The organism is Metabacillus sp. Hm71 (genome assembly GCF_051842955.2).
Taxonomy (GTDB): domain Bacteria; phylum Bacillota; class Bacilli; order Bacillales; family Bacillaceae; genus Metabacillus.
Genome location: NZ_CM200278.1, coordinates 3,456,592 through 3,514,262, shown reverse-complemented (window position 1 = coordinate 3,514,262; position 57,671 = coordinate 3,456,592). Strand labels below are relative to the sequence as shown.

The following is a 57,671-nucleotide window of genomic DNA, read 5'->3' as shown; positions in this document are numbered from 1 at the left end:
ACAAGCAACAACAGATGTAGCCAAGATACCCGCAAGTAAAAGTACTAATAGCTTTTTCATGCCTTCATCACCACCTTTTTTAAAAATAAGTGTGTATGTAGGTTGTGTTATTATTGGATGAAATATGTAGTAAGCTACGGAAAATAAAGATGCAACAGTTATTGGAAATTAATTATATTTGTAATATTTTGAAAAAAATGCTTTAACACCCATGAAAACGTGATAAAATAGAAAAGCTCTTATTTAAAATTTGGGGGTTAAGAATGGACAAGAAAGCAAAGCGGTATATTGAATTATATGTGCATTTTTCACAAAACTTAGGAAGGTTTTTAACAAAATCAGAACAAGAATTTTTGAAGTGGCTTGTGATCAAAGAATAATTTATACATACTTTTTTTGAGGCTGTCTTATAAAGGTCTAACCTTTGCTTTTAGGCAGCTCTTTTTTTATAAGAAGGCTATGCAAGAATTCTTGAGTATAAAATTAAAAATTTGAAACTTTTCTAATAGTAATCCGTATATTTGATATAACCAATTACAAGAGGTGATCAATAGGTGAAAAAATTACGATCGGTTGCTGCTATTTTGTTAGTGATGATGTTAAGTGCCTGTTCTTTTTTAGAAGATGTGAACAATTCCGTTGATTATGTAAATGAAGCACAAGATTATCTTAATTCATTAAGTGATTTCGCTCAGGAAGCACCGCAACTAGTTCAAGATGCGGCAGTTGATTCAGAGGCAAAACAGAACCTTGAAGAGCAACTAAATACAGTAGTTGAAGAAATAAATACGTTTAATGAATTAGAGGCTCCTGCTATTGCAGAGGATATTCATCAAGATATTGTAAACAATAATGAAAAATTATTGGAAGAAATTAATACAGCAATGCAAAACGGAGAATTAGTTATTGAAGAGCTAGAGGATTCGGAAATTATGAATACAGTGAATGAGATAACCTCATTGATGGATTCAATAGAGAACTTAGAATTTTAAATGTGCTCACTGTGTGTGAGACTTTTTTTTTATAAAAAATTAGTATAGAATATACTTTACTACTAAGACCAAGTAACTACTATATTCAAATACTATTTTTATGATCATCAATTGATAAAATACTAGAATAAAGATAGAGTTGAAGGGGAGAAACAAAAATGAAAAAACGAGTCGTTGTTACCGGCATCGGAGCTGTTACGCCTGTTGGCAATGATGCATTTTCTTCTTGGGATCAGATAAAAAATGGGATATCCGGTATTGCGCCATTAACCCGAATTGATACTGAAAAATTCAATGTTAAAGTAGCTGGTGAAGTGAAAAACTTTGTTCCAGAGGAATTTATTGATCATAAGGAAGCTAGAAGGATGGGAAGATATATTCATCTTGCTGTTGCAGCAAGTAAGATGGCGATTTCTGATGCTGGTGTTCGTATTGGAGAGGATGTCGATCCTGAGCGAATAGGAGTATGGATTGGATCAGGTATTGGCGGACTTGATGAGTTTGAAGAACAGCATAAGAGGTATTTAGCAAAGGGTCCTAAGCGGGTAAGTCCGTTTATTATTCCAATGTTTATACCGGATATGGCCGCAGGGAGAGTTTCAATTGAACTTGGAGCAAAAGGAATTAATAACTGTTCAGTCACTGCTTGTGCTTCTGGGGCAAACTCTATAGGAGATGCCTTTCGTGTCATACAAAATGGCCATGTAGATATGATGGTTACAGGTGGAACAGAGGCAGCTATTACAGAAATGACAGTCGCAGGTTTTACAAACATGACAGCTTTGTCTACAAATCCAGACCCGGGTACAGCCAGCCGTCCTTTTGATAAAAATCGTGATGGATTTGTCATTGCTGAGGGTTCAGGTATTTTAGTATTAGAAGAGCTTGAACATGCGTTAGCACGTGGTACAAAAATTTATGGTGAAATTGTTGGATATGGAGCAACTGGTGATGCTTATCATATCACAACACCTGCACCTGAGGGAGAAGGTGGTCAACGTGCAATGAAACTTGCATTAAATGATGCAAATCTTAGACCAGAGAATGTGGATTATATTAATGCTCATGGAACAAGCACGTATTATAATGATCTTTATGAAACACAGGCGGTTAAAGAGGTTTTCGGGAAGCATGCATATGAACTCGCGATTAGCTCAACCAAATCGATGACAGGGCATTTACTAGGAGCTGCGGGTGCCATTGAGGCGATTTTCTCAATTATGGCAATTCAGGACGGAATCATTCCTCCAACCATTAACTATGAAACTCCAGATGACGAGCTAGATTTGAATTATGTACCAAATCTAGCGAAAAGAGCGGAAGTAAATGTAGTCTTATCCAACTCTTTTGGGTTTGGCGGTCATAATGCAACATTAGTTTTCAAAAAATATTAAAAAATGAATGAAAGAAAAGGGCTATCTCAAAGTGTTGAGACAGTCCTTTTTTAGCAGGGTCTTGAATAAAATCTGACAAACGAATGAAAAAATAGGCATTCACCCTTGTAAGATAATCTACATATGTTAGGAGAAAAGGCGGGAAAGGGTGATACAAATGAGTGCAAAAGTTCGCCATTATTATGCTGGCGGGAATACAGCGAAGGGGTTTTATAGTCTTTATGATTCGGTATTAGAGGATGTAGAACGATTGTATATATTAAAAGGGGGTCCTGGTACGGGGAAATCCTCGCTCATGAAAAGAATTGGCGAGTACATGGAAGGGAAAGGGTTTGATATTGAATACCTGCATTGTGCATCTGATAATCATTCAATTGATGGGGTCCTGCTACCGGAATATAAGGTTGGAATAGTCGATGGCACTGCACCACATATTATTGAACCGAAAGCACCTGGTGTCATTGAAGAGTATGTAAATTTGGGGGTTGCTTGGGACTCGCAAAAGCTTTCACTTAATAAAGAAGCGATTCTTCAATTGAACGAAGAGATTTCAAGTAAGTTTTCTATGGCTTATAAAACATTTGCTGAAGCGTTGCGTGCACATGATGATATTGAAGAAATTTATATATCTAATATGGATTTTGCCGAAGCAAATAAGCTTTCACAAGAATTAATTTCTCTTTTTTATGGTGATGACCAACTAGAAAAAAAACCAAGCATTAAGCATCGATTTTTAGGTGCTGCAACTCCATTAGGAGCAGTTGATTTTATTCAAAATTTAACGGAAGATATTGAAAAACGTTACTTTGTTAAAGGGAGAGCAGGGTCTGGTAAATCAACTATGCTTAAGAAAATTGTTGCCGCGGGTGAAGAAAAAGGCTTTGATGTCGAAGTCTATCATTGCGGCTTTGATCCTAATAGTCTTGATATGGTCATTTTGAGGGAAAAAAGTATTGCCATCTTTGACAGTACAGCCCCGCATGAGTATTTTCCAGATCGAGAATCAGATGAAATCATCGATATGTACGAAAGATGCATGACACCAGGGACAGACGAAAAATATGCAGAAGACATTGCAAGAACAACAAAAGCATATAAAGATAAAATGAAGGAAGCTATTTCCTACTTGGCAGAAGCAAAAGAGCTTCGAGATAAGCTAGAGGCTTATTATATTGAAGCTATGGATTTTGCCAAGGTAGAAGAGATTCAACAAGGCATCTTAAAGGAGATTAATGCGTTTATTGACGAGAAATAATATAGTTGAGGCGGTCAGATCATTTGACCGCCTTTCATACTAATACTCAAAAACAGCCGATACATTAGCCTCTATTTCAATTTCTCTCCTTTGTATAGGAGGAGGTGCTTGAAAGGATGCTTCTGCTGCAATAGATAAACTTAATTCCTTTGGTTTAATAACAGAAGGAGCTTCCGTTATTTTTACTGGAGGCTGTTGGATTGTAACACCAATTTGTTCTCCAAGCTTTACTGCTTTATCAGTGGCATTTTTCATTGCAAGCTGTAACGCTTTTTGGTAGTATGACTGTTCATTCGTGACTTCAAACCGCAAGCTTCCTGCCATATTTGCTCCAGCGGAAACGGCTGTTTTATAAATGCCCCCAGCTTTTTGAAGATCACGAACAGTTAGTTCGAAAACATGCTGAATTTGATAGCCTCTTAAGATTGATTTACCTTCGACAAAGTCATAGACTGGGTGGATGGTATATGATAATGTTTGAATATCATCATCAGTCATGCCAATTTTCTTAAGTGCCTCAATCACTTGTTGGGATCGTTTGGAATTTTCATTTTGTGCAGCCTCAACATCTTTATTTTCCGTCATTACCCCGATATGAATGATTGCTTTATCAGGCATAACCGTTAAACGTCCAGTACCCTCAACTATCATTTTACCTTGTGCCTGTCTAACAGATCTTACTGATGAACGATGAAATATATATGGTGTTTGAAAATAGTTCATGAAAATGACATCCTCTCTTTTTAATTTCCGAATTGCTATTTGAAAAGGATAAATGATCTATATAAACGTATGCTGCTAGACAATTTATGAATACAAGATTTCGAAGTGGAAAAACTAAATAAGGTATTTTTTGAAGCAGAATGTCTAGAAAGGATTGATTTTCCATGGATAAAATCGAAATAGGAGAAGTTTTTACAATTACAGATGAAAACGATCAGGAAAACGAAGTCGAAGTTTTAGCAGCGATAAATGTAGAAGGTACTGATTATGTTGCTGTTGGGTTTGTTGAGGATTTACAAGAAGAATCAGAAGAAGATATTGATGTCTTTTTTTTGATGGTAGATGAGGAAGGGGATTTCTCGCCTATTGAAAGTGATGAGGATTTTGCGAAGGTTTCAGCTGCATTTGAAGAATTGATGGATGAAGAGGAATAGAGAGGGAATTTCCCTCTCTAGTTATTGTATTTCTAAGATATTCGGAATAGGACATGGTCATTAAGTGATACTAGAGGTTTCAGATCTTTAAGCAATCCTTCGCTTTTTCCATTGTAAGCAAGATGGATGAGCCATTTAGTGAAAGGAGCAACATTCATTGATTCGGTCTCCTCTATACTGTAAAAACCTGCTTCATCTGCTTCCACCCCATCTGGAATAGGTGTTCCATCAAGATAATCCATAGCAAAAGCGATATAAAGGTTATGTACACTTCGCGGAAGGTCACGAATAGCCACAATACTTCTTATCTTAGCTTTAATTCCCGCCTCTTCTTCAACTTCCCGTACAATTGTATCCTCAATTGATTCTAATTGCTCAATATAACCACCAGGGTTCGTCCAATAGCCTTTTCCAGGATTTTGTGCTCTTTTAACCAGTAGAAATTTATCGTCTTTTATTACTAAAGCTCCGACGCCAATACTATAATCTCCCCAAAAGATAAAATCACAGTTCGGGCAGGCCTTTCTAATTGTTCCATCAATGTCCCGATTCTCCAATGCAATTCCACATTTTAAACAGAAATTTGCTGACAAATCTAACATCCTCTCTATATCAAAAAAATAAATGTAGTAGTCAAATTCGACATCCTGTATCATTCTCCTTTTCCTAATTCATTTTAAATTGAAAAAAGCTTATTTATCCCCTACGTTTTATCCAATTAGGGAAAAATAGTCTTTTGTCATCTGCTGAAAAAAATGGTAAATTTAAAAGAGATTTAAGTAGAAAAAGGAAGAATGATGATGAAAAAGCGATTATTTTGTTGGATGCTAGCGCCTCTTCTTATTATCGTTTCGATTTATACTTTTGTTCAATACAAATCGATTCAAAATGAGAATGCTGATTCAAAAAAGAAACAGTTTATCGAAGAAATGGAACGGCCAGCTAAGCTGTCAGAAACGCCAATTGCAGCCTCTACAGTAACTCTTTCTGCTATTGGAGATGTGCTTATTCATGATCGGGTATACAATCCTCAACATCTAGGAAATGACAAGTATGATTTTATGCCATTGCTTGCACCTGTTAAATCCTCTATCGGTACAGCAGATATAACGGTTGCGAATCAAGAGTCAATGATTGGCGGAGCAGGAATTGGCCTTTCGACATATCCTTCGTTCAACAGTCCGCATGAGGTGGGGAATGCATTAAAAGAAAGCGGTGTAGATATTGTTACGATGGCGAATAACCATACGTTAGATCGAGGTGAAAAGGCCATTCAGAATGCGATTGCCCATTGGAATAAGATCGGAATGCTTTATACTGGTTCATTTGTTTCTGCTAAGGATCAAACGAACATTCGAACAATCGAGAAGAATGGGATTATGTTCTCTTTTTTAGCGTATACATATGGGACAAATGGGATTCCTGTACCAGAGGGCAAGCCATATCTTGTTAACTTAATAGATGCGGAGAAAATAGAAAAAGAGATTGCCCTTGCTAAAAAGGTATCTGATGTTGTAGTGGTCAGTCTTCATTTTGGAAAGGAATATGAAAGGCTGCCAAATAATGAGCAAAAGAATATAGCTCGTCAAACCGCAAATGCTGGTGCTGATATTATCATCGGTCATCATCCACATGTGCTGCAGCCGATGGAATGGATCACAAGAGAAGATGGCAAACGGACCTTTGTCGCTTATTCACTTGGCAATTTCTTAACAGGACAAACAGGAGATTATAAAGACCTTGGCGGAATCATGCAAATTAAGGTCGAAAAGGTGGATGTGGATGGAAAAATGTCAATAACATTAAAGGATCCTGCATTCTTTCCAACTTTTGTAAATGAAAAATATGTAGTTTCACCTCTGAATCAAATAAAAAGCAAAAAAGCTGATTATGAAGAAATCAAAAAGCATATGTCACAATGGATGCCAGAGCTGACATTTTCACTGAAATAAGCAAAGCAATTTAAGTTGGTTTTCCTCCATACCTTTCATTAGATTAAAAATAATAAAAGAAAAGGGGAGAACCAACTCTAATAAATTTATATAGTAAGGCGAAAAATAAATTGACAATAATCTTGTTATGTAAACTAAAAAATACATTCTATTAATATAATAACAAATTAACCTCAACAGTAGTATATTTCACAATCACACTATGATGAACGCACCTCAATAATCAAAAAATTCTAAAAATAGATTGACTTCGTCTTTTCTCATATGATATAAATCAAATAGCTAGTAAATTATACAGAAGATACCAAGGATATGTGGTGATAAACATGAAAATTACGGCTAAAACAATTGCTGAGCAGCTAGGGTTATCCATTGCCACTGTCGATCGGGCACTAAACAATAGGGGAAAGGTTAGTCCTAAAACATTGAAAAAAGTGTTGGAGAAAGCAGAGGAATTAAACTATAAACCGAATATGTCAGCAAGCTTGCTTTCTCGAAAGAAAAACATTCTTATTGCGATAGTTTTTCCCGTTTATCCTGAATACTTTTGGAAGGAAATCGAAATAGGAATCATGAAAGCATATAAGGATTTACGTGACTTTGGATTTGAGATTGAGATTATACGAACGAAAAAATTTGATATTCAGGAACAAGTAAAGGTCGTGCAAGACATTATTCATTCTGGGAAGTACAATGGACTTGTTCTTTCAGCAAATGATGCAGCCCCATTAATGCAAGTTATAAATTCGGGAATTGAAAAAGGTTTCCCTATCTACACATTCAATAATGACTCTCCTTCAAGCAAAAGATTATCGTATGTTGGTGCAAATTATCAAGATTCAGGCCGTTTAGCTGGTGAGTTATTGTATCGATTTACACACACCTCAAAGAAATTCGCATTAATCACCGACAAAATAAATACATTTCAAATGCAACAAAAAGTAATAGGGTTTATTGACTACATAACACAATGCGATCAAATCGAATCAATTCGGCCGTTAAAGATCAGCAATTCGGATTTATCCAATTCAATCTTGGAATTAAAGAAAGATCTAGAACAAGTAGACGGAATTTATGTCGCCACTGGTGCTCTTGCAGAAGTAGCTAAGGAAATAGAAAAAATGAAGCTTTCAAAAAAACCAATCTTAATTGGGCATGATATGAATAAAGAAATTCATCATTATCTATTGAATGATATGATTACAGCTACGATCTGCCAGGACCCGGTTTATCAAGGTTCTTTAGCAGTAAGGAAGGCTTTTGATCATTTAATGCTGGAGGAGCCAATTAAGGTGGTAGAGGATATCGTAAAGCTTGAAATTGTAACAAAGGGGAATGTGAAATATTATATACATGATTGATGATCGCACCTTATTTTGGAAGCGTTTTAGATTTGCTGCTGATCTTTTTAAATGTGATAACAAAAGGATTATTCTTTTGTTTATTCAAAAATGAGGTACGATAATCAAAAATACTTGAAAGGATGTGGTGTTTGGAAAAATTTTTGATGAGATTAATTGATTTATAGATTCACAAAAATTAGGAGGATGATTGATGTATGAATAAGCTAAAAGTGATTCAAATTGGAGTTGGCGGCTTTGGTCAATCCTGGCTGACTATTTTAAAAGAATTCGCCGAAATCGAACTCGTTGCCCTAGTCGATGTTGATGCGATAAATATTCAGAATGCTAAAAATGTATTAAACGATAAATCTGTCCAGACATTTCAAAATCATATAGATGCCTTTGAGCAAGTTCCTGCTGATATTGCCATTATCATTACACCTCCGCAAACCCATAAACAATTGGCTCTAGATGCATTAGAAGCAGGAATGTATGTGTTCATGGAGAAACCCATTACCCACACCTTTGAAGAAGCAATTGAGCTAGCAAATCAAGCAAAACAATATGAGAAATTTATTATGATTAGCCAAAATTATCGTTGGAGACCAGAAATTGAAGCAATTAAAAATTGCATTCAAGAAGGAACGATAGGCGTTGTCGAATATGGGGAATGGAATTTTAGAAGGGCAACAAAATTTGGCGGCTGGCGTGATCAATATAGTGAGATTTTAATAGAGGATATGAGCATTCATCACTTTGATTTATTAAGGCATATTTTAGGGAAAGAGCCATCATCTATTTTTGCGAAAAGCATGAAGCCTTCCTGGAGTTGGTTTGGCGGGAATGGAGTTGCAAGCGCAATCATTAATTTTGATTATACACTTATCAATTATTTTGGCAGCTGGGTTACTCGTGGAAAAGAAACTTCTTGGAACGGAGAGGTTCGTCTTGTCGGCAGCAAAGGAATTGTTGAACTAATCGATGATGTGCCAATGATTACACTTGAAGATGGCATAACAACAGAGCTGGAGCTGCCAAACATGCGCTATACAGATCGGGAATTTTCCATTTACGAGATGATTCAGGCAATAAAGGAAAATCGAAAACCGATCACACATCTTGAAGATAATCTTAAGAGCTTTGCAATTGTCGGTGGAGCATTACAATCGATTAAAAAAGGGGAAGAAGTGACAATTTTTGAAAGTATAACCACTAAAGCAACTAAATAAAGGGGGCATTGTTAATGAAGTTGCAATGGAAGCTGTTATGCGGGCTTTTATTATTAATGGTCATTGCACTTGTTGGATGCAGCGATGGGGCAAGTAATGAAAGCAGAAATGATGGAGTGATAACATTAAAGGTTTGGGATTATTTGAGTCCGGATTCCCCATCGGAAAAAGAACAGTTAGAATTACTTCGTAAATACGAAGAAAGCCACCCAAATATAAAGTTTGAGCGAACGTACTTTCCATTTGCGGATTTAAAAACAAAGCTTCTACAAGGGATTGCCGGTGGTGAGCTGCCTGATATCGTGCTCATCGACAATCCTGATCATCAAGCATTCGCAGCAGCAGGGGTATTTGCAGATATTACGAAGGAAGTGGAAGAATGGGGAGAGGCTGATCAATATTTTGAAGGTCCAAGAGCCTCAACGATGCTTGATGGAAAGTATTACGGCATTCCTAATAACAGTAATGCACTTGCCCTTTTTTACAATAAAGATATGTTTAAAGAAGCAGGTATTACAGAACCGCCGAAAACATGGAGTAAATTGGAAGAAGCAGCGAAAAAATTAACGACAAATGACAGGAAAGGTTTAGCCATTGCAGCCACTAAAAGTGAGGAAGGCACATTTCAATTTCTTCCTTTTTTATGGCAGGCTGGCGCGGATTTAGATTCCTTTGGCAGTCCGGAAGCAATCTCGGCAATGAAATTTATTCAGAATATGGTGAAGGAAGGTTCGATATCAGAAAATATTGTGAACTGGAATCAGCAAGATGTTCTTGTCCAATTCCAAACTGGTAAAGCAGCCATGATGGTAAACGGTCCTTGGCAGTTACCCACTCTTAGAGAAGAATCGAAAGATTTAAACTGGGATGTTACCCTTATGCCGGAAGGAAAACAATCTGCTTCAATTCTAGGAGGAGAAAATTGGGCAATTTCTGCTACTACAGAGCATAGACAAGAGGCATTTAATTTTATCACTTGGTCTCAACAGCCTGACATTTTAGGGCCAATGCATGAACTTGGCGGTCGTTTGCCAAATCGAGAAGATGTTGCTGACGATAAGAGATATGAATGGAATAAAGACGAGCAATTGCAAGTTTTTGTTCAACAAATCAAAACGTCAAAACCGCGTGCTTACGGAACAAAATATCCTGAAATTTCAACGGCAGTTCAGGAAGCAATACAACGATCAATCACTGGTGAGGATGTTGAGAAAATAATGAGAGAATCTGCTGAGAAGATAGAGCCTTTATTACCATAAAGGATTGAATTCTTTTAGAATAATAGCTTCTAAACGGTTAGAAGCAAAAGGAGGCAATACTATGGAAGCAGATACAAGAATCGAAACGAATAAAAAGATTGGTACCGAGATGCAGGTTGGACCATTTATAAAGAAAACTCTCCCTAAATATTTATTCATTATACCTGCTTTTCTTTTCGTAGTTATTTTTATGCTTTACCCAATTTTCTATAATATTTTTATTAGTTTTCAGGACTTTACGATCTATAATTTGAAAGGAGAAAAACCTTTTATAGGAATTGAGAATTACAGACAAATTTTTCAAGATGAAAGATTTCTACCTGCCTTGAAAAACACTGTGATTTATACCGTTTCCTGCATCGTTTTTCAGCTTTCGATTGGATTTTTATTAGCATTGTTTTTTAATCAGCGATTTCCGCTCCGTAATTTTTTTCGTTCGATATTGCTTTTAGCTTGGATGACGCCATTAGTTATAACTGGTACGTTATTTAAATGGCTATATGATGTTGATTATGGTGTTATCAACTATTTTCTTGTCCAAATCGGCTTGATTAATGAGCCGATTAACTGGTTGGGGCAACAAAGCACTGCGTTAATCGCAATTATTGTCACGAATATTTGGATAGGAATTCCTTTTAATATGATTCTTTTATTGTCATCGTTGCAAGCGCTGCCAAATGACGTATATGAAGCTGCAAAAATAGATGGTGCATCAAGGCTTCAGTCCTTTTTTAAAATCACGGTTCCGCTGATGAAGCCCGCCATTTTGGTTGTTCTCGTTCTAGGAATAATCTACACATTTAAAGTGTTTGATATCATCTTGATTATGACCGGGGGAGGACCGGTAAATGCTACACAAGTTTTACCGTTTTTTGGATATGAACTGGCATTTGTAAATTTTAAGTTCGGACTTAGCGGTGCAGTTGCTACGATTATTCTATTAATCTTAACATGCATTTCCCTTATCTATTTATATTTGATCAGGAAGGAGGAGACAATGTGATGAAATATACTACTAGAGAATATGGGATGTTTTTCATCGCACTTGTCATAACACTGGTATTTTTATTTCCAATTTATTGGATGATAACCACATCTTTAAAACCAATACAAGACGTATTTGCTACCCCTCCAATGATCTTTCCTGAGACAATTCAGTTTGATGCGTACATTAAAAATATAATCGAGGATCGTAGTATATTACTATACTTAAAAAATTCATTCATTATTGCAATTGGAACAGCAGCCCTTACTCTTCTATTGGCATTGCCAGCAGCATATGCCATGGCGCGTTTTAAGTTAAAGGGAAGTGGGATCTTTTTACTTATCCTTCTTGTTACACAAATGGTGCCTGGGGTAATGACAGCGATGCCGCTATTTATTTTGTTTTCAAAGTTTAATCTTCTTAATAGTTATGCAGCTTTAATTATCGGAAACACAACACTTGCATTACCATTTGCGATTCTGATCATGCGCCCGTTTTTCCTATCCATTCCTAGAGGTTTGGAGGATGCAGCAGTTATAGATGGTTGTAATCGGTTTACTGCATTTGTAAGAGTTGTACTACCTTTAACAAAACCTACTTTACTTACAGTTGGAACGTTCAGTTTTTTATTTGCATGGGGAGATTTAATTTTTGCCTTAACTCTTGCAATGGATGAAAAAATACGCCCTCTGACAATGGGATTAACTAAATTTATCGGTCAATATGGAACACAATGGGATGGACTAATGGCGGTGTCTACCATTGCCGCTGCCCCGATAATCATTATGTTTATCCTCTTGCAAAAATATATTGTAAGCGGAATCACAGCAGGATCTGAGAAATAAAGTGAAAATTCATTCAGTGGCGTTTTTTCACTGAATGGTAATGAAACTTATTACGCTTAGTACGCCACCTTCTGTGGCTTTCGCCTGACTTGGACGTCCTGTCCTTCGTCGAATCTTTACGGGCAGTTTATCCTCATCCAATTTTTTATACTTATTAAATGGCTGAAATTTTTTATTAAGGTCTTACTGTCCGTTAAGAATGGGATAAAGGAAGAATAAGATTAATGAGCAGACAGTATGAAATAAACAACATTTTCATTTATGTAGAAGGAGAGATTGAGATGAAACTTGGAGTTTTCGCTGTATTGTTTTCAGAAAAGTCATTACATGAAGCATTGGATTATATTAAGGAATCCAGACTGGATACTGTAGAAATTGGCACAGGTGGATATGTAGGCAATGCCCATTGCAATCCTGCAGAATTATTGGCTGATCAAAGAAAGTTAGCTGTTTTTAAAGAGGCATTCCAATCTCGTGGCATCCAAATTAGTGCTCTTAGCTGCCACGGTAATCCTCTGCATCCGAATAAAGAAATTGCGAATGAACATCATTGGGTTTTTCAAGATACTGTAAGACTTGCTTCGAAGTTAGGGATTGAAAATGTTGTAACTTTTTCAGGATGCCCTGGAGAATCAGACTTTTCCCTGCATCCGGTTTGGATCACATGCCCATGGCCGAATAATTTCTCTGAGGTTGTTGATTGGCAATGGAGAGAAAAGGTGATTCCATATTGGCGCGAGCAAAATCAATTTTTAAAAGAACATCATGTTCGTGTTGCAGTTGAGCCACATCCAGGCTTTGTCGTTTATAATACGGAAACATTGCTTCGCTTGAGACATGAGTGTGGCGAACAAATTGGTGCTAACTTTGATCCAAGCCACTATTTTTGGCAAGGGATGGATCCTGTTGCGTGTATCAAAGCACTTGGCAAGGAAAATGCGTTATTCCATTTCCACGCAAAAGATACAAGAATTGATGGTCAAAACAACCTATTAAATGGTGTATTAGATACAAAAAGCTATAAGGATATCGCAAACCGCTCTTGGGTATTCCGTACTGTAGGTTATGGTCATGGTGAAGATACGTGGAGAGAAATCATTAGCAGCCTGCAAACAATCGGGTATGAAGGTGCGGTTAGCATCGAACATGAAGATGGGCTAATGAGCATTGAAGAAGGATTTACAAAAGCGGTTGAATTCTTACAAGATAAATTAATTAAGGAAGGAGCAAAAGAGCTGTGGTGGGCTTAACTAATAAACAAGTAAGAATCTGTATGGTTGGTTATAAGTTTAAGGGGAAAGCACATTCACATGCTAATTTTTCTTTGATCTGAAGGTTGAATCTGTTAGTGATAAGCATTAAGAGGTGAAAAACAGATGATCCATATCGTAAATGGCGATATTCTCGCAAGTAAATTACAAGGATTAAGCGGTAAAATTATGAGTTGGAGGGAAATGTATGATTTTGGTCCTTTCCATTCTTCATGGTCAAATGAGGAGTTAATAACGAGAAGGGCCGCTTTTTTTGATGAAAAGCTGGAAATCCCTTCATCATTATTCAGTGCAATTTGTCACAAGCAATTAGCTCAGCTTTCTGAGATCCCGCATGATGAGGAAGTTGTGCTCTGGTTTGAGCATGACCGTTATGATCAAACGATGCTCATGTACATACTTACACAATTAGCGAACCAGCATCATCTAAATATATCGATGGTTAGTGTTAATTCTTATCCAGGTATCTCTCCCTTTTACGGATTAAGTCAATTACATGGTAATCAATTATTGGAGCTTTTTCACAGTAGAAAAACCGTCTCAAGTAAGCAGGTAAATGAAGCTGAAGCGGGGTGGAGAGTTTATACTTCGTCCGATTCAGAGGAGGTAAAAAAGTGGGTAGCAGATATTGATCATGAATTGCCTTTTTTGTTAGATGTATTAACAAGACATGAAAGCTATCTTCCTTCAGCTAAAACAGGATTAAATATAATTGAAAGCATAGCTCTTAATGCGATTGCAACAAAACCAGTTTCTTTTAGGGATTTATTTCATCAAATTGCTCCTTCTTTGAAGGATGAAGGTTTAAGTAATCTGCATCTATCTGCGTTGTTAAATGAGTTAGTAAAAGGTGATCAAGCATTACTAAAAACCAATGGCTTGCTCCCAATGTATGGTTCAGAACAGCATAATCCAATATTGACTATTACTTCTTTTGGCGAACGTGTTTTGTCTGGGGAAGCAAATCGGATTGATTTGATCGGAATTGATTGGTGGATTGGTGGAGTTCATTTACAGCATCTAAAATAAACAAAAACCTCCAATTGTGACGTCAAACAGCCACTGGTGGTTTTATTGTTGCCAGGAAATTATAAAATTCTTGAACTGTGGCTAAGCGCTCACGTATAAGCTCCAGCGCCTAGCCCCTCTAGAATTGAAGGCAAAGAGCGCCTTATTTGCCCTAGGCTGAACAAGGCGTTTACGCTTTTGTTAAAGTTTAAGAAGTATAAAATTTTGTACTTAGTTTTAGTGTCTAGCTCCAAGCACCATCGGCGAAGCACAGGATGTGCAAGTGCAGTCAATGCGACAGGACGTCGCGTTTTTGACTGCCTCTAGGGTTTAGTCAAATAGGAATTGAAGGTAAATAACACCTTCTATTCCTATTTGACTTATGCTTGTCGCCGAATGCTAGCGCCTTGCGCTTTTTTTATTAGAGAGATTCCATTTCAACATTAATGACATGCTTGATTTGCTTTAATGAGTAATAGACATCTGTCACATATAAATTTTCATTAACGATCAGGACTAGCTCTAATTGCTGCATCTCACCTTCTTTTATATCCTTTACTCGCACTTTTTTCGCTTTCATTTTTTTAAGCTTAAGCTCCTTAAGGATATCAGTCATTTTATCGTGTTCATCAACAACAATTTTAACTTTTAGTTCTCGTTCTCTAAGGGATTTTGGTCCGATAAACTTAAAAATAAACGGGATAATCTCCACACTTACGATTAACAACAATGTTGCGATCGATGCTTCAATCCAAAAGCCTGCTCCGCAAGCAATTCCTATTCCACCTGCACCCCAAACCATTGCAGCGGTAGTAAGTCCTGAAATCATATCATTATTCCTTCTTAAAATCACACCCGCTCCAAGAAAACCAATCCCGGAAACAATTTGAGCTGCCAGCCTTAAGGGATCCATTGGTCTTACATAGGATTCAGCAAATTTTTCGGAAGCTTCAATTGAAACAGTTGTTAATAAGCAGCTGACGATTCCAATCACTAAGCATGTTTTTAAACCTAACGGCTTTTTCTTTAACTGACGCTCCAGTCCAATAATAATAGATAAAATAGTTGCTATGGTTAAATTAAAGATAAAAGAATTTGGCTGTAATATCATATTTGATCTCCTATTTTTTTTATTATTTTTCCATAAATTCATATGAATATTTATCCCAATCTTAACATGCAGTAAACCTATAACAATGGAAGCATTTCGTATTTACTCTGTTAATGGGTAATTTGGGACAATAAAAACTATTACTAACTATAGTATATAAAAATAGCAATTTTGCCACTAAATATATATAATTATAGGACATAATAGAAGCGGGGAGCACTCAATAATGAAACTTGTATCATGGAATGTTAACGGGATTAGAGCATGTGTGAAAAAAGGGTTTTTTAATTACTTTAAGGAAATGGATGCGGATATCTTTTGTATCCAAGAGTCAAAATTACAAGAAGGTCAAATTGAATTAGAGCTTGAAGGGTATCATCAATATTGGAATTATGCGTTACGAAAGGGGTATTCAGGCACCGCCGTTTTTACAAAGCATAAACCGATTTCTGTTTCTTACGGGCTAGGTGATTCTGATCCTGAACCAGAAGGAAGAATCATTACATTAGAATTTGATCAATATTATTTGATCACTGTCTATACACCGAATTCAAAACGAGATTTGTCAAGACTTGACTACCGATTAGAATGGGAGGATCAAATACTCGACTATTTACTAGATCTGGATAAAATCAAACCGGTTATCCTTTGCGGAGACCTCAATGTTGCACATCAGGAAATCGATTTAAAGAATCCAAAATCAAATCACGGAAACTCAGGTTTTACTCAAGAAGAACGAGGAAAAATGACCTCTTTACTCGAAGCTGGCTTTATTGATAGCTTTCGGTTTCTATATCCTGAAAAACAGGATGTCTATACGTGGTGGTCTTATATGAACAAAGTCAGGGAACGAAATATCGGTTGGAGAATTGACTATTTTATTCTTTCAAAAAAATTGGCTGGATACTTAAAAGATTCTCAGGCACATTGTCACGTATTGGGTAGTGATCATTGCCCGGTATACATTGAACTTGACCCTACATTTAATTTAGTGTAAATGGGTATAATGATAGAATAAGGAAATTTTAGCTGGAGGATAGAAAAATTGTTAAAAGATGTATTAAAACAATTTATCGTAACAGAAATTGAGAAACTTCAAAAGAACCAACAAAAGGGTGGAATAGTTGAAATTTACAAAGAGGAAAAAGACTATATTGAAATGCACCAAATAATCGATGATAATCTTAGAGAAAACTTTATCTTCAAAGAAAAAAAGCCGATCACTCGTTTTGATGATGCATATATAGAACGAGGGATAAAGGAAACAGAAGAAGTAATAGATACAGAGACATCCTCTTTTTTAACTAGACCTATTAAGTATTTAAAAGAGCATATGGATGAATTCATTTATATCGAAACGAAGTGGCTTGAATTAATAGGGGTTGATGCGCTTTCTTTAGAAGTCGATGATGTTTTCAAAACATATGATGCTTTGCTTGGCCTTAAGCTTCAGAAGAAGCATGAAAAGGTGATTAGAAACTATCTCATTAAAGAATCTGTTTGTAAGGATGTTTCATTTGATCTTATATACAATCAAAAGGATGGCATGTGGGATTTGAATGTATCATTGGAATGTCTTCAAGGTTTTAACGAAGAGATTACCTTAGGTGAGGCGATGTGTATCATTTATCGTTTTCTTTTTAAATTAGTTGAAACGGTCGAGGAAGAGAAAATGTCGACGAGATAACCGTCGACATTTTTTATGCTTGATTATTCATTTATATATGAACAGCAATAATCAACAACTGTATTTGCTTTTACTTGAAATGTTTCATTTGCAGGAACGTAAAACACACCGCTTCCTTCAATTGTTTTCCAATTTTCACCCTGAAGTTTATATTCCAATTTTCCTGAGACAATTTCCATTTCTTCCTTTACACTTGTTGCAAATTCATATTCACCTGGCTGCATAATGCCTAATGTTTTTCTTGTACCGTCGGCAAATAAAAGGGTTCTGCTTGAAACCTTTCCCTCAAAGTAAATATTTGCCTCTTTTTCAATCGTAATATTTTTAAATTGTGACATATTTTAGCTTCCTCTCAAAGTAGTATAATTTAATTTATCATAAAATTATGAATAATAAAATATTCGTTATAAAAATTTAGAAATTCTGAAAAATTTGATCAAGTAACGTGTAAAAGCGTGATTTTTTTCAAAATTTCAATTAGGAACTCTTACCTATTTACCGCCATTCTGATAAAATCAATATAATTAAATTTCATCAGTAGGAAAGAAAGAAGGCAATACTTCATGGAATCGTTTTTACAACTTCATCAGAAAGAAATGCTGCTATTCATCAAAAGGCTTGTAAATATTGATAGTGGTTCTCATAACAAGAAAGGTGTCGATTCAATAGGACAAATTTTGGAAGATTGCTATAAAGAGTTAGGCTTTAATGTTTTTATTGAGGAGCAAGAGGAATACGGTAACCACCTAATCATTGAGCATAAAGATGCAAAAGAACCGAAGATCATTATTCTCGCTCATATGGACACAGTGTATCCAAAAGGCACGGCAATGGTAAGGCCATTTCATATCAAAGGAAATCGGGCTTATGGCCCCGGTGTGATTGATATGAAAGCAAGCCATGCGGCTCTTCTGTATGCAGTTAAGGCATTGAAAAATGAAGGGTATAAAGGCTATAAAAACATTCGATTAGTCTTTAATAGTGACGAGGAAGTCGGTTCACCAACCTCTAGAGAAATTATTGAAAGGGAAGCTAAAGGAAAAAAATATGCTCTCGTTTTAGAGCCGGCAAGAAAAGATGGTTCAATTGTTTCTGCTAGAAGGGGAAAAGGAAATTATACACTTATTGTGGAAGGAAAAGCAGCACATTCAGGGATTGAACCTGAAAAAGGCAGAAGTGCAATTGAAGAGTTAGCCCATAAAATCATTCAATTACACGAACTTTCCGACCATGAGAAAGGGATCAGTGTAAATGTCGGGTTGATTGAAGGCGGCTCAAGTGCAAATACCGTTTCAGATCATGCTGAGGCACATATTGATGTCCGGATAAAGGAAATGAAGCAAGTCAAATTATTAGAAAAACGTCTTGAAAAAATTTGTTCATCATCTGATGTTGCTGGTACAAAAATCATTCTTGAAGGTGAAATGAATCGCCCGCCAATGGAAAAAAATAAAAAAACCTGCAAGTTGCTTAGTATTATTCAAGATGTTGGCGAAGAATTAGGTGTCGAGATTGAAGACACAGCTACTGGTGGAGGTTCTGATGCCTCGTATACGTCTTCACTAGGTGTAGCAACCATTGACGGATTAGGTCCAGTTGGCGGAAATGCTCATAGTGAAAAAGAATATTTGGAAATACCGAGTTTAGTGGAGCGCACATTATTATTAGCAACCGTTATTGAACGATTATCTAGATCAGAAGGGTGAGAAACGTTTTTCTCTCCCTTTTTCTGCTTGACAGGGATAAATTAAAGTTCTAAAAGAAAAAAATAATGATAATATTATAGAATGCGTTTTCATTATCTGGTAAAATCATTAAAAACAAGAAAGAGATTGTCTAGATTTAAAATTAATAAGGGAGATGGGAAAAATTTTTGATCAAGCAGAAAATGGGCTGTCAACGAAGAAGATTCTAAGGTTCTTTGTCCCCTTAGGGTTATCTGCTAGCTTAGTAACGTTTTCCCACATGATTATTAATGGGACGTTAACAAGGGGAGAAAATGCAGAGGTTGTTATTGCAAGCTATGTCATCGCAATGAGTTTATTTGGGATTACAGAACGTCTCGGTGTCTTATTGAGGAATGCATGCTCGGCACTTGTTAGGGACAGGGTATCGTTTAAAGTAATGTCTGCTGTTGCGGCATATGTCGTAGCAGCTTTAATGATTGTGGCTGGAACAATTGCTTACACTCCAGCAGGGAAATGGATATTTTCAACCTTCTTTGGAGCAGATTCCAATATGATCGTTCAAATAGTCGATGTTTATCAAATTCTTATCATCGTCACCTTTTTTTCTGCGATCCGCTGTTTATTTCAAGGGGTTATCATTTTAAATAGACAAACGAAATGGCTGACAATTGGCATGATCATTCGGTTAATTGTCATGTATGGATTATCCCTTCTATTTATTCGATCAGGTAATATTAATGCGCAGACAGGAGCAATCATCTTTTTATCAGGAATGATCGTTGAATGTCTGATAAGTTTTATCGAAGGGCGAGCATTGGTCAAAAAAATGGTAGATAATGATGAACAACATACAATAACGAAGAAGTCGCAAATTTTTAATTTTTACAATCCTTTAATCCTCTCATCTCTCATTATTGTAATGGTAGGACCAATTATTAATTCCTTTTTAGGTAAAACGAGTGAAATAGAGTTAGCGATTGCTTCATATGCAATTGCTTTAAGTATTGCTCAGCTTTTTTTAAGCTTTTTTAGTTATATTCATCAAATTGTTTTAACCTTTTATAAGGATCATCCGCAAAAAGTGCAGAGGTTTACATTAATGATTGGATTTATTCCAACTTGTATATTAGCTGTTTTTTGCTTTACACCTATTGGAGGATATGTAATTGAGCATGCATTAGGTGCTAATGAACGCTTGGTTGCTGCAAGCTTGGATAGTTTAAAAGTGTTTATGCTTATGACACTTGTTTTTCCATTTATTGATTATTGTAATGGACTGTTAATGGTAAGGAAGCAAACAAAAATTATGGTTATTTCCCAATCAACCAATTTATTGTTTACCTTCCTCATTTTATTGCTAACTTCAAGTCTATTTCCTTACTGGAACGGAAAGATCGGTGCATTGGCTCAATCAATTGGAATGCTGGCAGAGTTATGTGTTTTATTTGTGATCATTAATAAAATCGAAAAGAAAGCAAACAATAGCCATCAGCTGAAACATAGGGAGAATAAGTATGTAAATGGATAAGGAAGAGGTATCATATATTTTAATCGGTTAAGCTGCCACTTATGAATGGCAGCTTATTTTTTGAGTTTTGGCCAGCATAAGCCTTACTCATGATTAACGATCAGCTCAGAATTGTTATGTACAATACAACAGTACGCTAAGGTGAAAAGAAAAGGAATAAGTATGTGAGACTCAGCTAAAGTGTCATAGGGAGAACTAACTGACACACTGAAGCGAGAAGGATTCTGTCGGCACGTATAAAAGCTAAAAGCTGAAGCAAAAAAATAACAGATATGTTTTTTTACAGAGCGAAGAAAAATCCATACAAGATATCATCTGGAGGTGTTTTACGAAGTCCTTTTTATTGTTTATGGTAAAATAAATTGTCTTATATTTTCATATTTTAATGACAGCTAGGAGATCTGCAAATGAATATACTTGTAAAATGTATCATACTTGGAATTGCCGCATCTGTGCAAGGCTTAGCAATGGCTGTTTTTTTATTTCCGCACTTTATACCCTCAGGTGGTGCTGCAAGTCTTGGGGTATTATTAAATATCCTATTGAATATTCCATATGCCTATTCACTTTGGTTTTTAAATGCCGGGTTGTTACTTGCAGCAGTAAAATGGCTCGGTAAAAAGAGTGCGCTGTGGACAATGTACTGTGTAACCGTTACATCTTCGGTGATTAACTGGATTTCCCCGCTGATTAAAGATCCATTATCTTATGTTTTACTTGATATTGCTTTCGGATCAGTTTTCTTTGGTTTAGGGTTAGGAATATTGTTCCGAATGGGAGCCTCTTCAGGCGGAATGGATATTTTAGCCTTGATTCTTTCAAGGGCTTTTGGATTTTCACCAGGCAAAGCACTTTTTTTGATTAATGGAATCTTATTAGGTATAACAGGAATTGTTGTTTCATGGAACATTATTATTTACGCATTACTTTGTCAATTTATTGGGACAAAGGTATTAGATGCAATTTACAAGCTTCCTGTTAAATCAAGAAGTTTAAAAGCTCACAAGGAGCAAGAAATATTTTAATAAAAAAATATTTTTGGCCAACCCTAATAAATGCCTAACAATTTTTAGTTCTTATTATCATTAAATAAATTGTAACTAAAAAACAGTTAGGATGAAGGTTAATGGCAAAAAGATATCGCGGAAAATCACTGAAAAAATTACCTTCTAAAGGCAGAGGTACATGTCCGATTTGTGGGAGAACGAGAATAAAATTATTATATCCATATAAAAGAGAAGGAAATCAATTGCTAAATGTATGCAAAAATTGCCGAGATAAATAGGAAGTCTTTAGAACAATCTAACAGTGTCAACGTGAAAACGTTGACTTTTCTTTTTCTAATGGTTATCTCAAATAGTTTAAATAATTCAAATATTCATTGTTGATTATAACTAGCTTTTACATGAATAGTATATAACTAGGCAGTTATTTTTAAATAATAAAAGCTTTATAACATAAATGAAAGGGGCTGAATATGAATGCAGATTATGACAAATATGGCGGGAAGCGTCTGGAAAATCTTAGTTGCAGTTGGGGATACAGTCGAAGAGGGACAGGATGTTATCATCCTGGAATCAATGAAAATGGAAATTCCAATTACTTCAGAGTGTAAGGGTACAGTAAAAAAAATAAATATAAATGAAGGTGACTTTGTAAACGATGGTGATGTGTTAATTGAATTAATGTAACACACTGTCATTTGCCCATTTAATACGATTGAAGATTATACGATAGAAAAGCAATGTAAACGCTTCCTTTAGGTTTGAAATCATTTTTCATTGTTAAAGAATTTTGATCAGTTGTTTATGTAGCAGCAGTTAAATTCCAATCAGGCTATATGTTTTATAGGAGGGAACGGCTATGTCGCTTGAAAAAGCATTGCAAGAAAAGCTGGAAACGATAAAAAAAGGAGGAGCATCTAAATACCATGATAAAAATGCGGAAAAGGGAAAGCTTTTTGTACGGAAACGAATTGAATTACTATTTGACAACGGTTTACAACTAGAAGATGCTTTACTGGCTAATTGTATGGAAGACCATTTACCGGCAGATGGTGTTGTCACGGGTATCGGGAAAGTAAATGGGCAAACTGTCTGTGTTATGGCTAATGATTCCACTATAAAAGCAGGATCCTGGGGGGCAAAAACAGTTGAGAAAATCATCCGAATCCAGGAAACAGCGGATAAGCTTAGTGTACCACTGATTTATTTAGTTGATTCGGCAGGGGCGAGAATTACAGATCAAATCGAGATGTTTCCAGGCCGACGTGGTGCAGGGAGAATTTTCTACAATCAAGTGAAACTATCGGGGAAAATTCCACAAGTTTGTATTTTATTTGGACCTTCGGCTGCAGGAGGAGCATATATCCCTGCTTTTTGTGATGTTGTAATCATGGTAAACGGGAATGCATCCATGTATTTAGGTTCACCCCGTATGGCAGAAATGGTTATAGGAGAACGCGTTTCGCTTGAAGAGATGGGAGGAGCGAGGATGCATTGTACTGTTTCAGGATGTGGTGACATTTTGGCCAATTCTGAAGAAGAGGCCATTTCTTTAGCACGCAGATATCTCTCTTATTTACCAGCCAATTTTTCGGAAAGACCGCCATTAAAAGAAGCACTCCCTCCTAAAACTCATGATCAATCATTAGAAGATGTCATTCCAAAAAATCAGAATGCTCCATTTAATATGAAGGATTTAATTGATCGAATGATCGATCAGGATTCATTTTTTGAAATTAAAGCATTGTTTGCTCCAGAACTTATTACAGGCTTTTGTCGGTTAAATGGCCAATCGGTCGGGATCATAGCAAATCAGCCAAAAGTAAAGGGCGGTGTCCTATTTCATGATTCAGCAGATAAGGCTGCAAGGTTTATTACGTTATGTGATGCGTTTAATATTCCCTTGTTATTTTTAGCTGATATCCCTGGTTTCATGATTGGGACGAAGGTGGAGCGAGCAGGAATCATTCGACATGGGGCAAAAATGATTTCCGCTATGTCAGAAGCGACCGTTCCAAAAATATCAATAATTGTTCGCAAGGCGTATGGTGCTGGGCTATATGCAATGGCAGGACCGGCATTTGAACCAGATTGCTGCCTGGCTCTACCGACAGCATCAATTGCTGTGATGGGACCGGAAGCTGCAGTAAACGCAGTTTATGCTAATAAGATCGCAGAGTTGCCAAAAGAAGAGCAGAAGGCTTTTATTGAAGAAAAACGGGAGGAATACAAAAAAGACATCGATCTTTATCGACTTGCATCAGAAATGATTATCGACGGAATTATCCCGCCTAACTCATTAAGAAAAGAACTACTCACAAGGTTTGAAGCATATCAAACAAAGTATCTCCCTTTTTCACAGCGAAAACACCCTGTTTATCCTGTTTAACCTCATAAAGAGAATGGAGCGGTGTCAAATTGAAACCAATTTTATCGTCTTTTAAAGAAGCAGTCAGTGAAATCAAAGACGGTGCAACCATAATGGTTGGCGGCTTTGGGCTTTGCGGGATACCGGAGAACTTAATCAAAGCGCTCTGTCATACTGGTGTTAAAAATCTAACCGTGATTTCAAATAATTGCGGTGTTGATGATTGGGGACTTGGCTTACTTTTAAAAACGAAACAAATAAAAAGGATGATTTCCTCATATGTAGGAGAGAATAAGGAGTTTGAACGTCAGGTATTAAATGGTGAGCTTGAGGTAGAGCTTATCCCTCAAGGCACATTGGCAGAAAAAATTCGTGCCGGTGGTGCCGGAATTCCTGCGTTTTATACGCCAGCAGGTGTAGGAACGCCAATTGCGGAGGGCAGGGAAACTCGTATTTTTCATGGGAAGGAATATTTACTGGAAGAAGCGCTGACAGCGGATTTCAGTTTGGTCCGTGCTTGGAAAGCAGATAAAAGCGGTAATCTTATCTACAATAAAACCGCGCAAAACTTTAATCCGATGATTGCTGCCGCAGGGAGAGTCACAATAGCTGAGGCCGAGAATTTGGTGGATAAAGGGATGCTGCCGGCTAATCATATTCATACACCAGGAATTTATGTACAAAAATTGCTTGTTGGAAAACAAGAAAAACGGATCGAACGATTAACAATTCAACATAAAAATAAGAAATAATGTAAAGGAGGTTTCGTATGTCTGCAAATAGTAGAGAAAAGATTGCTAGAAGAGCAGAAAAAGAGATTCAAAATGGCTTTTATGTAAATCTCGGGATTGGAATGCCCACTCTTGTGGCAAACTATATTCCTTCTAACAAGCAAGTCGTACTGCAATCTGAGAATGGTTTGCTTGGAATCGGCCCTTATCCAGAAAATGTTGAGGTGGATCCAGATTTAATTAATGCAGGAAAAGAAACGGTGACAGCCATCCAGGGTGCGAGCTATTTTAACAGTGCTGAATCATTTGCGATGATTCGCGGCGGACATATCGATCTAGCGATACTCGGAGGCATGGAAGTATCAGAAAATGGCGATCTTGCCAATTGGATGATTCCCGGCAAAATGATTAAAGGCATGGGAGGTGCGATGGACCTTGTCCATGGAGCAAGAAAAATTATCGTCATCATGGATCATACAACAAAACAAGGAGAGGCAAAAATAGTAAAACAATGCACGCTTCCATTAACAGGAAAAAGGGTAGTTGATCAGATTATCACCGAACGCGCTGTAATCGATGTAACAAGTAAAGGTTTAAGACTTGTGGAAACGGCCAAGGGCTATTCAGTAGAAGATATTCAATCTGTTACGGAGCCGGATTTAATCATCGACGACCAGACTAAGGTTGGAGCTTTTTAGTTAAATAGAAACAGATTTTATCTGACCGCAAATAAGAAAGGATTGAAGCGCGATGAATTTTGATTTAACAAATGAACAAGAAATGATTCGCAACTTGATTCACGAATTTGCAGAGGAAGAGGTCGCACCTGGAGCGAATGAAAGAGACCGAACAGGTGCATTTCCAGAAAAAATTTTTGAGCAATTGGCAGAGCTCGGGATGCTGGGGCTCCCTTTTCCTGAAGAATATGGCGGCAGCGGTGCAGATACAATCAGCTTCGCCATCGTGACGGAAGAATTAAGCAGAGTTTGCGCCTCAACCGGTATCACCTATTCGGCCCATATTTCTTTAGGTGCTGCACCAATCCATTTATTCGGTACCCCAGAACAAAAGAAAAAATATTTAACACCGCTTTGTCAAGGAGAATATTTAGGTGCATTCGGCCTAACTGAACCTAATGCCGGTTCAGATGCAGGCGGAACACAAACAAAGGCCACTCTTCAAGGAGAACACTGGGTAATAAATGGGTCAAAATGTTTTATTACAAATGCGAGCTATGCAAAAAATCTGGCCATTACGGCTGTAACTGATCAGGCAAAAGGAACAAAAGGCATTAGTGCATTTATTATTCCAACAGATGCAAGCGGATTTTCAGTGGTAAATAATTACGAAAAAATGGGTTTGCATGCCTCAAATACGACAGAACTCATTTTAGAAAATGTCACGATTCCTAAAGAAAATCTTCTTGGAACAGAAGGGAATGGCTTTAAACAATTTTTAGCGACATTAGATGGAGGAAGAATTGGAATTGGCGCTATGGCTGTTGGCATCGCACAGGGTGCCTATGAAAAATCCTTACAATATTCGAAAGAACGCAAGCAATTTGGTAAAAGCTTATCTGCGTTTCAAGCGATCCAATTTAAATTGGCCGATATGGCAATGAATATTGAATTGGCTCGAAATATGGTGTATAAAGCAGCATGGTTAAAGGATCAAGGGAAAAAATTCAAAAAGGAAGCGGCGATTGCAAAATTATTTGCATCAGAAATGTGTATGAAGGTCTGTGACCAAGCCATTCAGATTCATGGCGGTTACGGATATATGAAGGAATATCAGGTAGAGCGATTTTTCCGTGATGCAAAGCTTTTGGAAATCGGGGAAGGAACATCAGAGGTTCAGCGGATGGTAATTGCCAGACAAATAGGATGTTAGGCAAAAAGGAGTGAATGGATGTTTAAACGAATATTAATCGCTAATAGAGGTGAAATTGCTGTACGAATTATGCGAACATGTAAATTATTAGGGATTTATACGATTGGTGTTTACTCACAAGCCGATTCGGATGCCCCGCATGTCAAACTGGCTGATGAGGCTTGCTTTCTTGGCGGTCCACGGGTAGCCGAGAGCTATTTAAATATCGATAAAATTCTTGAAGTGGCATTACAAACAAAAGCTGAGGCTATTCATCCGGGCTATGGGCTCCTTTCGGAAAATCCTGAATTTGCCCGGCGCTGTGAGGAATTGGGAATTGTATTTATCGGACCATCACATGATGTAATTGCACTCATGGGTAGCAAAATTGAAGCAAGGAAGGCAATGGAAACTGCAGGTATACCGGTTGTACCAGGGAAATCGTTTCCCTTAACAGATGCTGAGGAAGCGATCGCTGCAGCAAAGCAAATTGGTTACCCGGTTATGCTCAAAGCTTCAGCTGGTGGCGGTGGAATAGGCATGCAAATCGTAAAAAGTGATGATGAAATTCGGAAAGCCTTTGAAGGAAATCAAAAACGTGCCAAAGATTTTTTTGGCGATGGGTCGATGTATGTGGAAAAGTATATTGAACATACAAGACATATCGAAATACAAATTCTTGCCGATGGCGCTGGAAATACAATTTATTTATGGGAGCGCGAGTGCTCGATCCAACGTCGTCACCAAAAGGTTGTTGAAGAAGCCCCATCCCCTTTTTTAGATGAGACTGTTCGACAAAAAATGGGGGAGGCAGCGGTAACCGCAGCAAAATCAATCGGTTATAAAAATGCTGGAACGATTGAATTTTTGGTAGATGAACAAAAGCAATTCTATTTTCTGGAAATGAATACCCGGCTTCAAGTCGAGCATCCTGTCACCGAAGAAATAACCGGATTGGATTTAGTCGCTGAGCAGCTTCGAATTGCAACAGGTGGAACCTTAACAATTACACAAGGAGATGTTAAAAAAGACGGCCATGCGATTGAAGTAAGAATCTATGCAGAGGATCCAAAAACCTTTTATCCATCCCCGGGTAAAATAACGAAGCTAAATATCCCGCAGGGGTCTGGTATCCGCCATGAGCTCGGTATCCATGAAGCCTCAATGGTAACCCCTTATTATGATCCAATGATTGCAAAGCTTGTAGTTAAAGGAAAAGAACGTGATGAGGCAATTGATAAACTTCAAGCAGCACTTTCAAAGTATGAAATTCAAGGAATTAAAACGAATATTCCTATGCTGCAAAGTGTAGCTGAACATCCTAAGTTCCGGTCTGGAGACACAACAACAGCTTTTATAGACAAATATATTAATAGAAAAACATAAAAGAAGGAATGTTGAACAGGGAGGAGTTGGATGAGTAATCCACTAGTAATCTCGACGTTAAACAACGGTATTGTGATGATCACATTACATCGTCCTGAAGCAGGTAATTCACTATCTCTCTTGCTTTTAGAAAAACTTCAAGAGACCATATCTTCAATAAAATTCGACCCTTTGGTAAGATGTGTGGTCATTACTGGAGCAGGTGAACGGATATTTTGTGCAGGTGCGGACTTAAAGGAACGGGCTAAAATGGATCAGAATCAGGTCAAAAAGGCTGTTGCAAAAATACGCGAATCAATAAATGATTTAGAAGCATTGCCGTTGCCAGTGATTGCTGCGATAAATGGGGCAGCCTTCGGCGGTGGAATAGAATTGGCCTTGGCCTGCGATATTCGAATTGTATCTGAAACAGCGAAGCTTGCTCTTACCGAGACTTCACTTGGTATTATTCCTGGCGCTGGCGGTACACAGCGTTTACCAAGATTGATCGGGAAGGGAAAAGCAAAGGAATTGATTTATACCGCGAGAAGGATTGATGCAAATGAAGCAAAGCAAATAGGATTAGTTGAATATGTGGTTCCAGCTGAATCGGTGCTAAATAAAGCGTTAGCTATAGCGAATCAGATAGTCAAAAATGCACCGATCGCTATTACACAAGCAAAATTTGCGATTGATAATGGCTTTGAAGTCGATTTACATTCCGGACTCGCTATCGAAAGAAGTGCCTATGAACGGACAATTCCAACTAAAGATCGGTTAGAAGGACTGCAAGCCTTTAAAGAAAAGAGACAGCCTAATTTTATCGGAGAGTAAAAACAAAACCCCCTAAAGCGGAAAGACTCCAAGATGCTCTAAATCATTTTTGAGAAAATTGGTTTAGGACATCTTTCTAAAAGAATAAGCTTTAAAGATATAGATTTTTTATCAACAGGTTCCTCGTAACTAAATTAAATACCTTAATACGAACTTATAAATAAAAGGTTAATGTCATTGTTTTTCATAAAAGATTGATGGTTTAGGGGGGATAATCATGCAAATGTTTTACACCGTGCGTTCAGGGGATACATTGTTTCAAATTGCGACACGTTGGGAGCTCCCGGTTGATTCCCTTATTGCTGCAAATAATTTACTTCCGCCGTATACGATTTATATTGGGGGGCAGCTCTCGATCCCGCCAGGTGTAACAACGATTCGAGTTAAGGAAGGAGATACACTTTTTAAGCTATCCCAGTATTTTGGTATACCGCAATCCATTATTGTCGAAGAAAATAAACTACAGCCTCCATATACCATTCAAGCAGGGGATCTGTTAAACGTTCCGCCTGGTGTTCCCTACTACACTGTTCAGCCGGGAGATACCCTTTATCAGATTGCAAAACGCTTCAATGTCATTGTAGGAGGATATATTAACCCTGAGCCAATAAGAATTGTCAATCAGCTTCAAACGAATGTGATTTACCCGGGGATGCAATTAAAAATACCATACACGCCACCTTTCGTAAGCGGAATAATCGCCTATACATCCAATCGAGAAGACGGCTATGATATTTGGTTGTATTACCCGAGCAGCGGAAAGAAAGTCAGGCTGACAAATCAATTAGCAGACAGTTTTTCCGTACCCTTTTGGTCTTGGGACCTAAGAAAAATTGCCTTTGTAGGAAGGAATAACATTCTTTATGTCGTTCATTTAGATGACGGAAGTGTGGCAAAAATTGACCAGTTTGAGGCAGGGCTCGGAATCTTCCTAGATTGGTCGCCAAATAATCAAAAGCTTGTCTATACAAAGAATGATGAGATTGTTCTATATGATGTAACCCTCCATCAAGCACAAAGGATCAGGGAGCCTGCGGCTACTGATGTTCAATGGTTTCCTAACGGAGATGAATTGCTGTTTCAAGCACCGGATTCTGCTGGTTTTAGTCAGCTTTTCCGAATCAAAACAAATGGATTAGAAAAGCGGGTTATCACCAGAAATACAGAAGGACGCCTAAATAATGTCCGATTATCACCAGACGGGACATATGCATTATTTACAACCCCTGGAGCAAGCATATCCATCATTCATACTGTTGACATAGCAACTGGAAATACAGTTGAAGTGAGTGGCGGACCGTTCGGAAAAAATTACTTCCCGGAATGGTCGCCAAATTCGCTGCATCTCGCATATAGTGCAACTGCATTTGAAGATAGAGGGTATTTTTCTTTCATTCGCTCTTCGGGAAGAAAAGGGGAAAACGATCGAACATGGGCTATTTCAGATTGTTTCGCCACTCCTATTACATGGTCGCCTGATAATAGGAAAATTGCTTATCTTTCTGGCTGTAATGATCAAGGGACAGCAAGAGAAATGTGGGTTGTTGACATTAAACATCCTGTGCCTATACGTCTACTGGAAGATCTGCAAATTACATCCTTACAATGGTCACCACCGCCAAATTATTAAGAAACTATAAAGTGAAATTGGTATGAAAATACACGAAAGCGGATGGGGAGGAGCCTGTCTGCTTTTTATAATGGTTGATAGTGAGGGGTGGAGCAATCGGTGTAGAACATACCTTTTTTAAAACTATTTAAGAAGAGTTTTTTAATATACGGTTCCCATAAAGGTATTGAGAAAAATATACCTTATATTCATAGCTTCTGATTTGAAATACGAATAAAACTTCTTTTTATTTATTTAACGTTCGTTTATAATAGCGTTAACTAAATAAGAGAGGGTTGGTAGCATGTATCATACAAAGAAAATCGTCTTATTAGGCTCAGGTGAATTAGGTAAAGAGGTTCTAATTGAAGCACAACGTCTCGGTATTGAGACCATCGCAATAGACAGATATGAGGATGCACCTGCGATGCAGGTAGCACATCGCAGCTATGTAATAGATATGCTTGATCCAAAGGAAGTAAGGGAAGTCATTGAAAAGGAAAAGCCTGATTTAATTGTTCCGGAAATCGAGGCCATTGCAACCTCAGAGCTTATCAAATTGGAGGATGAGGGGTTTCAGGTCATTCCTAACGCACGTGCTGCAAAGCTGACAATGGATCGTGAAGGAATCCGCCGTCTTGCTGCTGAAAAGCTTATGCTTCCTACAGCTAACTACAAATTTGCTGATACATATGAGGAATTTGTGCAAGGTGCAAAAGAAATTGGTTTTCCATGTGTTATTAAGCCATTAATGAGTTCTTCTGGTAAGGGACAGAGTGTATGTCATTCAGAACAAACGATAGCGGAGTGCTGGAGAATAGCAATGGAAGGAGGAAGGGTGCAAAATGGACGAGTGATCATTGAAGAGTTTATTCCATTTGACTCTGAAATCACCTTATTAACCGTTCGAGCGGTTAATGGGACAATGTATTGTGAACCAATAGGACATGTTCAAAAAGATGGCGACTATATTGAATCATGGCAGCCGCATTTCATAACAGAGCAGCAACTTCAAGAAGCAAAAGCAATTGCCAAAGCAATCACTGATGAACTTGGCGGATATGGTGTTTTCGGTGTAGAGCTTTTTCTTGCAAAGGATAAAGTATATTTCAGTGAAGTATCACCGCGGCCGCATGATACGGGGTTAGTTACATTAGTCAGCCAAAATTTATCAGAGTTCGCTCTACATGTAAGAGCAATTTTAGGTTTTCCGATTCCTGAAATTACCCTTTTAGCACCTGGGGCAAGTCGTCCATTAAAGGCTCTGAAAGAAATGAATGATTATACAGTCGAAGGGGTGGATCAGGCATTATCTGTTCCGAACACTCAGCTACGAATATTCGGAAAACCAGTGACTAAAGTTGGAAGAAGAATCGCTGTTGCCCTCTCAACCTCGGATACTGTTGATAATGCAAAGGAACTGGCGAAGCAAGCATTGAATTGCTTGAAAATTGAAAAAAGATAAGAGAAAGATTCAAGCAGGTGCAACATTTCCCAGGTAAGCGCATAAATAGACATTAGCACAAGAATTAGTCGGATTATGTCAACCGTTATGAGTTATAAGATACTTAGGTCTCTTACATGTTGTAATAAATATATAATTTAATTGTAACTTGGGAAAATCATATCAATTCCTGAACGTAAATATACTGTTATGGGAGCAAAATTTTAACTATTTATTTTATTTTTCGTTTAATAATGCTCCTTAAATATAGTAGAAGCAGGAGGGAAACTCATGAAGTGTAAAAGCTGTAGCGGAACTAGACTTATAAACTGTGAAAACTGTTCAGGTGAAGGGTTTGATTTCGGAAATCACAAGTGCAATACATGTTCTGGTGAGGGTGTCATTTCATGTTCCTCATGTGAAGGGAAGGGAACAATCGGATTTTTTAAATGGTTAAAATCTGGATAAAGACGTTAACTAAAAAATGAAAAGGTCTTTCAAATTACCACTAAACGAGCCGTTTGTGGTGGTCATAAATTCATTTGAGCCTGACACTTGCATGATCTTCGTCGGGCTCTTTCTTTGTTTATTAGTTTACATAACTATATTATAGATAACTACTTTTTTCTTTTAGATATATTTACAACTCGTAAACCTACATTTATAATGACTTAGATTCAACTAAATAACGATTTCGCAAATAGGTTCTTAATAGGATTAAGAATAATAGGGAAGTTGGTGTAAGTCCAACGCGGTCCCGCCACTGTAATCACAGAGCTGCATGACAGAAGCCCACTGTAACCAGATGCTTATGGGAAGGGAGTTGTGTAAGCAAGGAAGTGTAAGCCAGGAGACCTGCCTATTTGTTTGGTTCAAGTAGCCTTCGAGGAAAGGGGATTTGAAAGAACGAGAGCAGCATTGATGTAGAAATTCTTCAATTTTACTCTTAATCTTTTTAACTCCCGCCTTCTCCCTAATAAAGGAAAGGCGTTTTTTATTTTCAACAATTCAAGGAGGGGTTCGTGTTGGAAAAACAAAAAGGATTAACACTTGTTTTTACAGGTAATGGAAAAGGGAAGACGACTGCTTCGATTGGTCTATGTGTACGTGCAATCGGACAGGGAATGTCAGTAAAGATTCTTCAATTTATTAAATCAAAGGGAAGGTCATATGGTGAACAGATATCGTTAGAAAAGTTAGGAGTTGAAATGGTTCAGCTTGGTGAGGGCTTTACATGGACAAAAACTCCTGAGGTTCACCGAAAAGCACTTGAATCAGCATGGAAGACAGCAAAAGAAACGGTTATGTCAGGGAAATATGATGTTGTTGTCTTAGATGAATTGAATAATGCACTCGCGATCGATTCATTTCCAATTGATGATGTTCTTCCAATTCAGGAAGTCATGGAACTAATTAAAAACAAGCCTTCACATGTGCATTTAGTTATAACAGGTAGACATGCAAAAGGAGAAATCAAGGAACTCGCTGATCTAGTTTCTGTTGTCGATGTGGAAAAGCATTATTATGACACTGGGATACCAGCGGTTAAAGGAATAGAATATTAGCATAATAAAAGGGGGAAGCGCCGTGACTGCACAGCGACTAGTGATTGCAGGAGTTTCCAGCGGTGTGGGCAAAACAACGATTACAATTGGTTTAATGGCTGCACTAAAACAAAGAGGTTTGACAGTTCAAGGCTTTAAATGCGGTCCTGATTACATAGATACAAGTTTTCATACCGCTGTTACAGGAAGACCGTCACGGAATCTGGATAGCTGGATGTTTTCAAAAGAAGTGTTAAAGGAAGTATATGTAAATGGCAGTGATGGTGCAGATATTTCTGTTATTGAGGGAGTTATGGGCTTTTATGATGGCAAGTCCGCTCTTTCAAATCAAGGTTCAACAGCAGAAATTAGCATGCTGCTTGATTGCCCAACGATTTTAATCGTTGATTGCAGCAAGATGGCAAGAAGTGCAGCTGCAATAGTGAAAGGCTATCAGCTTTTAGAGCCAGACGTAAATATCGCTGGTGTTATCGCAAACAAGGTTGGAAGCATGGGTCATTTTCAAATCATTAAAGAAGCGGTTGAACAGGAGTGTGACATCCCGGTATGCGGTTATCTATTAGCCAATACGAGCATTCAAATGCCAGAACGGCATTTAGGGCTTGTCCCTTCTATAGAACGAGGTGATTTAACTAGCCTTTTTGACCAATTAGCGAAATTAGTTGAAGGGACAATTGATTTGGATCAGCTCATAGATTTAAGCAAGCAAAAGCCATTACAGAAAAATCCAGCGAAATCGATTTTTGAAAAACGGGAACCTAAAAGAGTGAAGTTAGCCATTGCCAAGGATCGTGCATTTAATTTTTACTATCGAGAAAACCTTGAATTACTCGAAGCATACGGATCTGAATGTATCTACTTTTCTCCTTTGAATGGTGAGTCAATCCCTGAAGAGGCGGATGGATTATACATAGGAGGCGGCTTTCCAGAGCAGTTTGCAGCTGAGCTTGCAAATCAAGTTGAAGTCAAGGAATCAATAAAGCGGAAAATACTTGAAGGGCTTCCAACGATAGCTGAATGCGGAGGCTATATGTATTTGGCAGAAGCGATTGAAACCTTAGATGGTTTAGTTCATCCGATGGTTGGGGTTATTCCAGGAAAAATGAAAATGGGAGAAAAACTTGCAGGCTTTGGCTACAGAGAAGTCTCCGGATATCCTGATAATTATCTTCTTCAAAACAAGCTCATTGCTCGTGGTCATGAATTTCACTATTCTTCTTATCATTCAATTGAATCGTTACCTTTCGCTTATTATACAAAAGGATCCTTTAGCGAAGGAGATGAAGGCTGCCTAACAAACAACGTCATTGCTGGCTACACCCATCTCCAATTTGCATCATGTCCAGAGCTGGTCGAAAACTTTATCCAAAAATGCTTGGAGATGAAAAATAATGGCAGCAAATAAAGCAGCGCTTCCGATTATGATCCAAGGAACACATTCGGATGCCGGGAAAAGTATTATTGTTACGGCATTGTGCCGGATATTTGCACAGGATGGCTATCATACAGCACCCTTTAAATCACAAAATATGGCATTAAATTCTTATATTACTCTTGATGGGAAAGAGATAGGCAGATCACAAGGTATTCAAGCCGAGGCAGCAGGAGTTATTGCCACAACAGACATGAACCCCATATTAATTAAACCAACCAGGGATCATGAAGCCCAAGTAGTTGTTCATGGAAAACCGTTGAAAAACATGGAAGCGAAAAGCTATCGCAGTGATTATTATGAAACAGCTAAAGCCATTATTCAATCGTCTTATCAAAACCTTGCCTCTTCATATGAAAGAATTGTCATTGAAGGTGCTGGAAGTCCAGCAGAAGTAAATTTAAATGACCGTGAGCTTGTTAATATGAGTATCGCAAAGATGGCTGATGCTCCAGTTGTTTTAGTAGGGGATATTGATAAAGGAGGCGTTTTTGCAAGTCTTGTTGGTACTTTGCAGCTTCTATCTCAAGATGAACGTGATCGGATTATTGGAGTGATCATTAACAAGTTTCGCGGAGATCTTTCCCTACTAGAACCGGGCCTCACATGGTTCGAAGAATATACAGGAAAGCCTGTATTAGGTGTCATACCATTCATAAACGATTTAGTAATTGAAGCTGAGGATTCATTAAGTCTAAATAACTACAGTATTCATAAAAATCAAGATAAAGAACTAGATATAGCGGTGATTCATTATCCTAGAATATCCAATTTCACAGATATTGACCCTCTCCACTATGAGACGGATTGTCATGTTCGGCTAGTGGAAAATGTCCGGCAGCTTGAACAGCCTGATGTCATTCTTTTACCTGGAAGTAAAAATACAATAGAAGATCTCATGTTTCTAAAAGAGAGAGGGCTTGATCAAGCGATTCTGAAAGCCCATCAAAATGGAGCAATCATCTTTGGAATATGCGGCGGATATCAAATGCTAGGTGACATGATTGAGGATCCCTACCAGGTTGAATCCAATACACATGAGATAAAAGGTTTAGGCTTGCTGCCGATCCACACAATATTAACGAAAGAAAAGATAACGATACGATCTAAAGGTACTGTGGAGGTTAGCGGTGAAAAGCTGGATGTGACGGGATATGAAATTCATATGGGAAAGACCACTTGCCTAACGCATGTATCCCCTTTTATTCAATTAAAGGATGGTGTCGATGGCAGTAAGAATCAAGAAGAAACATGTATAGGTACTTATTTTCATGGGATTTTTCATAATGATGAGTTCAGGTGGTCGTTTCTAAAAAATCTTCGGTGGAAAAAGGGGCTCAAGCCTGACATACTGCGCGAAGCATATGAAGATCGACAAGAAAATGATTTTAACCGCTTAGCAGAGGAAGTGCGAGCGGCTATCGATATCAGCCAGCTTAATCAAAAAATAGAACAATTTGCAAAAAGAAAGAGAGAGAACAGATGAATATAAATGGACAAATTCAAGAAGTCTTACAATCTATTCAACCGCTAAGCCAAGAACAAATGGAGCATGCGAAGGAATATGTTAATACGCTAACAAAACCGATCGGAAGCTTAGGAAAAATAGAAGAGCTTGCGATTCAGCTTTCAGGTATAACAAATCAAGTATTTCCTGTCGTCAGCCGTCCTGGTGTTGCAGTATTTGCAGCCGATCATGGAATAAGTGATATGGGCGTTTCAGCTTATCCAAAAGAAGTAACGATGCAAATGGTTTACAATTTTCTAAATGGAGGAGCTGCAATTAATGTGTTTTCAAGACAAATTAATGCCATCCTCAAAATTGTTGATATTGGTGTAGCTGGGGACCTGCAACATGAGCATCTGCTACATAAAAAAATAAGATATGGTACCAAAAACTTTGCAATTGAAAATGCCATGTCAGAAGAAGAAGCTAATCAAGCAATTCTTATTGGGATGGAGGCAGCTCAGCATCTGATTGATGAAGGAACAAGGTGCCTGATTATTGGTGAAATGGGGATTGGAAATACTTCAAGTGCAAGTGCTATTACTTCAGTCATTACCGGATGTTCGATTGAAGAAGCTGTTGGTAAAGGAACTGGGATAACGAATGAAAGTTTGGAAAAGAAAATTTCCATTCTTTCAAAAGCATTGGAGGAAAGAAATCCTGATCCTAATAATGCGATCGATATTTTATCAAAGGTAGGCGGACTTGAAATCGGTGGAATGACAGGTGCGATCATTAAGGCTGCAGAACAAAGAATACCGGTACTGCTTGATGGCTTTATTAGTACTTCTGCTGCTTTGTTAGCATGTCTTTTAGAAGAAAAAGTGAGTGATTTTCTCATTGCTGGTCATCTATCTCATGAGCAGGGGCATGCTCATGCACTAGCTTCATTACATAAATCACCGCTTTTAAATCTTGATTTGCGGTTAGGAGAAGGGACTGGGGCTGCTCTCTCATTTCCATTAGTTGAGGCAGCTGCTCGAATGATGAAAGAAATGGCTACCTTTCAATCTGCTGGCATAGCAAGCAAAAGTCAATAAGACAAATTATAGAAAATATTCATTTACAGGTTCTGAATCTTCTTTTATAATAAGGCGTGTCACAAAAAAACGAATAGTTTCAGGCAATAGGTCCTTAAAGTAATCGAGCATTTAAGGATAATAGGGAAGTTTGGTGAAAATCCAACGCGGTCCCGCCACTGTAAACGCAGAATGGCGCTTAAAGGAACCCACTGTATTATTGAATATGGGAAGGGAAAGCGAACATGATGATGCGTAAGCCAGGAGACCTGCCTATTGTAAAGAAAAACGATCCTTCGAGGAAAAGGATGGCTTTTTAATGCTGGTGTTTTCTGTATTTATTAGAATCATCATTTCTTTTTGCATTTATCGCCTTTTCCAAGTGAATAGGCGTTTTTTTGTGGGCAAAAAACGTCAAGGAGTGTGTAATGATGAAAACAGGTATGAAGAAATGGCTTTTTCTAAGCTTTGTATTGACCATGTTAACCGTATTTACAGTTGCATGTGGAGCGACAGAAGAGAAAGCGACAGATGAAAAGGATAAAGCAACTGAAACAAAAACTGCGGAAGAAGGAAAAGGGGATACAGCTTTTCCAGTAACTGTAGTTGATGGTACGGGTGAAGAAGTAACCATTGAAACTGAACCGGAAACGATCGTCTCTGTTATCCCAAGTAACACGGAAATCACTTTTGCTTTAGGGCAAGGTGATAAGCTAATTGGTGTTGATAACTATAGTAACTATCCGCCTGAGGTGGAGAAGATTGAAAAAATTGGTGACCAGCAATTAAATGTTGAAAAGATTTTAGCTTTAAAGCCTGATCTTGCGCTCGTAACCGATTTTCAGCATGAGAATAATCCAGATATCTTAAAGAAATTTAAAGATGCAGGAATTAATGTAATTGTTATAAGCAGTGCCGAATCATTTGAAAATGTCTACAATACGATCCAGTTGATTGGTCAAGTGACAGGTGCCGCAGATGAGGCAAATAAGGTCGTGAAAGAAATGAAGGATTCCTTAGCTGAGATCAAAGAAAAGGCAAAGGCTGTTACAGAAAAGAAAAAAGTTTGGGTAGAAGTATCACCTGCTCCAGATATATTTACAACAGGACAGAATACGTTTATGCATGAAATGCTCCAAGCGATTAATGCAGAAAATGTTGCAGGTAAACAAACTGGTTGGGTAAAAATGACAGAAGAAGAAATTGTCACATTAAATCCAGATGTTATTATCACTACATATGGGTATTACGTTGATAATCCAGAGGAACAAGTATTAAACCGGGCTGGATGGAAGGAAGTGCCGGCTATTCAAAACAAGCAGGTTTATGATGTGAACAATGACACGGTAACAAGACCAGGGCCACGATTAATTGATGGGGTTGAGACACTTGCAAAGCTCGTTTATCCGGAAGTTTTTGGCAAATAAAATTAGTTGGATGTATCTTTTAAGCGGAGTGTTTGTCGTAAGTACAGCACTCCTTGGTTTATTCATTAGTAGTGTTCAGTATCCAATTGTAATGATCATAGATGTATTAACGACGAAATTGCTTGGTCTAACATTTTTTGATAGTGAAGGCGGAAAGTCGGCAGAGACAATTATTTGGGAGATTCGTTATCCTCGTGTATTATTGGCATTTTTAGTGGGTGCTGCATTATCTCTTGCAGGTTCGGCCTTTCAGGGGCTGTTGCGAAATCCGCTTGCAGACCCCTATACAATTGGTGTGTCTTCAGGTGCTTCATTAGGTGCAGTTTTCGTACTGTATTTTCAACTGACAATTCCGTTTTTAGAGGGCTATACATTACCGGTGGTAGCGATTATTTGCGGTTTTATCACGATGTTTATTGTTTTTGGAGTTACCCATTTATCTACTCGTCAGCTTTCAATCGAAACAATTATCCTCGCTGGGATTATCGTCAGCTCCTTTATTAGTGCTGTTATTTCGCTTATTATTTCCTTAAGTGCAAGAGAAGATGTTCGGCAAATTTTATATTGGTTAATGGGGAACGTTGGAATGAGAGGCTGGAGCCATGTAAAACTAATGATCCCCTTCTTATTAATCGGGGCAATTATCTTACTATCCCGCTCTAGAGAATTAAACGCCTTTGCCTTAGGTGAGGAATCTGCAGAGCATTTAGGTGTTGATGTGCAACGTAGTAAGCTTTACATTTTAGTCGGTGCCTCACTATTAACAGGTGCAGCCGTTTCTGTATCTGGTTCGATTGGCTTCGTTGGATTAGTGATTCCTCATTTTATCCGATTATTATGCGGGCCAAATCATCGCCATGTTTTGCCTTTATCGATGCTAGTTGGTGGAGGATACTTGATTCTGGCAGACCTGGTGGCGCGAACGATTATTGCCCCAAGTGAATTGCCAATAGGTGTTATTACGTCATTAATCGGTGCACCAGTCTTTGCATTGCTGTTAATTAGAGAACGAATTGGAAGGGGATCGGCATGATTGACATACAAAACGTTACAGGCGGTTATCATCAGAAAGCAATCATACAGAATCTAACACTTTCTATTGAAACTGGTAAATTCTATGCCCTTATCGGCCCAAATGGGAGCGGGAAAACAACTCTTGTTAAGTTAATAACGGGTGTTCTCCCGATTCAAGAAGGTACAATTACCCTTTTTGATCAGTCAATACAGTCCTATTCAGCATCTGCAAGAGCAAAGATTATGGCGGTGTTATCCCAGGAGGTTCATATTGAATTTGATTTTCTCGTAGAAGAAATTGTCATGCTCGGCCGTTATCCTCATCAAACAGGCTTTTTTAAGTATCCTTCAAAAAAAGACCATCAGGTTGTCGAGGAAATCATGAAGCAAACGAATGTCTTCCAATTTCGAAAACAGCCTTTTAAGCAATTGAGCGGCGGAGAAAAACAACGTGTCCTGCTAGCAAAAGCCCTTGCCCAAGAACCGAAGATTCTTTTTTTAGATGAACCAACAAACCATCTTGATATGAAGCACACGGTCATAATGCTTCAGCAGTTGAAGGAATATCAGCAAAGCCATCAGCTCACAATTGTTGCAATTTTACATGATTTGAATACGGCAGCACTGTTTGCAGATCAGATCGGGCTATTAAATGAAGGGAAGTTAGTTGAAACAGGTGATCTTTCTATTTTGCAGAACGAAGCATTGCTTACCAGCATATATGAGGTAGACGTAAAAACGAATCATCACCCGGTCCTTCCAAAACCACAGGTTTCCGTCATACCAAATCAGCGGGAGCAAGATGTATTTGACATAGAGTATGACTTTACGGAAACTGATCAGTATATTCATCTTGAATTTAATGGGAAACTAAGGACGATTTCCAACAGTGTTTTAGGTGAAGGTCTACAATGGACTAAGAACTTTTGTAATTTCCATGTTGATAAAAATTACAATTGCTCTTGTCCGAAAAATGATATCATTAACTGGTTAAGAGAGGCAGGGATTTCAGAATTTGATACTGCAGGAATGATGACAGCCGTTAACCTTAAAGATAGAAGTATAATAGAAGAGAAGTTTGGGGATGTTTCTATATTAGCTGTCCTAACCGCTGGTGTCGGAAATGCGGTTGATATAACAGCAAAACAGCCTGTAGATTTAGGCTTTAGCATAGGTACAATAAATATTATGGTTTTTATCGATGCCCATTTAACAGACGGAGCGTTAGTAAATGCCGTTCAGTCTGTTACAGAAGCTAAAACAAAAGCCTTGATTGATTTAAAAATAAAAGATCCGAATAGTGGGACACTTGCAAGTGGTACCTCAACAGATAGTACGCTTGTTGCTGCTACACAAAACGGAGAGCCTACACCTTATGCTGGGTCAGGTACTGTAATCGGTAAGGCAATTGGCAGGACTGTTTATAAAGCGATGATAGAAGCTCTGCAAAAATATAAAAAACGATGTGAACAACAGCTATGAGCATTATTACTATTCACTTTTATCTCATAACAGCTGCCATTTTATTAGATTTACTCATCGGAGACCCAAGATGGCTTCCCCATCCTGTTATCATCATAGGAAAATGTATTAGTTTTTTCGAAAGGAAATGGAATAAAAGGAGACAGAAAAAGCTTAAAGGTGTTTTGTTAACCATAACGATTGTTGGCGGGACATATGGCTGCACCTTTGCCCTCCTTTCCTTCATCAACTTCATCCATCCAGTTGCAAAGCTGGTAATCGAAATCTACCTAATCTCCACAACAATTGCGATGAGGGGCTTGCATAAAGCAGGAATAGAGGTTGCTACCCCATTGCTAAAAGGGGATCTTAAACTAGCGCGGAAAAAGCTGAGTTATATAGTGGGGAGAGATACTGAGGATTTGCCGCCGCAAGAAGTGGTACGGGGAGCAGTGGAAACAGTTGCCGAAAATACAGTTGATGCGATAATTGCGCCATTATGCTGGGCACTTATTGGAGGTGCACCAATGGCAATGGCATACCGTGCTGCAAATACATTGGACTCAATGGTTGGGTATAAAAATGAGAAATTTGAACATTTTGGTTGGGCATCGGCAAGATTTGATGATGTTGTTAATTGGATACCAGCCAGATTAACTGCACTTCACATGTGGTTATTTTCATGGCTTGTTCCTTATTCGTTAAAGCGGAATGCACTTGCAGTAACATTGCGAGATGCAAAGAAGCATCCTAGTCCGAATAGCGGCTGGCCTGAAGCAATGGGAGCAGGGCTTTTAGGCGTTGTCCTAGGTGGAAAAAATCGCTACAAAGGAGTTGTATCTAACCGGGCTAAGATGGGAAATCCTATTCGAAGTCTAGAACCAAATGATATTAAGAAAATAATAGTTTACATGCATGGTACTTGGATCATCTTTCTCCTTCTCCTGTTCTTAGTTACCATTAATTTATCATGAAGAGAGGTGTGACTATAATGAAATGGCCAGAACACGGAGGACAGCCGAATAAAATATTTGCATTAAAAGGCATAGCAACAGACCATCATTTCTTTGACTTTAGTGCCAATATTAATCCACTAGGTCCCCCACCAGAACTAAAAGAGAGCTTGTTCAAAGCGTATGATCAATTTGAGAGATACCCTGATCCTGATTATCGAAAAGAGACAAAGCTGGTTGCGGCTCATGAAAGGTTATATGAGGATGTAGTACTGCTAACGAATGGGGGGTCAGAAGCGATTTTTCTTGTTGCCCAGCTGTTTTCTGGTAAGAAGGCTTTAATTATTGAGCCGACCTTTTCTGAATATGAAAGGGCTTGTTATGTGTACCGGCTTTCCGTATCCCATGTTTCTCTTCAACTTGATCATGACTTCTCATTTCCTCTTGAAAAGGTATTATCCAAAATCGAAGAAGTAGATGTCGTTTTTTTATGCCGCCCTAATAACCCTACAGGCACGGTGGTTGCGATTGAAGATATAAAGGAATTGCTGGAAAAAGGGCTTGAGTGCCAAACGACCATTGTTATTGACGAGGCATTTATCCATTTTCTTCCGTCAGAAATAACTGATTTAACACATTTAATGGATACATTTTCAAATCTGATCTTACTTCGATCATTAACGAAAATTTATGCGATACCAAGCTTGCGGCTAGGTTATGTAATTGCTAGACCAGAGATAATTGTACAATTAAAGAAAAACCAAATACCATGGAGTATAAATGGCATTGTCGCTTCATTTTTGCCAAGCTTGGTTGCACAAGACGGATTTATCGAAGCAACGAAATCATGGTTGCAAGGCCAGCTAAAGCTTTTAACAACAGAGTTTACTAAACTTGGCTTTTATTATTCTCCAACCTGCGTAAATTTTTACCTGTTAAAGGATCTTAACCAGGATACAAATACAGAAGAGTTATTAGAATTTTTACTAGATAATAAGATTATTCCAAGGCATACTCATACCTTTAAAGGTCTTGATGGGAACTATTTGCGGATGGCTGTCCGCAGCGCTGAAGAAAACAATTATTTACTGGAAACCTTAAGGAACTGGAGAGAAAAAAGATGTTAACGTTTATTTCAGGGGGCGCCCGTTCTGGAAAAAGTTCGTTTGCAGAGACCTATGCTATTCACCAATTCAATAAAGGCATTAAGACTGGAAAAAAAGAAAAGTTACTTTATATCGCAACAGCAGAACGGACAGATCTTGAAATGGAAAGACGAATTGAACGTCATAGAGAAGAACGGGATTCGGTTTGGCATACAATAGAAGCTCCTTTGGATATAACAAACGTGTTACAAAACATTAATGAGCAAAATGTCATTTTATTGGATTGCTTAACTATTTGGGTAAATAACATCATGTACAAGGCAAACGCTGATTTATTTCTGATTTTGCAAGAAGTTTCAAAATGGATCCATTTATCGGAACAGAAAAAACTTGAAGTGATCATTGTCTCAAATGATGTTAATGAAGGTATGCCCAGTGACAATTTGTTCATTCACCAATATATCTACAATCTTGAAAAAGTGCATCAACTTATTACTTCAAATGCAAAATCGGTTTATCAAGTTGTCGCAGGAATTCCGATTAAATGGAAAGGTTGATCAGGATGAAGCATTTCGTTCTTGGAATTATTTTAGCATTACAATTTTTAACCCGTATTCCTATTCCAATTAATTGTCCATGGGAAAAGCAATTTATAAAAGGAGCACTTCAATCTTTTGGTATGATTGGTTTCATTATCGGCGGAATTTTGTCACTGGGCTACACGATTACAGACCCGGTATTTCCTTTATGGATGAGTTCCCTCTTTATTATAACTCTATGGGTGATTTTAACAGGTGGATTGCATTTAGACGGCTTAATGGATGTAGCTGATGCAATCGGATCAAATGCTCCTTATGAGAAAAAGCTGGAAATTATGAAAGATCCTCAAGTTGGTAGTTTTGCGGTGCTTACGGTTATTTTTCATCTCGTATGGAAAGTAGCTCTTTTTTATGTGATCGTTTTACAGTTTAATGTTCAATTTGAGCAGCTTTTTGTGGGTCTAAGCTTGATTGCTGCATGCAGCCGATTAATTCCGCTTTTTTTACTATATTTTGTACCAGTTATGAAGCAAGAGGGGTTAGCTTATTACTGGAAGCAGCACCTTTCCATCCGCGAGGTTATCATTGGAACTGTAGTTGTCATACTTTTTACACTGATTTCACCAAGCATGCTGTTGATTTGCTTTTCATATTTTGTCTATTTCTTCTTCTTCCGAATATGGATCATGAAAAACTTTAAAGGAATTAACGGAGATATACTAGGTGCTTCAATTGAAGGAGGGGAATTATGGGGACTTTTCATTCTATGGATGTATACTTTGTTCGTCATGGGATAACGAGATGGAATCTTGAAAAAAGATATATGGGTCATTCAGATGAACCTTTATTAGAGCAAGAGCTTCATACATTAAATCAACTGCGAAGAGCACTTGAAAGCATTGATTTTGATTTTTATTATTGTAGTGATCTTAAGAGATGTCTAGAAACGTTTCGGTATTTACTTCCAAATAAGCTAGTTTGTTTAGATTCCAGGCTAAGGGAAATTCATTTTGGCGAATGGGAAGGCTTAACTTATGAAGATCTTAAAGGAGATCACATTTATCAGGCATGGTTAGCAGATTTTGAAAAGAATGTACCGCCAAAAGGAGAAACATTGCAGCAATTTACTAGCAGAATTAATACTTTTCTTGCAGAATTACAATCACGACAAACCGTGTCAAATACCAAAACATTGATCGTAACACACGGCGGGGTTATTCGCGCAATAATGAAAAACTTGGATTTAATCAGTACTTTTTGGGATATACAAATTAACCATGGAACAGCCTATTGTCTGCCATTTTATCATCAAAGGGGGGAATGGATTTGCAACTCGTGGTCGGAGGTGCCTATTCAGGAAAAAGAAAGTTAATAAGAGATCATTATGATGAAATAACTTGGCATAGTGCTTATCAAAATGATCTGTTACTTGATTGGAAGATAAAATTCAGCTCAAGCTCAATGCTAGTATTAGAAGGGTGGGAAGTGTGGATTAAGAATGAATTAAAATTATACTCCACTCTTGATGATGCAAAAGATCATTTTTATGAACTAATTGATGAAATTTGCGAGTTAGAGAAGAGGTACGAAAAATCTGTTATTTTCATAATATTGGAAATGGGGAGAGGGATTGTACCATTAAATGAAGAGGATAGGAACATCCGTGATATAGCTGGTTGGGTGCTGCAGTATGCTGCAAGCAAGGCCGATTCAGTGCAATATTGTTGGCACGGTTTAGTAAAAACCATTAAATAAACCCCCTAAAACGAAGTGGGGGTTTAACTTTATCTTGAAACGTTCTAATATTTATGAAAGGTTATGAATGGTAATTTCAGGACGACTTCCAATCCGAATATTTACCCCGGTTTGTCCGAGCCCCTCACTTATATAAAAAGGTTTATCATTATGATAATGTAATCCTTTCACCATTTTCATCCGAACTAATTTTCCCATTTTGATTAAGTGATATGGCTTAGGCCAATGGATTTGTCCCCCATGAAAATGGCCTGACAAAAGGTAGTCAAAATGAAAATCTTTCATTTCCAACACAATGTTCGGATCATGTGTCAATACTAAATTATAGCCGTTTTGTAACCCTTTATATGATTTAAGAAGGTTGCTTCTTTTCGTACTGTAATCATCAATTCCAATGATATTAAGTTTTTTTCCTTCCACCTCGATTGTAAGATGTTCATTTTGCAATGTTTTACAACCGTTTTCTTCGATCGTTTCCTTTAAACGTTGAAAATTCTTCCCTTTTAAGACGTAATCGTGATTTCCGAACACCGCATACATTCCAAACCTAGGTTGAATATTTCTTAAGACTTCTAAATAAGGAATCAGCTTAGGAATACTTCGTTTACGATCTAAAAAATCTCCTGTAAGGGCAATTAAGTCAATTGGATCATTTTCAACTAGTTTTTGGAGTTCTTGAGGCGAAATTGAAATGTTTTCTAAATGCAAGTCTGATAGATGTAGAATCCTTAGTTGCCTGTTTAAAAATTTTCCCTCTTCTTCAAGAGATATATTTTTGATCGCAATATCTTTAGTATTGTTATTTGCTTTATATAAAACAGGAATGATGATGATTAATAGTATAACTAGTAATAAAAAAATCAAAATTATCTCCTCCTATATAAAAGTATAGTAGGAGAGTTAAGGTAAGAATAGTGGGAAGTAATGGTTACCTTCGTAACCATTAATAATTTTTTATAAAAGAAAGAAACTATAAGTAAAAATCTAGAACTGAGGGTAGGGTATGCCAAAAATTTTATTAATGCCTTTATTAAGAATGTCTTCGGGACATCATCAAGTCGCTGACAGTATTATGGAATCCTTAAAAGAAGGTAATTTGGAATTGGAATTTCAAAAAGTGGAACTATTATCGTATAGTTTGGGGTTTTTAGAGACGATTATTACTGGAACGTACCTAAAATCGATAAAGGTATGTCCTGCTCTCTACAGCTGGTTATATCGTAAAGTTTCTTTCAATGATATATATAAAACGAAAAGATACATACTATATGAAATACTTTTTCTCAGATCTATAAAAAAGGTACTTAATGAGAGTAATCCAGATTTAATTATATGCACTCATGCACTCCCTTCATATTTGCTAAATAAACTGAAACAGCAATCAGGCCAACGCGTTCCAGTTATTAATGTTTATACTGACTTTTTTGTTAATCAACTTTGGGGTTTGTCTCATATTGATTATCATTTTGCTCCTACTCAAGAAGTAAAACAATTCCTTTGTAGTCAAGGAGTGGAGTACAATCAAATCCATGTAACCGGAATTCCTGTCCATCCCTCTTATTCAAAGAATGAATCAAAACAAAAAACAAATGAACAAAACGACATACATTTACTTATTTCCGGCGGAAGTCTTGGTACAGGAAACATAAAAAAATTGTTAAAAAACCTAAAACCTTCAGGGAAGATTCATTATAAGGTCCTATGTGGAAAAAATAAAAAGTTGTTTCAATTTGTACAATCAATTAACAGCCCCAATATTACCCCACTACCCTATATAACATGTAAAAATGAAATGAATGCACTTTATTCCAATTCTTCCGGGATCATAACGAAACCTGGAGGAGTGACTATTAGTGAAACATTAAGAAAAAAATTACCAATTTTTATTTACTCTGTCTTACCTGGTCAAGAAGAAATAAATTTACGAAATTTAAAAAATAATGAGCTTGTTTTTCTGCTGGAAAATGACCACAAAGATTTAGAAAATCAAATCTTGGATTACTTAACTTCCCAAACCTGTATGAATCGGCATCGAAAACAGGTGAACATGTATTTAAACTCAATAGAAAATGAGGTTTTATCAGAAACTTTAGTAAAAATACTTACGAATAAACACCATCTATAAAAACCAATTATTAGAAAAAAATTGAATAAATTTTTCAATATTAAGCATTCTATAGTTGTGCTTAACCAAATTTTAGGAGTGATAACAATGACGGTGGTAAATCAAGTAAAAACAACATTAGCAGGGTTAAAAAGCGCACAAGCTAATTTTGAAACATTTGCTTTAGGAACAGAAAATAAACAAGCTAAGACTTTATACGAGAATGCAGCAAAGCAAACACAGTCGGTTATTGATAGTATCGAACCTCGCCTTCGAGAGATCGAACAAGAAGAACCACAATATAAACAGTAAATGATTGATCAAGGGGTTGGTTTTAAACCAACCTTTTTTCAAAAGTTTAAGAAAGTATAAAATTTTGTACTTAGTTTTAATGTCTAGCTCCAGGCGCCATCGGCTCTAGGGTCTAGTCAAATAGGAATTGAAGGTAAAGAACACCTTCTATTCCTATTCGCCTTATGCTTGTCGCCGAATGCTAAGCGCCTTGCGCTTTTCTTAAATGAAGAATGAGGTGTTTCAAATGAAACATGGCAGAACAATAATGACTAACATTTTATTTGTCTTAATCATAGTTGGATCAGGGTGTAATGGTGCAAATATTGATAATGAAAATAATGAACAAAACATAAAAAATGTTACAAGTGAATCTAAGAATATGAGTGTTTCAAATCAAGTTAAACAATTATTTATGAAGCAAAAAGAGGTTAGTGATGTCAAAGTGGTCAATTTTGACAAAGATCTATTTATAGCTGCAGAAATTAAACAAATGGAACGATTTCGTATTAAAGAAATTGAAAATAAATTAAAAAAATTAGCGGAAGATCATTTTCCAAATTATCATGTGACCCTATCAACCGACAAAAAAATATTACTGGAACTCAATGAGTTAGAAAAGCAAGTCAACGAAACAAATATCAGTAAAAAGAAACTTGAAAAAGAACTAAATAGAATCAAAAGTCTTTCAGAGGAACTTACATAAAGAAGGTGAATGAATGTCAAATAACAAAAAGAAAAACTTAACTCCTGTTCAGCAGGAATACCAATCATTTCAAAAAGAACGCGAGGTAAAGCGCCCAATTGTAAGAAATTGTATAAAGGCATTTTTTGTTGGCGGGGCTATATGTTTAGTTGGACAAGCGATTCAAACTTTTTTTATCTATAATTTCGACTTCACTGAACAAACTGCCGGAAATCCTACCGTCGCAGTTATGATTTTTCTCTCAATGCTCTTAACGGGCTTTGGTGTATATGATCGCCTTGCTCAATTTGGTGGTGCTGGTTCAGCGGTTCCAGTTACCGGGTTTGGAAACGCAGTAATTTCAGCAGCAATTGAACATAGAACGGAAGGTTATGTCCTTGGTGTTGGTGGAAATATGTTTAAATTAGCAGGATCAGTTATTATGTTTGGTGTGTTTTCGGCATTTGTGATTGCGACCATTAAAACAATTTGGATCGGGTTGGGTGGTTTGTAATGTTAAGCGGACATAACACGTGGCTGTTTAAAAATGAACCAGTTATTATTTCAACTGGAACAGTTGGAGGACCTTTTGAAGCACGAGGAAAAATACCGGAAGACTTTGATTTATTACATGATGATATTTGGTTAAGGCAAGACTCATTTGAAAAAGCTCAAAAAGTCCTAATTGAGGAAGCTTGCCAAAAGGCAATGGAAAAAGCAGAGGTTCAACAAGAAGATGTTCAATTTTTTCTTGGGGGAGATTTGATCAATCAAATTACTCCTACTAGTTTTGCGATAAAAACATTTGGCGTCCCTTATTTAGGTTTATTCGGTGCTTGTTCAACTTCTATGGAAGGGTTGGCACTGGGAGCGTTTATTGTAAATAATAGAGGATCAACATGCTTAATGACAGGTGCTTCAAGTCATAATGCTGCTACAGAAAAGCAATTTCGATACCCTACTGAATATGGAGGGCAAAAACCGCCGACATCACAATGGACCGTGACTGGTGCTGGTGTTGCCATTTTAAAGAATGAGGGTGAAGGTCCAAAAGTTACTTCTGCTACGATTGGCCGCGTCATTGATATGGGATTAACCGATCCTTTTAACATGGGTGGAGCAATGGCTCCCGCGGCTGTGGATACGATTGAAACTCACCTAAAAGAACGAGGAGTGGATTTGTCGTATTATGATTTAATTGTAACAGGTGACCTTGGACACATTGGTCGTGAAGTTGCCCTCGACCTTCTGAAAAAGCATGGATTTTCAATTAAAGAAGAACAATTTCAGGATTGCGGACTGATGATTTACCGAGAAGGACAACCGGTTCTATCTGGTGCCAGTGGTGCAGGATGTTCTGCAACTGTTGTATATGGCCATTTGCTTAATCGGATGAAAAAGGGCGAATTTAATAAGTTACTCGTTGTTGCTACTGGTGCATTATTATCGCCTCTAACATTCCAGCAAAATGAAACAATTCCTTGCATTGCACATGCAGTTTCGATTGAGTTAGGAGGCTTATGATGATGATTTTCTTTTGGGCATTTATCATAGGCGGCTTAATTTGTGTGATAGGTCAAATCATGTTTGATGTTTTTAAACTAACGCCTGCACATACATTAAGTACGTTAGTTGTAGTTGGAGCTATTTTAGATGGCTTTAATTTATATGAACCTTTGATCGCATTTGCTGGAGCAGGTGCAACGATTCCAATTACAAGCTTTGGAAATTCTTTAGTGCATGGTGCCATGCAGGAGGCAGAGCAACATGGACTTGTAGGGGTCATAACCGGGATGTTTGAAGTAACTAGCTCAGGGATATCCGCAGCAATTATTTTTGGTCTGATAGGAGCCTTAATCTTTAAACCTAAAGGATAATGCAAGGAGGTTTGTTTTTATGACCGTTGGATCACAAGTAAAACAATGTTTATCGACCTTGAAAAGCATTGAGGCAAGCTTATCAAGTCTTGCAATTACCTCACAAGATGAGGAGGCAAAAAAAGTTTTTCATGAAATGATGATGAAAATGGAGGAAGTGAAAGAGGATGTAAAAATGCGTGTTGGACAATTGGAACGGGAAGAATACCAATACAAAGGATTTTAATCTTGCAAGAGGTGATAATCGATGCCTGAATGGATAGATGTTATCTTAAGATCTTTTCTCTTTTTAGCCGTGTTGTTTTTAATTACGAAAATTTTAGGGAAAAAACAGTTAACAGAGTTATCTTTTTTTGAATATGTGACTGGTATTACAATTGGAAGCATTGCTGGGGAAGTGATAATGGGACTTGATGGGAATATGTGGAATGGCGTGGTCTCCATTTTCATTTTTGGTTCGGTTCCGTTCATAGTAGGGATACTTTCTCTAAAAAGCAAAAGATTCAGAGACTTAGTTGAAGGAAAAGGAACAATCTTTATTAAAGACGGCAAAGTGATGGAAGATAATTTAAAAAAAGAAAGATATACAGCTGATGAATTACTTGAACTTCTCCGTAGGAAAAATGTATTCCAAGTTGCAGATGTTGAATTTGCTGTTTTAGAACCCACGGGTGATTTAAGTGTTCTTTTAAAAAAAGAAAATCGTCCTGTTACAGCTAAAGATCTTGGAATGACTGCTATTAATGAAAAAGAACCTCAAACGGTTATAATGGACGGAGAAGTGTTAGACGAACCGCTTGCAAACGCCGGAAGAAACAGACGTTGGCTTGAAACCGAGTTGGACAAATTGAATGTAAGCATTGAAAATGTATATTTAGCTCAGGTAGACACTTATGGGCAGTTAACAGTTGATTTATTTGATGACAAGCTAAAAGTACCCACACCTCAAGAAAAACCATTGCTGTTAGCAATGATAAAAAAATGTCAAGCGGATCTGGAATTATTCTCTTTGGCTACAGATTCTAAGGAAACGAAGCAAATGTATCATAAAAATGCTATGAAAGTAGATGAAGTATTAATTAAATTGACACCATACCTTAAGAATTAGAACAGCTGTAATAAATCATAAAGGTATTAATGGCAAGATATTGTTGCTTTTAACGGCAAATGATCAGAAGAGTTATGTGTATATGTTATGACTTTTGATTGAACAACTCTTAGTTCAGGACTGACAAAAATGTAATCAAACCTCATTTTTGGATGAGACGATGGATATGTGTAACCTGGTCCCATTCCTGAAACATGCCAAGAATCTTGAACTTTATCCGATAATTTTCTCCACCCTTTTGATCCTGGCTTCATATTCCAATCACCCATCAAAATAATTGGATGGGGATATTTATGAATTTGTTTTATGATAAAATCAGTTTGCTTTCGATGAAGGAAGGGATTAAGGCTTAAATGAGTGACCATTATTTGATATAACTGTTTATCTATTTGAATTGTGGCATCAAGCAATGACCTTCCTTCAATTAGTCCGGGCATATAGTTAAATGAATGGCTTTCTTTTGATACGATAGGAAATCGGGATAGAAGAGCATTCCCATATTGACGCACCTTATTTGTGGTTTTAGATTTAAATGAGAGAGACGGACTAAAAAAGTAGTTTGTATTTAATTGCTTTGCAAGCCACCTTGTCTGATCTTCAAAGAGACTTCGCTTTGAAAAATATTTATCAACTTCATTAAGGCCGATAATATCTGCTTCACTTTTTTCAAGTACTTGAGCAATTCTCGCTAGATTTGCTTCTTTATCAATCCCCACTCCGTGATGAATATTAAAGGTCAAAACATCAATTTCCATAAAACACGATCTCCTTTTATGCTTGGCATTCTAAAAATTACGTATAAATTACCCGATTTTAAACAACCTAATTTTAAAGGAATTTCCAAAAGATTGAAAAACTAAAATTTATTGAAAGCATCTAGAAACAGAATAATCTAGAAGCATTCTTAATAATTCAATCCCTGATGAAAATAAGAGAGAGTTTAACTAAATTGCATAAAAATAAATACATTTTAATTTGTTTTACTTATTTTTATTATATGTCTGTTCGAGTTTTTCCTTTGACATAAATAAATAATAAGGTTCAGGTATTTTAGAGATATTTACTCGTTCTGCAGATAATAAAAAAAGAGGAGCCTGGGTTATCCCTTTTAATAATCTGTAAAGTGAGCTGCTAGGTCGAACAGTCTCAAAACCAAGTTTCTCTGCTCCTTTATGCAGCATCGTGATGCCAATAACTCCCTTAATTTCATTGCTGTTTTTATGGTTGTGAATATATTCTGCAATAAAAGGCATCGAAAAATGTACTTTCTGAAAAATAATTCTGCCTCTTCTTACAGAACATTTGACGCTTTTCAACTCGTTTAAAAGTTTAACATTGTGTAAATGAATTTTTAGCATTTTATCATTTTTATTTATCATTGTTCCGTCACTTAAGACAACAGCTTTTCCTTTATATTTGGTTATTCGTACACGGAAAATATTTGAATGACGATCGATGTATTCTAATCTGGTTAATAGGTAATATAAAGGATCAACTATATTCCAAAATGTAAGCAGATAGCTTCGCATAATTTTTACCTCCTCATTTCAATAATAATTTGGCATTTTTCCTTAGGAATTATAATTGAGAAATTTTCCTATTATCTTTTATGTATTTTTTGAAAGGACGAGATTTCGATGACATTAACCTCACCAGGAAAGAAAAAAATAATAATGATTATAGTTGATACATTAATGGATTTGACTTTACAAGAAGCGTTAAAGAATGGAAAAGCACCCGCACTTCAATTTTTTATTGAAAATGGCTATAAAATTCCAAACATGGTCAGCCCATTTCCAACTATGTCTGTAAATGTAGACAGCTCGTTGCTTACCGGTGTTTACAGTGATAAACATAAAGTACCTGGTTTAGTGTGGTTTAGCAAAAATGAAAATAGAATTATTAATTATGGGGGTAATGTTAGAGAACTCTTTAAACTAGGCTTGAAACAATCGATGGAAGATATTTTTTACAATTTAAATCATAACCATTTAAGCAAAAAGCATAAAACCATTCATGAAATCTTAAAGGATCAAAATTTACAGACTGCGTCTATCAATACTTTAATGTATAGGGGAAGCGAGTCTGTACAAATCACATTTCCTTTTCTTATGTCATTGTTTACAGGAATGAGAAGAAAAATTTTCGCTTATGCTCCCTATTTATTTTCATACGGTGCTATGGCTAAATTATCTTCATCCAAAAGTTACTCTTTTTTTTGGCAGAAATATGGGTTTAATGACAAATTTTCAGCAAAGGAATTGAAATATCTTATCAAACAAGATATGCTTCCTGCCTTTACAATTGCATATTTTCCAGATTTAGATCAGCGAATTCATAAAAAAGGCAGGATGTATAGTAAAGGTATTGAAAAAGTTGACAAGCAACTTCAAGACATTCTTAATACATACTCTACTTGGAAAGATGCATTAACGGATAATACATGGATTATTTTGGGGGATAATGGCCAAGCGTGGATTGAAGATGACCGTAAGAAAGCTTTGATTGATTTAAGAAAACTATTGCAAGCATACAAAATACCAAAATTAAGGGCAAGAATAACTTCATCAGATGAGGTTATTCTATGTGCAAATGAAAGAATGACTTTTATTTATACATTGGATTCTAATCGTGTACCTCTAGAAAAACTTGCAAAGACATTACAAAAGGATGACAGAATTGATATCATAGCTTGGAAAAAGGGTAATAATATTTATGTAATTTCTGGCATTCAAACTGGACAGCTTATCTTTAGTCCTGATGGAAATTATAAGGATGAGTATGGACAAACATGGTTAATAGAAGGTGATCTACAAATATTAGACCTATCAATTATGGAAAAAAACATTAGGTATGGTACATACCCAGATGCCTTGGCAAGACTTTATACAACATTTTTTTCGCATGAAGGGGATTATCTTGTTGTTAATGCAAAGCCGGGATATGAATTTTTAGCCGAATCTTCACCTACTCATGTTGGAGGGGCTAGCCATGGAGGATTGCATGAACAAGATTCACTTGTTCCCATGATTGTAACCGGAACTGATACAAAGCCGAAAAATCCTCGTATCGTAGATTTAAAAGAGTGGCTTTTATCATTAATCTAGGAAAAGCTATGTTAAGTCCATAGTTGATTTTCCACTAATATATCAGAGCCTAGAAAAATAATACACACCGGTATTTACCTTAGCACAAAAAATAAGTAATAAGAAATTACCAACACTATTATCTTTTAATTAAATACAGAATATAAATGTCCTGAAAAAAATACGAATAGGGGGTAATCAAAATGAACAATTTAAATACTCTTTTTTCATTATTAAGTGGAAGAAGAAATGTTCGATTATTTAATTTACTTGGCAATAAGCGTACAAATAACGGCAGTTTGCTTTTATGGTCGTTACTTGGATTAACAGCTCTTGGAGTGATTGGAAGCCGAAATACAAATTGGGGACAAAAAATTCAAGAAGGCTTTAATAACCTTCGAATTAATTCTAAGATACCCTTACAAAATCAAATGAATTTTGCTAATGAATTTGCAGATGAGGTTTTTCCTAATATGGTAAATAAGAACAGTAACAATCAATAGAAACTTTAAAAGGGGCTATCTCAAAAAGGGGATAGTCCCTTCCCATGTTTAAAGTTGCAGATATAGGCAAATGTCTATTCCCATGGACATTAGTGAAACATAGTATATTTTGCATGGACTAAATAATCAAGAAAGGGGATAAAAATGAGTTATTTATATCCATACCACATGTCTTATTATCGACAACAGCATGCTGGCCAGTTTCCGCAATACCCTCAGTCTGAATTGTGGGCAGATCAATTAATCAAAAAACCTTTATACCCTCATTTAAAACAACAAGTATTATCTAGCATTGACCCATTTGTAAAATATGGCTTAAAAGAGGCGAAAGCTACATCATTTGCACATGCATTACAGGAAGTTGCTGCAATGACCTATTTACTTGGTAAAGGAATGGATCCTCATACCGCTTATTTAACAGTTGAATCTTGGGAAACGAATGAAATGTTTTAAAATTTTTGAGTCAGTTAATTATAAGGTAATGTCATACTTTATAAAATTGTGAACTTCACTTCATGATGAACTTGACAAAAAATGAAAGACTCTTTGATTAGAGTTCTTCATTTAAAGGTAAGAAAATATAAAATTTTGTACCTAGTTTTAGTGTCTAGCTCCAGCGCCTAGCCCCTCTAGGGTCTAGCCACTCATGAATAGAAGGCGAAGAACGCCTTCTATTCATGAGTGGCTTATTTGCCCTAGGCTGATCATTGCGCTTACGCTTTTCTTATTTTGTTTGATTGTTGAAATAACACACATTTTAGATATTAATATTGTAAAATTTACAGAAATAAGCCAATTATTGGTGATATTTGTCATTTTTTCCTGTTAAATCTTGACCATGATTTGACATTAATTTCTTTTTATTTAGGTCTTAATTCGTGAAATTTAGTTTTTACCTTAAAAATTCTTTCAAGTCTCCGTATTGTTTTAATGAAATAAACGAGGAGGCTAAGTTGTAATGAAAAAGAAATGGGGATTTACGCTGCTTGCATTCACAAGTATCGGTTTGCTTTTTCCCGAAACAGGTGAAGCGGCATTGGGAGACAGAACATTATCAAAGGGAATGGCACATAGTGATGTAAAAGAATTGCAGGAGTATTTATTAGCAAAAGGAAATTTTCCTTATCATACCGCTACAGGCTATTTTGGTGACATAACGGAGGATGCTGTAAGAGAATTTCAATCAGAGAAACGTATTAAAATAGATGGTATTGCAGGTCCGCAAACAAATGGAAAAATAAAAGTTCTCCGTAAAGGAGATATGGGCAAGCCGGTTATCCAACTTCAACAGCTTTTACAAGCATGGGACTCTTATAGTGGAGCAATTGATGGAATCTATGGCGACGGGACAAAAAATGCTGTTGCTCAATTTCAACGTAAAGTAGGGTTAGCAGTTGATGGTATTGCAGGTCCGCAAACATTTAGTAAATTAAACCAAAAAGCATCTGCTGCCGATCAGTCTGTTAAAGAACTAACTGTTGCGAGTACCGCCTATACTGCATACTGTAGTGGCTGCTCTGGAGTAACAAGAATGGGAGTCGATTTGAAAAAATATCCGGATGGTAAGGTAATTGCTGTCGACCCAAGTGTTATACCTTTAGGATCTACCGTTGAAGTAGAAGGCTATGGAACTGCCATTGCAGCTGATATTGGCGGAGGGATTACAGGAAATGAAATAGATGTCTTTTTCCCAACAGAAAATACGGCACTACAATGGGGAAGAAAAACGGTGAAGGTTAGAGTGCTTGATTAAAAAATGGATACATAACAGTAATGAAAATAAAAAAATGCCTATTGAGCAAAGAATTTTAGATTAACTTCAAATTAATTTTAAAATCGAGTTGACAGGTAGGAATAATAGGATATATAATCTGATTAATTAGTAACGAAATAAAAAGCCGATCGGAAAACCGAAGGCCTAACTCTTTTTCTGCAAAAGGGTTAGGCCTTTTTTATTTCTCTTACTAGCAGATCACAACACAATGAGGTGTATAAAAATGAAAAAGTTAATCATCTTTGCTCTAATTGGTTTATTGGCACAATTTATTGATGGTGCTTTAGGAATGGCCTATGGCGTAACATCATCTTCGCTATTGCTGGCATTCGGCATTGCCCCTGCAGTTGCTTCTGCTTCTGTTCATTTTGCCGAGGTAGTGACGACTGCAGCTTCTGGTGCTTCCCATATTAAATTTGGAAATGTTGACAAACAAACCGTTTATCGACTTATCATCCCGGGATCAATCGGTGCCTTTTTGGGGGCAACCTTTTTAAGTAATTTACCAGGAGATTTGGCAAAACCCTATATTTCTAC

60 protein-coding genes and 2 riboswitches (1 of these 62 running past the window's edge) are annotated in these 57,671 nt (G+C 37.1%); of the genes, 53 read left to right on the top strand and 7 right to left on the bottom strand.

Going from position 1 to position 57,671, the window contains the following annotated elements; genetic code table 11:
- The first annotated feature begins 554 nt into the window (after positions 1–554).
- From ACSVDH_RS17280 to ACSVDH_RS17270, 3 genes are all read left to right on the top strand, one after another.
- Positions 555–992 carry a DUF6376 family protein gene (locus tag ACSVDH_RS17280; RefSeq protein ID WP_299088458.1) on the top strand — a complete coding sequence of 146 codons (438 nt, stop codon included), beginning with the start codon at positions 555–557 and terminating at the stop codon, positions 990–992.
- 158 nt (positions 993–1,150) lie between these two features.
- Positions 1,151–2,386: a beta-ketoacyl-ACP synthase II gene (fabF, locus tag ACSVDH_RS17275; protein ID WP_439251487.1), complete on the top strand. Its 1,236-nt coding sequence runs from the start codon at positions 1,151–1,153 to the stop codon at positions 2,384–2,386.
- A gap of 157 nt (positions 2,387–2,543) precedes the next feature.
- Positions 2,544–3,641 carry a PRK06851 family protein gene (locus ACSVDH_RS17270; RefSeq protein WP_439251486.1) on the top strand — a complete coding sequence of 366 codons (1,098 nt, stop codon included), beginning with the start codon at positions 2,544–2,546 and terminating at the stop codon, positions 3,639–3,641.
- Positions 3,642–3,680: 39 nt separating this feature from the next.
- Here the strand turns inward: ACSVDH_RS17270 and ACSVDH_RS17265 are convergent, their stop codons facing one another.
- Positions 3,681–4,364: an SIMPL domain-containing protein gene (locus ACSVDH_RS17265; protein WP_439251485.1), complete on the bottom strand. Its 684-nt coding sequence runs from the start codon at positions 4,362–4,364 to the stop codon at positions 3,681–3,683.
- Positions 4,365–4,528: 164 nt separating this feature from the next.
- Here ACSVDH_RS17265 and ACSVDH_RS17260 point away from each other — a divergent pair, with 164 nt between their 5' ends.
- Entirely contained in the window at positions 4,529–4,798 is a 270-nt protein-coding gene (locus ACSVDH_RS17260) for a DUF1292 domain-containing protein (RefSeq protein ID WP_439251484.1), read from the top strand.
- A gap of 32 nt (positions 4,799–4,830) precedes the next feature.
- On the opposite strand, the gene ACSVDH_RS17255 is transcribed toward ACSVDH_RS17260, so the two are convergent.
- On the bottom strand, positions 4,831–5,400 hold the full coding sequence (locus ACSVDH_RS17255; RefSeq protein ID WP_439251560.1) for an NUDIX domain-containing protein: 570 nt from the start codon (positions 5,398–5,400) through the stop codon (positions 4,831–4,833).
- A 192-nt stretch (positions 5,401–5,592) separates the two neighbouring features.
- Between ACSVDH_RS17255 and ACSVDH_RS17250 the strand changes: the two genes are divergently transcribed.
- From ACSVDH_RS17250 to ACSVDH_RS17215, 8 genes are all read left to right on the top strand, one after another.
- Positions 5,593–6,750, top strand: a complete 1,158-nt coding sequence (locus tag ACSVDH_RS17250) for a CapA family protein (protein ID WP_439251483.1) — start codon at positions 5,593–5,595, stop codon at positions 6,748–6,750.
- Between the two features lie 326 nt (positions 6,751–7,076).
- A complete protein-coding gene (locus tag ACSVDH_RS17245; protein WP_439251482.1) occupies positions 7,077–8,111 on the top strand; it encodes a LacI family DNA-binding transcriptional regulator in 1,035 nt (344 codons plus the stop codon).
- A gap of 197 nt (positions 8,112–8,308) precedes the next feature.
- Positions 8,309–9,322, top strand: coding sequence for a Gfo/Idh/MocA family protein (locus tag ACSVDH_RS17240; RefSeq protein WP_439251480.1), 1,014 nt, complete (start codon positions 8,309–8,311; stop codon positions 9,320–9,322).
- A gap of 14 nt (positions 9,323–9,336) precedes the next feature.
- Positions 9,337–10,581: an ABC transporter substrate-binding protein gene (locus ACSVDH_RS17235; protein ID WP_439251479.1), complete on the top strand. Its 1,245-nt coding sequence runs from the start codon at positions 9,337–9,339 to the stop codon at positions 10,579–10,581.
- A gap of 61 nt (positions 10,582–10,642) precedes the next feature.
- Positions 10,643–11,584 carry a carbohydrate ABC transporter permease gene (locus ACSVDH_RS17230; RefSeq protein WP_299088442.1) on the top strand — a complete coding sequence of 314 codons (942 nt, stop codon included), beginning with the start codon at positions 10,643–10,645 and terminating at the stop codon, positions 11,582–11,584.
- Positions 11,584–12,411, top strand: a complete 828-nt coding sequence (locus ACSVDH_RS17225) for a carbohydrate ABC transporter permease (protein WP_439251478.1) — start codon at positions 11,584–11,586, stop codon at positions 12,409–12,411. Before ACSVDH_RS17230 ends, ACSVDH_RS17225 begins: the two co-directional genes overlap by 1 nt.
- Before the next feature lie 281 nt (positions 12,412–12,692).
- Positions 12,693–13,661, top strand: coding sequence for a sugar phosphate isomerase/epimerase family protein (locus ACSVDH_RS17220; RefSeq protein ID WP_439251477.1), 969 nt, complete (start codon positions 12,693–12,695; stop codon positions 13,659–13,661).
- Positions 13,662–13,787: 126 nt separating this feature from the next.
- Positions 13,788–14,711 carry a DUF1835 domain-containing protein gene (locus ACSVDH_RS17215; protein WP_439251476.1) on the top strand — a complete coding sequence of 308 codons (924 nt, stop codon included), beginning with the start codon at positions 13,788–13,790 and terminating at the stop codon, positions 14,709–14,711.
- A gap of 400 nt (positions 14,712–15,111) precedes the next feature.
- Here ACSVDH_RS17215 and ACSVDH_RS17210 read toward each other — a convergent pair whose 3' ends face one another.
- Positions 15,112–15,801, bottom strand: coding sequence for an MgtC/SapB family protein (locus ACSVDH_RS17210; protein WP_439251475.1), 690 nt, complete (start codon positions 15,799–15,801; stop codon positions 15,112–15,114).
- Positions 15,802–16,027: 226 nt separating this feature from the next.
- On the opposite strand from ACSVDH_RS17210, the gene ACSVDH_RS17205 reads away from it, so the two are divergent.
- On the top strand, positions 16,028–16,798 hold the full coding sequence (locus ACSVDH_RS17205; protein ID WP_439251474.1) for an exodeoxyribonuclease III: 771 nt from the start codon (positions 16,028–16,030) through the stop codon (positions 16,796–16,798).
- 48 nt (positions 16,799–16,846) lie between these two features.
- On the top strand, positions 16,847–17,488 hold the full coding sequence (locus ACSVDH_RS17200) for a branched-chain amino acid aminotransferase (RefSeq protein ID WP_439251473.1): 642 nt from the start codon (positions 16,847–16,849) through the stop codon (positions 17,486–17,488).
- 23 nt (positions 17,489–17,511) lie between these two features.
- On the opposite strand, the gene ppnP is transcribed toward ACSVDH_RS17200, so the two are convergent.
- Complete coding sequence (gene ppnP, locus ACSVDH_RS17195; RefSeq protein WP_439251472.1) at positions 17,512–17,826, bottom strand: pyrimidine/purine nucleoside phosphorylase; 315 nt, start codon at positions 17,824–17,826, stop codon at positions 17,512–17,514.
- A gap of 225 nt (positions 17,827–18,051) precedes the next feature.
- On the opposite strand from ppnP, the gene ACSVDH_RS17190 reads away from it, so the two are divergent.
- The 26 genes from ACSVDH_RS17190 to ACSVDH_RS17065 all read left to right on the top strand — a co-directional run bounded on the left by ACSVDH_RS17190 (position 18,052) and on the right by ACSVDH_RS17065 (position 45,706).
- Positions 18,052–19,194: a M20 family metallopeptidase gene (locus ACSVDH_RS17190; protein WP_439251471.1), complete on the top strand. Its 1,143-nt coding sequence runs from the start codon at positions 18,052–18,054 to the stop codon at positions 19,192–19,194.
- A gap of 154 nt (positions 19,195–19,348) precedes the next feature.
- Positions 19,349–20,704, top strand: coding sequence for an MATE family efflux transporter (locus tag ACSVDH_RS17185; RefSeq protein ID WP_439251470.1), 1,356 nt, complete (start codon positions 19,349–19,351; stop codon positions 20,702–20,704).
- A 407-nt stretch (positions 20,705–21,111) separates the two neighbouring features.
- The gene (locus tag ACSVDH_RS17180) at positions 21,112–21,729 is read left to right on the top strand and encodes a YitT family protein (protein WP_439251469.1); all 618 of its coding nucleotides are present in this window, start codon (positions 21,112–21,114) and stop codon (positions 21,727–21,729) included.
- A 101-nt stretch (positions 21,730–21,830) separates the two neighbouring features.
- Positions 21,831–21,989 carry a hypothetical protein gene (locus ACSVDH_RS17175; RefSeq protein WP_518616727.1) on the top strand — a complete coding sequence of 53 codons (159 nt, stop codon included), beginning with the start codon at positions 21,831–21,833 and terminating at the stop codon, positions 21,987–21,989.
- Positions 21,990–22,185: 196 nt separating this feature from the next.
- Positions 22,186–22,395, top strand: a complete 210-nt coding sequence (locus ACSVDH_RS17170; RefSeq protein WP_299088428.1) for an acetyl-CoA carboxylase biotin carboxyl carrier protein subunit — start codon at positions 22,186–22,188, stop codon at positions 22,393–22,395.
- A 172-nt stretch (positions 22,396–22,567) separates the two neighbouring features.
- Complete coding sequence (locus ACSVDH_RS17165) at positions 22,568–24,097, top strand: acyl-CoA carboxylase subunit beta (RefSeq protein WP_439251468.1); 1,530 nt, start codon at positions 22,568–22,570, stop codon at positions 24,095–24,097.
- A 29-nt stretch (positions 24,098–24,126) separates the two neighbouring features.
- Positions 24,127–24,828: a CoA transferase subunit A gene (locus tag ACSVDH_RS17160; protein ID WP_439251467.1), complete on the top strand. Its 702-nt coding sequence runs from the start codon at positions 24,127–24,129 to the stop codon at positions 24,826–24,828.
- Between the two features lie 17 nt (positions 24,829–24,845).
- Positions 24,846–25,505, top strand: a complete 660-nt coding sequence (locus tag ACSVDH_RS17155) for a CoA transferase subunit B (protein ID WP_439251466.1) — start codon at positions 24,846–24,848, stop codon at positions 25,503–25,505.
- Positions 25,506–25,557: 52 nt separating this feature from the next.
- Entirely contained in the window at positions 25,558–26,697 is a 1,140-nt protein-coding gene (locus tag ACSVDH_RS17150) for an acyl-CoA dehydrogenase (protein WP_439251465.1), read from the top strand.
- A gap of 18 nt (positions 26,698–26,715) precedes the next feature.
- Positions 26,716–28,062 carry an acetyl-CoA carboxylase biotin carboxylase subunit gene (locus ACSVDH_RS17145; RefSeq protein ID WP_439251464.1) on the top strand — a complete coding sequence of 449 codons (1,347 nt, stop codon included), beginning with the start codon at positions 26,716–26,718 and terminating at the stop codon, positions 28,060–28,062.
- A 30-nt stretch (positions 28,063–28,092) separates the two neighbouring features.
- A complete protein-coding gene (locus tag ACSVDH_RS17140) occupies positions 28,093–28,875 on the top strand; it encodes an enoyl-CoA hydratase (protein ID WP_439251463.1) in 783 nt (260 codons plus the stop codon).
- 217 nt (positions 28,876–29,092) lie between these two features.
- Positions 29,093–30,505: a LysM peptidoglycan-binding domain-containing protein gene (locus ACSVDH_RS17135; protein WP_439251462.1), complete on the top strand. Its 1,413-nt coding sequence runs from the start codon at positions 29,093–29,095 to the stop codon at positions 30,503–30,505.
- Between the two features lie 283 nt (positions 30,506–30,788).
- Positions 30,789–31,949, top strand: coding sequence for a phosphoribosylglycinamide formyltransferase 2 (gene purT, locus ACSVDH_RS17130; RefSeq protein ID WP_439251461.1), 1,161 nt, complete (start codon positions 30,789–30,791; stop codon positions 31,947–31,949).
- A 664-nt stretch (positions 31,950–32,613) separates the two neighbouring features.
- Positions 32,614–32,805: riboswitch (cobalamin riboswitch) on the top strand.
- Positions 32,806–32,950: 145 nt separating this feature from the next.
- Complete coding sequence (locus ACSVDH_RS17125; protein WP_439251460.1) at positions 32,951–33,493, top strand: cob(I)yrinic acid a,c-diamide adenosyltransferase; 543 nt, start codon at positions 32,951–32,953, stop codon at positions 33,491–33,493.
- Between the two features lie 22 nt (positions 33,494–33,515).
- A complete protein-coding gene (locus ACSVDH_RS17120) occupies positions 33,516–34,898 on the top strand; it encodes a cobyrinic acid a,c-diamide synthase CobB (RefSeq protein ID WP_439251459.1) in 1,383 nt (460 codons plus the stop codon).
- Positions 34,885–36,411 (top strand): cobyric acid synthase, encoded by a 1,527-nt coding sequence (locus ACSVDH_RS17115; protein ID WP_439251458.1) that lies wholly within the window; start codon positions 34,885–34,887, stop codon positions 36,409–36,411. Before ACSVDH_RS17120 ends, ACSVDH_RS17115 begins: the two co-directional genes overlap by 14 nt.
- Entirely contained in the window at positions 36,408–37,472 is a 1,065-nt protein-coding gene (gene cobT / locus ACSVDH_RS17110) for a nicotinate-nucleotide--dimethylbenzimidazole phosphoribosyltransferase (protein WP_439251457.1), read from the top strand. The genes ACSVDH_RS17115 and cobT overlap by 4 nt, the downstream gene beginning before the upstream one ends.
- A 71-nt stretch (positions 37,473–37,543) precedes the next feature.
- A riboswitch (cobalamin riboswitch) is annotated at positions 37,544–37,742 on the top strand.
- A 152-nt stretch (positions 37,743–37,894) separates the two neighbouring features.
- Positions 37,895–38,878, top strand: coding sequence for an ABC transporter substrate-binding protein (locus tag ACSVDH_RS17105; RefSeq protein WP_439251559.1), 984 nt, complete (start codon positions 37,895–37,897; stop codon positions 38,876–38,878).
- Positions 38,841–39,911, top strand: coding sequence for a FecCD family ABC transporter permease (locus tag ACSVDH_RS17100; RefSeq protein WP_439251456.1), 1,071 nt, complete (start codon positions 38,841–38,843; stop codon positions 39,909–39,911). Before ACSVDH_RS17105 ends, ACSVDH_RS17100 begins: the two co-directional genes overlap by 38 nt.
- Positions 39,908–41,374, top strand: a complete 1,467-nt coding sequence (locus ACSVDH_RS17095; protein WP_439251455.1) for a bifunctional ABC transporter ATP-binding protein/adenosylcobinamide amidohydrolase — start codon at positions 39,908–39,910, stop codon at positions 41,372–41,374. The genes ACSVDH_RS17100 and ACSVDH_RS17095 overlap by 4 nt, the downstream gene beginning before the upstream one ends.
- A complete protein-coding gene (gene cbiB, locus ACSVDH_RS17090) occupies positions 41,371–42,327 on the top strand; it encodes an adenosylcobinamide-phosphate synthase CbiB (RefSeq protein ID WP_439251454.1) in 957 nt (318 codons plus the stop codon). The genes ACSVDH_RS17095 and cbiB overlap by 4 nt, the downstream gene beginning before the upstream one ends.
- Before the next feature lie 17 nt (positions 42,328–42,344).
- Positions 42,345–43,433 carry a pyridoxal phosphate-dependent aminotransferase gene (locus ACSVDH_RS17085; RefSeq protein WP_299088401.1) on the top strand — a complete coding sequence of 363 codons (1,089 nt, stop codon included), beginning with the start codon at positions 42,345–42,347 and terminating at the stop codon, positions 43,431–43,433.
- The gene (locus tag ACSVDH_RS17080; protein ID WP_439251453.1) at positions 43,427–43,969 is read left to right on the top strand and encodes a bifunctional adenosylcobinamide kinase/adenosylcobinamide-phosphate guanylyltransferase; all 543 of its coding nucleotides are present in this window, start codon (positions 43,427–43,429) and stop codon (positions 43,967–43,969) included. Before ACSVDH_RS17085 ends, ACSVDH_RS17080 begins: the two co-directional genes overlap by 7 nt.
- 5 nt (positions 43,970–43,974) lie before the next feature.
- Entirely contained in the window at positions 43,975–44,748 is a 774-nt protein-coding gene (gene cobS / locus ACSVDH_RS17075) for an adenosylcobinamide-GDP ribazoletransferase (RefSeq protein WP_439251452.1), read from the top strand.
- Positions 44,700–45,323, top strand: coding sequence for a histidine phosphatase family protein (locus ACSVDH_RS17070; RefSeq protein ID WP_439251451.1), 624 nt, complete (start codon positions 44,700–44,702; stop codon positions 45,321–45,323). The genes cobS and ACSVDH_RS17070 overlap by 49 nt, the downstream gene beginning before the upstream one ends.
- Complete coding sequence (locus ACSVDH_RS17065; protein WP_439251558.1) at positions 45,287–45,706, top strand: bifunctional adenosylcobinamide kinase/adenosylcobinamide-phosphate guanylyltransferase; 420 nt, start codon at positions 45,287–45,289, stop codon at positions 45,704–45,706. Before ACSVDH_RS17070 ends, ACSVDH_RS17065 begins: the two co-directional genes overlap by 37 nt.
- A gap of 51 nt (positions 45,707–45,757) precedes the next feature.
- On the opposite strand, the gene ACSVDH_RS17060 is transcribed toward ACSVDH_RS17065, so the two are convergent.
- Positions 45,758–46,570 carry a metallophosphoesterase gene (locus tag ACSVDH_RS17060; RefSeq protein WP_439251450.1) on the bottom strand — a complete coding sequence of 271 codons (813 nt, stop codon included), beginning with the start codon at positions 46,568–46,570 and terminating at the stop codon, positions 45,758–45,760.
- Positions 46,571–46,709: 139 nt separating this feature from the next.
- On the opposite strand from ACSVDH_RS17060, the gene ACSVDH_RS17055 reads away from it, so the two are divergent.
- From ACSVDH_RS17055 to ACSVDH_RS17020, 8 genes are all read left to right on the top strand, one after another.
- Positions 46,710–47,831, top strand: a complete 1,122-nt coding sequence (locus ACSVDH_RS17055; protein WP_439251448.1) for an MGDG synthase family glycosyltransferase — start codon at positions 46,710–46,712, stop codon at positions 47,829–47,831.
- A gap of 87 nt (positions 47,832–47,918) precedes the next feature.
- A complete protein-coding gene (locus tag ACSVDH_RS17050) occupies positions 47,919–48,122 on the top strand; it encodes a DUF1657 domain-containing protein (RefSeq protein WP_439251447.1) in 204 nt (67 codons plus the stop codon).
- Positions 48,123–48,348: 226 nt separating this feature from the next.
- The gene (locus tag ACSVDH_RS17045) at positions 48,349–48,807 is read left to right on the top strand and encodes a YhcN/YlaJ family sporulation lipoprotein (RefSeq protein ID WP_439251446.1); all 459 of its coding nucleotides are present in this window, start codon (positions 48,349–48,351) and stop codon (positions 48,805–48,807) included.
- Positions 48,808–48,820: 13 nt separating this feature from the next.
- Positions 48,821–49,300 carry a stage V sporulation protein AC gene (gene spoVAC / locus ACSVDH_RS17040; RefSeq protein ID WP_439251445.1) on the top strand — a complete coding sequence of 160 codons (480 nt, stop codon included), beginning with the start codon at positions 48,821–48,823 and terminating at the stop codon, positions 49,298–49,300.
- Complete coding sequence (spoVAD, locus tag ACSVDH_RS17035) at positions 49,300–50,310, top strand: stage V sporulation protein AD (RefSeq protein ID WP_439251444.1); 1,011 nt, start codon at positions 49,300–49,302, stop codon at positions 50,308–50,310. The genes spoVAC and spoVAD overlap by 1 nt, the downstream gene beginning before the upstream one ends.
- A 2-nt stretch (positions 50,311–50,312) precedes the next feature.
- Entirely contained in the window at positions 50,313–50,663 is a 351-nt protein-coding gene (spoVAE, locus tag ACSVDH_RS17030; RefSeq protein WP_299088564.1) for a stage V sporulation protein AE, read from the top strand.
- Between the two features lie 19 nt (positions 50,664–50,682).
- Positions 50,683–50,889: a DUF1657 domain-containing protein gene (locus ACSVDH_RS17025; RefSeq protein ID WP_299088384.1), complete on the top strand. Its 207-nt coding sequence runs from the start codon at positions 50,683–50,685 to the stop codon at positions 50,887–50,889.
- Between the two features lie 21 nt (positions 50,890–50,910).
- A complete protein-coding gene (locus tag ACSVDH_RS17020) occupies positions 50,911–51,771 on the top strand; it encodes a DUF421 domain-containing protein (protein WP_439251443.1) in 861 nt (286 codons plus the stop codon).
- Between the two features lie 26 nt (positions 51,772–51,797).
- On the opposite strand, the gene ACSVDH_RS17015 is transcribed toward ACSVDH_RS17020, so the two are convergent.
- Together ACSVDH_RS17015 and ACSVDH_RS17010 are read right to left on the bottom strand one after the other, a co-directional pair.
- A complete protein-coding gene (locus tag ACSVDH_RS17015) occupies positions 51,798–52,526 on the bottom strand; it encodes an endonuclease/exonuclease/phosphatase family protein (protein WP_439251442.1) in 729 nt (242 codons plus the stop codon).
- Positions 52,527–52,751: 225 nt separating this feature from the next.
- On the bottom strand, positions 52,752–53,300 hold the full coding sequence (locus ACSVDH_RS17010) for a YkoP family protein (protein WP_439251441.1): 549 nt from the start codon (positions 53,298–53,300) through the stop codon (positions 52,752–52,754).
- Between the two features lie 108 nt (positions 53,301–53,408).
- Between ACSVDH_RS17010 and ACSVDH_RS17005 the strand changes: the two genes are divergently transcribed.
- The 5 genes from ACSVDH_RS17005 to ACSVDH_RS16985 form a co-directional block, all read left to right on the top strand.
- The gene (locus ACSVDH_RS17005; RefSeq protein WP_439251440.1) at positions 53,409–54,878 is read left to right on the top strand and encodes an alkaline phosphatase family protein; all 1,470 of its coding nucleotides are present in this window, start codon (positions 53,409–53,411) and stop codon (positions 54,876–54,878) included.
- 182 nt (positions 54,879–55,060) lie between these two features.
- The gene (locus ACSVDH_RS17000; RefSeq protein ID WP_439251439.1) at positions 55,061–55,360 is read left to right on the top strand and encodes a hypothetical protein; all 300 of its coding nucleotides are present in this window, start codon (positions 55,061–55,063) and stop codon (positions 55,358–55,360) included.
- A 144-nt stretch (positions 55,361–55,504) separates the two neighbouring features.
- Complete coding sequence (locus ACSVDH_RS16995; RefSeq protein WP_439251438.1) at positions 55,505–55,813, top strand: hypothetical protein; 309 nt, start codon at positions 55,505–55,507, stop codon at positions 55,811–55,813.
- A gap of 505 nt (positions 55,814–56,318) precedes the next feature.
- Complete coding sequence (locus ACSVDH_RS16990) at positions 56,319–57,113, top strand: peptidoglycan-binding protein (RefSeq protein ID WP_439251437.1); 795 nt, start codon at positions 56,319–56,321, stop codon at positions 57,111–57,113.
- A 244-nt stretch (positions 57,114–57,357) separates the two neighbouring features.
- A protein-coding gene (locus ACSVDH_RS16985) for a sulfite exporter TauE/SafE family protein (RefSeq protein ID WP_439251436.1) crosses the window boundary here: on the top strand, positions 57,358–57,671 show its 5' portion. Its footprint extends 577 nt past the window's final position; 314 of the gene's 891 nt are visible here — the first part of the coding sequence; its start codon is at positions 57,358–57,360; its stop codon lies beyond the right edge, outside the window.

What these genes read in the sequence shown, in the direction of transcription:
- ACSVDH_RS17165 (WP_439251468.1), top strand. Translation starts at nt 22,568, where the DNA reads ATGTCGCTTGAAAAAGCATTGCAAGAAAAGCTGGAAACGATAAAAAAA.
- spoVAE (WP_299088564.1), top strand. Translation starts at nt 50,313, where the DNA reads ATGATTTTCTTTTGGGCATTTATCATAGGCGGCTTAATTTGTGTGATA.
- ACSVDH_RS17225 (WP_439251478.1), top strand. Translation starts at nt 11,584, where the DNA reads ATGAAATATACTACTAGAGAATATGGGATGTTTTTCATCGCACTTGTC.
- ACSVDH_RS17220 (WP_439251477.1), top strand. Translation starts at nt 12,693, where the DNA reads ATGAAACTTGGAGTTTTCGCTGTATTGTTTTCAGAAAAGTCATTACAT.
- ACSVDH_RS17095 (WP_439251455.1), top strand. Translation starts at nt 39,908, where the DNA reads ATGATTGACATACAAAACGTTACAGGCGGTTATCATCAGAAAGCAATC.
- ACSVDH_RS17215 (WP_439251476.1), top strand. Translation starts at nt 13,788, where the DNA reads ATGATCCATATCGTAAATGGCGATATTCTCGCAAGTAAATTACAAGGA.
- ACSVDH_RS17150 (WP_439251465.1), top strand. Translation starts at nt 25,558, where the DNA reads ATGAATTTTGATTTAACAAATGAACAAGAAATGATTCGCAACTTGATT.
- ACSVDH_RS17020 (WP_439251443.1), top strand. Translation starts at nt 50,911, where the DNA reads ATGCCTGAATGGATAGATGTTATCTTAAGATCTTTTCTCTTTTTAGCC.
- ACSVDH_RS17235 (WP_439251479.1), top strand. Translation starts at nt 9,337, where the DNA reads ATGAAGTTGCAATGGAAGCTGTTATGCGGGCTTTTATTATTAATGGTC.
- ACSVDH_RS17135 (WP_439251462.1), top strand. Translation starts at nt 29,093, where the DNA reads ATGCAAATGTTTTACACCGTGCGTTCAGGGGATACATTGTTTCAAATT.
- ACSVDH_RS17205 (WP_439251474.1), top strand. Translation starts at nt 16,028, where the DNA reads ATGAAACTTGTATCATGGAATGTTAACGGGATTAGAGCATGTGTGAAA.
- ACSVDH_RS17010 (WP_439251441.1), bottom strand. Translation starts at nt 53,300, where the DNA reads ATGCGAAGCTATCTGCTTACATTTTGGAATATAGTTGATCCTTTATAT.
- ACSVDH_RS17240 (WP_439251480.1), top strand. Translation starts at nt 8,309, where the DNA reads ATGAATAAGCTAAAAGTGATTCAAATTGGAGTTGGCGGCTTTGGTCAA.
- ACSVDH_RS17085 (WP_299088401.1), top strand. Translation starts at nt 42,345, where the DNA reads ATGAAATGGCCAGAACACGGAGGACAGCCGAATAAAATATTTGCATTA.
- cobT (WP_439251457.1), top strand. Translation starts at nt 36,408, where the DNA reads ATGAATATAAATGGACAAATTCAAGAAGTCTTACAATCTATTCAACCG.
- ACSVDH_RS17170 (WP_299088428.1), top strand. Translation starts at nt 22,186, where the DNA reads ATGCAGATTATGACAAATATGGCGGGAAGCGTCTGGAAAATCTTAGTT.
- cobS (WP_439251452.1), top strand. Translation starts at nt 43,975, where the DNA reads ATGAAGCATTTCGTTCTTGGAATTATTTTAGCATTACAATTTTTAACC.
- cbiB (WP_439251454.1), top strand. Translation starts at nt 41,371, where the DNA reads ATGAGCATTATTACTATTCACTTTTATCTCATAACAGCTGCCATTTTA.
- ACSVDH_RS17000 (WP_439251439.1), top strand. Translation starts at nt 55,061, where the DNA reads ATGAACAATTTAAATACTCTTTTTTCATTATTAAGTGGAAGAAGAAAT.
- ACSVDH_RS17155 (WP_439251466.1), top strand. Translation starts at nt 24,846, where the DNA reads ATGTCTGCAAATAGTAGAGAAAAGATTGCTAGAAGAGCAGAAAAAGAG.
- ACSVDH_RS17265 (WP_439251485.1), bottom strand. Translation starts at nt 4,364, where the DNA reads ATGAACTATTTTCAAACACCATATATATTTCATCGTTCATCAGTAAGA.
- ACSVDH_RS17080 (WP_439251453.1), top strand. Translation starts at nt 43,427, where the DNA reads ATGTTAACGTTTATTTCAGGGGGCGCCCGTTCTGGAAAAAGTTCGTTT.
- ACSVDH_RS17050 (WP_439251447.1), top strand. Translation starts at nt 47,919, where the DNA reads ATGACGGTGGTAAATCAAGTAAAAACAACATTAGCAGGGTTAAAAAGC.
- ACSVDH_RS17015 (WP_439251442.1), bottom strand. Translation starts at nt 52,526, where the DNA reads ATGGAAATTGATGTTTTGACCTTTAATATTCATCACGGAGTGGGGATT.
- spoVAC (WP_439251445.1), top strand. Translation starts at nt 48,821, where the DNA reads ATGTCAAATAACAAAAAGAAAAACTTAACTCCTGTTCAGCAGGAATAC.
- ACSVDH_RS17230 (WP_299088442.1), top strand. Translation starts at nt 10,643, where the DNA reads ATGGAAGCAGATACAAGAATCGAAACGAATAAAAAGATTGGTACCGAG.
- fabF (WP_439251487.1), top strand. Translation starts at nt 1,151, where the DNA reads ATGAAAAAACGAGTCGTTGTTACCGGCATCGGAGCTGTTACGCCTGTT.
- ACSVDH_RS17255 (WP_439251560.1), bottom strand. Translation starts at nt 5,400, where the DNA reads ATGTTAGATTTGTCAGCAAATTTCTGTTTAAAATGTGGAATTGCATTG.
- ACSVDH_RS17045 (WP_439251446.1), top strand. Translation starts at nt 48,349, where the DNA reads ATGAAACATGGCAGAACAATAATGACTAACATTTTATTTGTCTTAATC.
- ACSVDH_RS17210 (WP_439251475.1), bottom strand. Translation starts at nt 15,801, where the DNA reads ATGATATTACAGCCAAATTCTTTTATCTTTAATTTAACCATAGCAACT.
- ACSVDH_RS17055 (WP_439251448.1), top strand. Translation starts at nt 46,710, where the DNA reads ATGCCAAAAATTTTATTAATGCCTTTATTAAGAATGTCTTCGGGACAT.
- ACSVDH_RS17190 (WP_439251471.1), top strand. Translation starts at nt 18,052, where the DNA reads ATGGAATCGTTTTTACAACTTCATCAGAAAGAAATGCTGCTATTCATC.
- ACSVDH_RS17185 (WP_439251470.1), top strand. Translation starts at nt 19,349, where the DNA reads ATGGGAAAAATTTTTGATCAAGCAGAAAATGGGCTGTCAACGAAGAAG.
- ACSVDH_RS17260 (WP_439251484.1), top strand. Translation starts at nt 4,529, where the DNA reads ATGGATAAAATCGAAATAGGAGAAGTTTTTACAATTACAGATGAAAAC.
- ACSVDH_RS16995 (WP_439251438.1), top strand. Translation starts at nt 55,505, where the DNA reads ATGAGTTATTTATATCCATACCACATGTCTTATTATCGACAACAGCAT.
- ACSVDH_RS17105 (WP_439251559.1), top strand. Translation starts at nt 37,895, where the DNA reads ATGAAGAAATGGCTTTTTCTAAGCTTTGTATTGACCATGTTAACCGTA.
- ACSVDH_RS16990 (WP_439251437.1), top strand. Translation starts at nt 56,319, where the DNA reads ATGAAAAAGAAATGGGGATTTACGCTGCTTGCATTCACAAGTATCGGT.
- purT (WP_439251461.1), top strand. Translation starts at nt 30,789, where the DNA reads ATGTATCATACAAAGAAAATCGTCTTATTAGGCTCAGGTGAATTAGGT.
- ACSVDH_RS17070 (WP_439251451.1), top strand. Translation starts at nt 44,700, where the DNA reads ATGGGGACTTTTCATTCTATGGATGTATACTTTGTTCGTCATGGGATA.
- spoVAD (WP_439251444.1), top strand. Translation starts at nt 49,300, where the DNA reads ATGTTAAGCGGACATAACACGTGGCTGTTTAAAAATGAACCAGTTATT.
- ACSVDH_RS17175 (WP_518616727.1), top strand. Translation starts at nt 21,831, where the DNA reads ATGGCAAAAAGATATCGCGGAAAATCACTGAAAAAATTACCTTCTAAA.
- ACSVDH_RS17140 (WP_439251463.1), top strand. Translation starts at nt 28,093, where the DNA reads ATGAGTAATCCACTAGTAATCTCGACGTTAAACAACGGTATTGTGATG.
- ACSVDH_RS17245 (WP_439251482.1), top strand. Translation starts at nt 7,077, where the DNA reads ATGAAAATTACGGCTAAAACAATTGCTGAGCAGCTAGGGTTATCCATT.
- ppnP (WP_439251472.1), bottom strand. Translation starts at nt 17,826, where the DNA reads ATGTCACAATTTAAAAATATTACGATTGAAAAAGAGGCAAATATTTAC.
- ACSVDH_RS17270 (WP_439251486.1), top strand. Translation starts at nt 2,544, where the DNA reads ATGAGTGCAAAAGTTCGCCATTATTATGCTGGCGGGAATACAGCGAAG.
- ACSVDH_RS17180 (WP_439251469.1), top strand. Translation starts at nt 21,112, where the DNA reads ATGAATATACTTGTAAAATGTATCATACTTGGAATTGCCGCATCTGTG.
- ACSVDH_RS17025 (WP_299088384.1), top strand. Translation starts at nt 50,683, where the DNA reads ATGACCGTTGGATCACAAGTAAAACAATGTTTATCGACCTTGAAAAGC.
- ACSVDH_RS17115 (WP_439251458.1), top strand. Translation starts at nt 34,885, where the DNA reads ATGGCAGCAAATAAAGCAGCGCTTCCGATTATGATCCAAGGAACACAT.
- ACSVDH_RS17005 (WP_439251440.1), top strand. Translation starts at nt 53,409, where the DNA reads ATGACATTAACCTCACCAGGAAAGAAAAAAATAATAATGATTATAGTT.
- ACSVDH_RS17250 (WP_439251483.1), top strand. Translation starts at nt 5,593, where the DNA reads ATGATGATGAAAAAGCGATTATTTTGTTGGATGCTAGCGCCTCTTCTT.
- ACSVDH_RS17145 (WP_439251464.1), top strand. Translation starts at nt 26,716, where the DNA reads ATGTTTAAACGAATATTAATCGCTAATAGAGGTGAAATTGCTGTACGA.